Origin of the sequence: Legionella sp. (genome assembly GCF_965140895.1) — a bacterium.
Classification (GTDB): Bacteria; Pseudomonadota; Gammaproteobacteria; order Legionellales; family Legionellaceae; genus Legionella.
The window spans coordinates 1-57,671 of sequence record NZ_CBCSKT010000010.1; the positions used below are offsets into that span (position 1 = coordinate 1).

Below are 57,671 nucleotides of genomic sequence, written 5' to 3' on the forward strand. Positions count from 1 at the left end.
ATACACAATCAAACTCCTGAGATCCAGGGGATACGCTGTTATTGGGGGCACAAATAACAGGAACGGAGCAAATCCCCGGGCTTTATGTACGATTATTTAAATTGGATTGTTGGAAATTTGGACAAACAACTAATTGAGAAAATTTAGATGGGATGGTGCGGAATGTGAGATATACCAAAATACTCTCTTCAAAGATATTATCGTTTAAGTATAGTTAACGTTTATGGACATCTAATTGGAAATATATAGGAATTAAGTGAGATTGCAGAATATTTTATAAAAATTGAAAAAGGCTTGTAAATGAGGTTACAAACTGGTTACATTTTTTGAATGTTACTTTTTTAATTTGGAGCGCCACCACGTAACTCATTGATTTACATGGTGGCCAGAGACGGAATCGAACCGCCGACACGAGGATTTTCAATCCTCTGCTCTACCGACTGAGCTATCTGGCCCCAATGGGATGCATTAAACCGCTTTATGGCCTTAGAGTCAAGCATTGATTTCATTTTTTTTGGAAAAATCTGAGGCCACTCAACAGGTTGGGTCATTATGTTTCAAAATGGACTAATTTGGAGTATATCCGGCAGGTTTTTCTGAGCCTTCACCAAAGAAAAACTTTTGCATTTCTTCTTTTAAAAATTCTCTTGATTTGAGTTCAAGCAAATTTAATCGATATTCATTGATTAACATGGTTTGATGAGACAGCCACATGTTCCAGGCTTCTTTTGATACTTCATTTAAAATGCGCTCACCCAGGACTCCAGGGAAGGGGGCTTTTAACATACCTTCTGCATCGCGCTTTAATTTACAACAATGTACAATTCTAGTCATAATTTACCTCTTATAACAGTAATGTTTCTCTGTAGAATGTCGGAGAGTATGATAATAGGTCACTGGGGGAGGGACCTATTAGGAAGGGTGTAGTTTACTGTGGATTAACTAATTTTGTAACCTTTTTAGTCGGAGCGGGTTTTTACTTGTCCCAATAAAATATGCTGGGATAAAATCTGCTCTTGTTCATCAGTTAGACCATTAAATGTTACTGCCGTACGATAATGGTGTTCACTTTGATATTGGCTGTAAACCACAGTAGCCTCTAAAATAATCGGGATCATTTTGGGCTTGGTATAGATAACCATCTTTAAATTGGTTTTTTCTTTAATAAGTTCTGTTGTTTTAAATGCCATGCCGCCAAGACTAATGTTTACCTTACGCATTTGAATGGTATTGGTCATCAGCATTTGCCGAGACAAATAGTCTATTTTGGTATTTAATAGATTAAGATAATGAGCTAAAGCTGGGTCTTTTAATGCAATAGCCTGAGTTAATTCGGCTAATTCGTAGTCAATATTTTGGAAATAATGCGATGCTTCTAAATAGCGTTGTCCATTTTTACCCAATAACTCATCGACAACGGCTCTATCTGAGCACATTTCACCCGGTTCCATAATTCGGTAGTTAAAGTATATATAATCCTCGATACGGAAGTGTTGTCGTCGTTCATGTATTGGCATAATAACTCCATTTATTCAATATACTTTATACTGTTTGTCTCAGATATGGGTTGGTTTTAAAAAGACCACCTTATCTATAATATAGACAATTTTTAAAGCATTGCTAAATATAAATTGGAAAACAGGTATAATATAACTTGTTGGACTGAACTGTAAGACTTACTTGCGTTTTCTTTGTTTAACTAATTGAGTTTATTAAAATATGCGCTCGTCCTTGAGCACTTATCTTGACCACTTAGCAAACTGCTATTAGGGAGTTTTGAGCGGAGGGATTAGTGGATTCCATTTCCTGCCCAGCAACAGCCGCCATTAATGAATTGAGTGCTTCCCCTTTAAAAACAATACTTGTGCCGCGTAGAGTGGCTCTACTGAAGAATCTATTTTCATTTCTTGCTTGATAAGAGCTTGGTTCTTGTTTTTTAACTGCGGCAAAAAATCGCAGAGTAGCCTTTGCTTTTTCTTTCTGCTCAATTTGTTTCTCCTCAGCATCTGCTTCTGGAGTTGCATCCGAACTTGGATTTGGAATATAAACTACACTGCCTGAGTTTTCTTCTTCTTCTCCATCCTTTTCATCGGTTTCAGCAATACTTTTAATGATAAAGCTAGCTGGTTGTGATTGCTTATCTCCATCCGTTTTCTTTGTTTTATGAATAACAATACTACTTGAAAGGGATTCATCTCCTAATGATTCCTCGCTCAGATCTGAATCGGATTCGTCTGAGGAGAGGCTTGCCAATGGCTGTTGCGGCTGCTCATTCGGATTTGATTCTATCTCATTGCTACCGTCAGAAAGGGTTGTCGCAAATGTTGTTTTTATTTCCGTCATATTCGCTTGTAAGAAATCAATTACGTGTTGAGATTGTTTAGGTCCCAAATGTTGCAGATGTGTTTTAGATAAGGATATAAATGGAGTAAAATGGGATTGGAATTCCGATCCTGAAAAATCCAAAGCAATTTTTATTTGCGTTACATCAGTTACCTGAGGTACACGGAAGTAGCCGAAAGATAGGTAATGAATCAATTTTTGAGTGAAGCTAGCATGCGGCCAGTCTTGCTCTAATAGTGCTGTTTCAATGGATTTTGAAATAGTTGCAAAATAAGTCTTCGAACATTGTTCGTAGCATTTAATTGCTAGCTTTTCAGCAAGTCGACTCAGGCGACATTCTTGAGGATCTCGAGTGCTTAATTGAATAAAGAGAGGATTGGCTTGTTTCAATAATTCCTCATTGCTCAGGTTACTATTTAATAATGCCTGGATTTCATTATATTCGTTTTCAAGCCCCACTGATGCTGAAGGGAGCATATTTTCTACGTCTTCATAAAAATTAATCGGTTGCTTACTGATGGTAGTTAATAATTTTTGCATTTGGCTAATGGACAATCTTCTACCTTCTTCTTGGCGAGTCATTTCACGAATGAGCAAAATATAGTTCTTTAGTTGATTGTTTCCGTCTTTAAAATAGGACTCTATATCGCAATCAGGACTCCAATAGTCATCGGGTAGCTGATCCAGTTTTGTTAATAATAAGAATTCCTTAAGAGCCATACCGATTTGGTATGCCATAAATTGTTCCATATCAAAGCGGGTTTTATAGGCTTTGGCTACATATCCATCCTGGTCTTCATTGAGACAGTCAGTATATTCTTGTGGTGCATATTGAGGTGAAGAGCGTAAATTTGATGCGAGTTGAGACTTTCCGCTAACAAAGGTTTTTCTATCCGCGACAAGTAATCGATTATTATGAGCCAGGAAATTGCTTAATTTTATATCCGGATGGTATACATCAGCTTCTTTTAATTTGATGCAAAAGTTATTTATTCTTTCGAAGTAATGTTTTGCATGGCTCAAAATAAGCGTGGTATTTTTGTCCCGTAACTTTTTCGCCACGCTACTCAGATCGCCTTCATTGGCAAATTGGCTTACGACCAAAGGCTTATAGCAGACATCACCGTCTACATCTTTGAATCGAATCATCGAAAATGAAACATCATCAGCAAAATAATCAGTTACTTCATAAGACTGTAATTTTTGTTCAATGCCTAATTGTGGGCGATCTTCGATACGCATAACAAATCGTTTCGACGCTTCCTTTTTAGATTCTTCTCTTTCAAACTCTTCTTCAAACACTTTGATATCTAGGGTGAAATTAAAATTGTTCGCTTGGTGAGTACCTAAAACAGCAGTATGATAATTTTCACTCTCTTCTTCGTTATGGCCTTTAATTGCGGCTACTTTAGCTTTGGCTTGACCTAAATCACGAAGGTGTCTTTCTTTAGTGCTTTTATATTTGGTGTCATGCTCTATTAAATAATCAATACGGCAGCACAGACCAATGTATAAAGTCCTCTCGTTGGCATTCAGATCGGTTTTTTCAAGGAGCGCATCTCGTCGTTGCATTAGCTTGTGGAGATTGTTATAGGTCTCATCTTTTTCTAAGGCAGGGTAATCCCTCATTCTGCTTTTTATGGCTTTTGCAAATTGGGCGCTTTTTAAGAAAAAGGAGCCGTCCGGGTCAATACCGTAAGTAGTTAAAAGTGATTCCCAAGAGCCGGTACGGTCAGGATGGTCATTGCGCCAATTAAATAAATTCTCGTTTAAAGGAACTTTGTTCAATTGATATTGGATTCGTTGTAACTGAACTATACGCTGGATGTGATCATCTTGAGGAAGTGCATTAAATTGCTCAATAAATGTCTTTAGCGGGCCTCGCCCATATTGAGGATAAGGGGCAAGTTTTGCAAATACCTGACTAATTCGATAGTTCAGTTCATGAAACTGTTTTCGGCAACGTTCAAAAGGTAGGTTTTGTTTTAATAATTGATTGAGTGCTTCTGTTAATTTCTGTGCACTCTCTTCTTTGCGCAGTGCAGGCAGTTGCTCGGTACTGTTTGCTACTACATTAGCAAATTGAGTTGTTTGTAACAGGGAGTCTGCTAGAGGATTAATATCAAAAGATTTTAATAGTGCTTGCCAACTTCCTTCTTCTTCTGAACTGGCATCTAGCCAACGAGTTAATTCTGTATCACTTCGAGTATTTTTCAGGAAAAAATTAATTTTTTGCAAGTAAAAACATCGCTCTAAATAATTTTCTTTTGGTGTCTTATTAAACTTCTCTATAAGTTTTTGAATTTCAGGATTATTTGCTGAGTCAAATGGATTGTTTAACTGAGTCATTGGTGCTCCGGACAAAAAGCGATAATGGTATAAAAAGGTTCTAGTTGAACCTTAAAAATAAAATTGAATAAATTTAACACAGTGCGGTGTGTTATTCAAGAGCATAGTGGTTATTTTTGGATTTTAAATTACAGGGCAAGCCTGATTAAATCTGGCTTCAGCAAGAGATAATTACTACCACCAATACCTGGTTTTGTGCTTTAATAACACCTATTCTTTATTCGTATTTGGAAAGGTTTATCATGACTTTTGTCGTAACTGAAAGTTGCATCCGTTGTAAGTACACAGATTGTGTTGAGGTCTGTCCTGTTGATTGTTTTTATGAGGGGCCTAATTTTTTAGTGATCCATCCCGATGAATGTATTGATTGCGCATTATGCGAGCCAGAATGCCCGGTGAATGCTATTGTTTCTGAGGATGATTTAACTGATGAGCAACAGCAGTTTAAAGAATTAAATGCGAGACTTGCGCAAAAATGGCCGAATATTACTGCTAAAAAAGACGCTCCCGAAGATGCTAAAGATTGGGAAGGGGTAACTGATAAACTGCAATATTTACAAGAAGAGTAGTCGAAATCACTTCCCTTAGCGAATCATGCCGACACAGCCTGAGTGAAAAAGGTCGGCTTTCAACAGCCATCCCTGGATTTATGGCGAGAGCGCCTCAGTCTGATTTGGCTGAGGCTATTGCTCAGGCGATTGAGGACAAATCAATTTTAGTTGCTGAAGCAGGAACTGGAACTGGGAAAACTTTCGCCTATTTATTGCCCTGCCTGCTTAGTGGCAAGAAAGCACTTATTTCTACGGCCACTAAAACTTTACAAGATCAGCTTTATCAAAAAGATTTGCCTACTTTGGTTCGTGCTTTAGGTCTTTCTACACGCATCCAAAATTTAAAGGGCAGGGCAAATTATATTTGCCAGCATCGGGTTGAATTGCATGCCGAAGAAGGGCAGTTTCAAAGCCCGCAATGCGCACATGAGGTGGTTCATGTGCGTAGTAAATTATCGCAGATGAAATTAGGTGATCGCTCCGAGTTACCTGAGTTAAGCGAAGATTCTCCGGTATGGCCTTATGTCACCTCAACTGTTGATAACTGTTTAGGGGCGGAATGCCCAAATTATGAAGACTGCTTTTTGATAAAAGCACGTAAGCGAGCCTTAACTGCTGATGTGGTGGTTATTAATCATCATTTGTTCTTTGCTGATTCTCGTTTGAAAGATGAGGGTTTTGGGGAATTATTACCTGGTGTTGATGTGGTTATTTTCGATGAGGCTCATCAATTGGCAGAAATTGCCACTCATTTTAATGGCGACCGCATCGGCACACGTCAATTTCGCGATTTAGTTGATGATGTGATTCGGGAGTGGCCGGCGATTGATTTGGCGAACCAACCGTTAAAAGCATTAAGTTTCAAAGCAGATAAGCTGATGGATGAATTAGTGACGCATGTCTCTGCTTTTGATGAGCGCAGCAGTTGGGAAGAGCTTAAACGTAACAAAACCTTTATGGGGATTTGGGATAATTGGCTGAGCTTACAAAGCGAATTACTAGAATGCTTTGATGCAGAGGCGATTGCGGAAAAGCCTGGTTTAGTTCGTTGCAAGGAGCGTTTAGACGAGTTTGGCGGCGTATTGCAACTGTTTACTCAGACACAAAACGATAAAATTCGTTGGTTAGAGCGTTTTAAACATACCTTAGTATTTCATGCAACTCCTTATACCGTCGCGGAACCTTTTAGTCAGTTACTCAAAAGACAATCCTGTACTTATGTTTTTACGTCCGCAACTTTAACCATGGCAGATTCCTTTGACTGTTTTTGTAGCCCTCTTGGATTAGATGAAGCAAAAACCTTACTGTTACCTAGTCCTTTTGATTATCAGGAACAAGCCTTACTTTATTTGCCGCGCGGATTACCTGACCCTAAAAATCAAAATTATTATGATTTGTTGCTTAAACGAGTGGTACCCATTATTGAAGAGTTAGGGGGGCGTTGCTTCTTCTTATTTACCAGCCATAAAGCGCTAAAACAGGTTGCTCAAATGATGGACGGTGTCATAAACTACCCGATATTAATTCAAGGGACGGAGGCAAAGTCTATTTTGCTCGAACGTTTTCGGCAATTAGGTAATGCAATTTTATTAGGTACGGCAACCTTTTGGGAAGGCGTTGATGTTAAGGGAGAGGCGCTTTCTTGTGTTATCATTGATAAATTACCTTTTTCCAGTCCAGTTGACCCAGTTATCAGGGGACGAATGGCTTATTTAAAAGAAAAAGGGCTGTCTGGATTTGATGAATTATCTTTACCCAACGCGGTAATCGCATTGAAACAAGGGGTAGGGCGTTTAATTAGGGATAATACAGACAAAGGCATCTTAGTTATTGCTGATCCGCGCCTTACTGGTAGAGAGTATGGGCGACGTATTCTAGCCAGTTTGCCGAAACTTCCCAAAACACGTGATGAAGAAAAGGTTTTAAAATTTATTAGAGAGTTGGCATTAGATTATGAAACTGTTAGCGATTGATACATCAACAGAACAAGCAAGTGTCGCGGTATCGTTTGGTGATGAGCTACTGCATCAAGAGCAGGGGACTCAACGAACCCATGCGCAATTTTTGCTGCCTATGATTGATGAGTTATTGGCAAAGGCAAATATATCAATGACGCAGTTGGATGGCATTATTTTTGGTTGCGGACCAGGTAGTTTTACGGGCTTACGTATTGCTTGCAGCATTGCTAAAGGCTTGGCTTATGCTCATGATTTGGGCTTAATTCCGGTGAGCAACCTGGCGACTATTGCTTGGGGCGCACGCCAAGCAGATTCCGCTGTATTGGCCGTATTAGATGCGCGCATGCATGAGATGTATTGGGCTTATTACCCGCAAGCACAGTATGTTGCAGAAGAGTGCGTGAATGCAGTTGCTGACATTACAGTGCCTTCTGCGCAACCGATTGTACTTGCTGGGGTAGGTATTGATGAGTACTGGGCTGATTTTCCTGATGCTTTAAAGGCACAAGTGAGCAACAGGTTAACCGTATATCCAAATGCTGCAGCGATGATTGAATTGGCACGGGCGAATAATCTAGCTGCCATTGCTGTTGCTGATGCACAGCCAGTATACGTTCGCAATCAAGTAACATACGATAAGAACTCTTAATTGAGTGAAGGAGATCTTGGTGGATAAAAAATTATTGGAAATTCTGGTTTGCCCTTTATGTAAGGGCAAACTTATTCATAAAAAAAATGAATTAATTTGTAAATTTGATCGTTTAGCCTTTCCCATTCATGGCGATATTCCGGTTATGTTAGAGCATGAGGCACGAGTTATTCCCTTGGAAGAAAAAGATACGCTATAAATCCATTCACCCGAACGATTGCGAATAGTATTCGTTCGGCAGAGCCTGGTTGCAAGCAGGTTACTGCTTAGCAAAAGGGGGCAAAACATTTTGCCATCCCTACACTATTTATTTCATGAATAAGCTACAAGTACTCTCTACTTGCTCATGCCATTGGGAGGCATTGTCTAGCCATGACTTATTGGGGGCTAGCTGTTCTCCTGCTGTAATCGCAGCGTGGGGTAATGGCGTGATGATTGCAGTGAAAAAGCTATTGTGACTTTTATTGCTCAATAGGCTCGTCTCATAAGGGAGGCTTGTTAACTTTTCGCCTAGTAGCGTTATCTTTTTCCCTGTTTCTACTCCTTGCTCATAGGCTTGAATAGCATAAGAGTAGGCATTATAGGCTCCTCCAGCCATGAGTCCCAGAACAATTAAGGAAGGTGCCAAGGAAAATATAAAGCTCAATAAAAGAACAGCTCCGGTAAATAAAGCAGCGTTACACGTACTATCTACGGTAGAAAGTAGTTGTTGATTGCATGTGGAAATTTGCTCAATAAATTTGATAATCTCCGGTTTTTTTTTAATAAAATCAATATAGTTGGAAATTTCTTGGTTGTGACTTTGTGTGTTATTTATCGCTTGAAGATGAGTAAGCATCTTATCAATAATATAAATTAAATCAGCAATGTTTCCTTTGCGAATGTACGTCATTGCAATGTTATAAAAAAGGTTTGATACTTTGGGCTCTGTATTAATGAACTCACGTGCATAAGCTGCGACTTCATCTGGGAAATCTTTAGGTAATTCCCCAAGTATTAAACTGTTTTTTTTCCAAAATGCCATTCCGTGATTATATTTGGGTAGCCCGCTAGTAAAGGTGGTATTTCGTACAGCAACTGATTTTAATAAACTAACGTACATGTAAAATTTACCAAAATCATCTGTATCTTGATTTTCAATTTGTTTACACAATAAATCTAGCTTTTGTGATGGCATGATATTCTCTCATGAGGTTGTGGCACGAATACCCGTATTAGGTTGTGCTAATACGGGCTAGGTAATACTATAAACTGGGCTCTTGACATCGTTTGCGCCAGTAAAGGAAGACTGCAGGTAAAATCATTACAAAAATACCTATAGAGAAAACCAAGCGAAAATGAGAAGCACTACCAAAATTCATGAACTCGACAGGAGGTATAAAACCTACAATTAGGGTCATAGTACAGCCGCATAAACCCAAGATGCAGGTAAGATAATAGCCAGGCTTACCACCAGGTATTGCAAAGGGTCTTTGTACATGAGCAAATTTTGCTTTAAGCTTCCACGCAGCAATAAACATCAGTACATACATCATAATGTACAATTCAGTACTTAAAGCCGTGAACAACCAATAAATCGCATTCACACTGGGGAATAAAAGAAAGCCACTGCATAATACCGTTACTAATACTGCCTGTGCGATTAAAATGCGTGAGGCAACGCCATGCTTGTTTAATTTGCATAGGGATTTCGGTAAAAAATTATGATTTGCTGCCATGAGCAAGCCTTTGGCAGGGGAGATAATCCAATTGATCATGCTACCCAAGCTGCCTAAGAGTAAAAGAACAATCAAAATAGGCATGAGCCAAGTTAAATGATAGGCATGGAAAAAATTACTAAATGCCTGCATTACACCATCCACAAGACTAATTTTCTCTTTCGGTAATACGAAGGCAATCGCTAGAGAGCCTAAAATCATCGTTGATAAGATAAGTAAGCCTGAAAAGAAGAGGGCACGGGGGAAGTTCTTTTGCGGATCTTTCACGTTCCGCACATGCACCGCAGCCAGCTCCATACCTAAAAATGACGTCATAATTGCTGTAAGTGAAACCCAGGATTGACTGTCTTTCCATTGAGGTAATAAATGAGCAAGACTGAAATCAATGGCAATAGGATTCCCTTTAATAAGCCAGATAATTGCTAGCACAATAATAAAACCCATGGGAATAATCATACCTAAGATGGCACAAATTCCGGCAAAATGAGCAGAAGCACGCAATCCTGATAAACCGACAAAGGTTAAAGACCAGAAAATGGTGAGAATTACCGCGATCAAATAGTATTTATTTTGTGCTAGCTCCGGATTGACTAAATAAGCCAATGCACCGGCAATAAATGAAAGAATGGTGGGATACCAGACCAAGGTATTTATCCATTGCAGCCAAATTGTAAAGAAGGCCACATTCTCTCCATAGGCATGATTTACCCAGCTGTAAATACCGCCTTCTTCTTCAGACCAAGTTGAGGCTAACTCGGCTGCAACCATGGCGACCGGAATCAAAAAAACAATGGCCGAAAAGATAAAAAAGAAGATTAACGATGAGCCGAACAATGCCGTACCGGGTAAATTTCTAATGCTATCAATAGCACCGGTTATCAAGAGGACTAAAGCAAGTGCAGAAATTTTTTCCGAAGACCAGTTGTTCATTAATTCGTTCGAGTTATTAAAAGGGGAGCATTATATACTTAACATACTTTAAAATGCTATGTATGCCATGAATTTCCTCTCTAATTTTGAAGCAATTAATTACAATCCTGATTTACTTATTCGGACTCAAGCTTAATTTATTATTTTAGCTAGGTCGCACAGACCTGTGACGTGGGCCATTAAACCTTGGCCCACGTCACAAATTATTTATTTATTCTTATATCCATCACGACAAGACGGCGACTTAGGAACGGTTTCATTTTTTTCCCATTCTTCCGGAGTGTAGAGATGCATGCTTAAGGCGTGCAACCCTAAGTCAAACTCATTTGCGAGTAAATGATTAACTAAACGATGTCGGGCAACACGACTTAAACCAATAAATTTAGAAGAGATTGCTGTCACTTTAAAATGAGTTTCTGCACCTTCAGGAACATGATGATTTGATGACTCATCGTCAACACTTAAATAAACAGGGCTAATTTCCTGATTTAACATTTCTTCTATACGTATTTTTCGTGACATACTAAATCCTACAATTTGCCGGAACATATCGGTTATTATTTTTTTCAGTTACTGCACAAATCCAGGTAATGGATGTCGTAGGCGGTGTACCTGCACTGAGGAGCTCGCCTTTGGATTTGGGACTCATGGTGATTGCAACATTTTGGGCAAGTGGGGTGTAATTAATAGTAATTACCCCAGTGTTTTTGGCAATACTGACATTTTTTACAATAGCCGTAGCGGTGGGACTGGTCCATCCCATACTTAAATCAGTATTTCCGGTCATGGCATTTTCAGAAACCGTAGTTTGTGCCGTAGTCGCTAAACTCAAACCTTCTGTGACTCGGGCTCTAATCAGGTAATCTTGATAGGCTGGGATAGCAAGGGAAGCAAGAACCCCAATAATAGCTATAACAATCATCAATTCTATTAATGTTAAGCCTTTCTGTTTCATGTGTTGCTCCTAAATATAATCGTATTTGAGATAAGGCTACAGGGGATAGCCCCTGCAGTACAATGTAAGCTCTTTTAAAGTTTCTTAGCAACCAACTTATTTTTTAAACGAACATAATCAGGTAAACCATTAACGTATTCAGGATAGGCTTCACCTTGAATCAATGGGGCTAAATAACGTCGGCATGCCTCGGTAATTCCCATTCCATCTTCAGAAATATATTCTGCGGGCATGGCTTTTTCCTGATTCGCTACGTTTGCTAAAGGCACATGATTGATGGACCATTGATAAGGTTCATCTTGTTCACGCACGATAATAGGCATGATCGCATTATGGCCTTTAACCGCATATTCAACCGCTGCTTTTCCTAAAGCATAAGCTTGCTCTACATCAACTTTAGAAGCAATATGGCGCGCAGCACGCTGGAGGTAGTCCGCTACCGCCCAGTGGTATTTATAGCCTAGTTCAGTTTTAACTAATTGAGCAATAACTGGTGCAACACCGCCAAGTTGTGCATGGCCAAATGCATCGCGTAAACCGGCATCACTCAAGAATTTACCTTCACTATTGCGAATTCCCTCAGAAACGACCACAACGCAATAACCATGTTCTTTAACACAGTCATCAACCTTTTTAAGAAACTTAGTTGGTTCAAAAGTGACTTCAGGTAATAGAATAATATGTGGTGGTTCGCTGGAATTTTCACTGGCCAAGCCACCGGATGCTGCGATCCAGCCTGCATGACGTCCCATTACTTCAAGAATAAATACTTTAGTAGAAGAGGCGGCCATGGATGCCACATCAAATCCTGCTTCTTTAGTTGAAATCGCAACGTATTTAGCAACAGAACCAAAACCAGGACAGGCGTCAGTAAATGGTAAGTCATTATCGACCGTTTTGGGAATTCCAATACAGGTAATTGGATAACCCATTTTCTCGCCTAACTGTGATACTTTATGCGCTGTATCTTGGGAGTCTCCACCACCATTATAGAAAAAATAACCTATGTTATGGGCCTTAAAAACTTCGATTAGACGCGCGTATTCATCACCCTCATTCTTTAATTTATAACGGCAGGAACCAAAAGCGCCAGAAGGTGTTTGCATTAATTTGGCAATATCTGCATCTGTTTCTAATGACGTATCGATTAATTCTTCGTTTAATGCGCCAATAATCCCATTTTTAGCAGCGTATACTTTGCCGATCTGCTCAGGGTATAACTTAGCGGTTTGAATTACAGCACAAGCTGAGGCATTAATTACTGCGGTTACACCGCCTGATTGTGCATAGATAGCATTTTTTATTGTCATTTTTTCTCCTGCTTTATGAGTCTATTCGTCTGATGCTTGCCTGTGTTTAAAAGTGTGTAATCCTAAGGTTAATGTTTGCTGGGCTAACAAGCCCAGCCTCCGTATCATTTAATTTTTTAGAAGATAGTCGTGTTTATCAATTAAAAAAATCAGCCCATTTTGGCTCGGATACTAAAAATGTCAATAAACTCTAGGTATTTTCAGGTAGATTTTCATACTCGCTAATTACCGCATCAATACTTTGAATTAATTCGGCAAAGGGAATGGCGAGTTCTTCAACAGAAGCTGGACGAGCGGCCATTTTTTCTACCAGGATTACCTTCGCTTGTAAGGTTGGTACTCCGGAAAAGCAACATGCACCGTGAAGCTTATGTGCCGCAGCGCCAAGCTGTTTGATGTCGTTGTTATGCATTAGCTCAAGAAACTCTTCACGATTTTTATGTAATTCTTCAACGAATTGACGTAAAAATTCTTCAGCAAGCTCTTGATTTCCTGAAACTTTTTGTACACAGAGTTGCCAATCAATCGCGGCATGTTTGGCTCTATCAACGATACGTAGAATATGCATCAGTAATTGTTTTTCATCAATAGGCTTTTGCAGGCAAAGGTTGATACCAGATTTCTTTAACTCTGCATTATTGACATCACTGCTATTGGCGCTAATCAAAACGACAGGTGTATGTCGATTGAGTTGTGATTTTTGACGAATGATACGCGCGGCATCTAAACCATTTAGCTTAGGCATTTGCAAATCAAGCAGGATAATATCGTATTTTTTCTCATTGCAGGAAGCAACAGCCATTTCCCCATCGTCTACCGCATCAATGTTGGCATGGGTTCCTAACAATGAATCCAGGAGCATTTTATTTACCGGATTATCCTCAGCAATTAATAAATCTGGATGCAGAAAACGTAATTGTTCGCGCAAGCCATCTAATTCATGGTCCCCTTGTTTTTTTTGGGGGCTTTCATTAATGAGTAACTCAATGATATCTTGTAGTTTTTGGATACTAATGGGTTTAAATAAAAAGCCATGTGCGCCTAATGCCGCATAATCATGAATATGCCATTTAGAAATAAGTACGTAAGGGAAATGATTATGTGCTGCAATAATTTTTTCCATTTGCCGTTCACAGCCTTGGTTTACGTTCAGGAAGGCCATTTTACAGTCTATGTTATCATCTAAGGCTTGAGGCAACTGGCTAAATGAATTCACTGCAATACATTCTATTCCCCAATAACCTAGGCCATTACATAGAGCTTCCAAATGCAGTGGGTTATCATCGAAGCACAATACTTTAAAATGGGCAAAGCGATGTGTTTGATTCTTTTCTATTTCATAAGCAGCTAATTTTTCTACTTTAATATAGGCAGTAAAGGCAGAGCCTTTATTGAGTTCACTGGTCATGCTCAAACGACCACCCATTTCTTCACAAAGCTTTTTACAAATTACCAGGCCTAAACCAGAGCCACCATAACGGCGGGTGATGCTCGTATCTGCTTGATTAAATGCAGTGAATAGTTTGCCTTGATCCTCCGGTGAAATTCCCAATCCAGTATCACTGATCGTAATGCACAGGGTGTAATCTTTTTCTGTTTCTTGCTCGATGCGAGTTCGTATAAGCACATAGCCATGATCCGTAAACTTCACGGCATTGGTTATTAGATTACTGATGAATTGTTTAATACGGAATGGATCGCCTAAGGCTGTTTTGGGTACGTCAATGCCGGTAATCGGAATTAAATCAATTCCTTTCTTATGAGCAGTAGGGGCTGCTAAGGTAAGTACCTCATCAATACAATGTCGGATATTTAGGGGAATGCAATCGAGATGTAATTTTCCGGCATCAATTTTCGAGAAGTCGAGGATGTCATTAATAATCCCTAATAAATCTTGAGCAGACGATTTAATGGTTTTGACATAATCCAACTGCAGAGGATCAAGTTTACTTTCGAGTAACACGTTAGTGAAACCAATGACGCCATTCATTGGTGTACGAATCTCGTGGCTCATATTGGCAATAAATTCAGATTTTTGTCGGCTTTTCTCTTCGGTCTTTTTCTTTTCTAAGGACAGTTCAATATTCTTTTCTTCTAACAGCTCCAAGCTTTGCTGTAAGTCTTCAGTAGCGACTTCAATATGTTGATTAAGGTCTTTAATGGTATCGAGGTATTTTTTTTGTAAATGGGCGCAGCCTTTTTCAATAATACCTAATTCACCCTTGCTGGAGGTTTTTATCTCGGTTTCAAATTCGTTACGTAGAATTTGTTTCATGCTTCGACGCAAATGAGAGATGGGCAAATAAATACGTTTAGAAAGAAAATAATGGCTGGTTAATCCCATTAGCAAACCAAATAAGGTAATAAAAATAGTGACAATCAACATTTGATAACGTTTGATCAACATGGAGCGTGTATCAATATCAATGGAAAGCCAGCCAAGAATATCATCGGCTTGGAATGCTGAGGCATTTGCTTGCTTGTTACTAAAAGTAGTATTGGAGTACAGATTAAATTTAGGAATAGTGACTGGGGCAATGAAATTAATGGTGAAGGGGTTTATTTGTTTGCTTTCAATATAATCTCCAGTAAAGTCAGGAGGGGAAAAGGGTTTATGCAGTGAATGCTTGCCGCCACGATAGGCTAGTAATTGTCCTTCGCTATTATAAAAAGCGAGTGCTTTAACCTCAGGGTTAATCGTTGACGCATTAATTAAGCCTTGTAAAGTGCGGTCATCTCGACGAAGCATAGCATATTGAGCTGCGGGCACTAATTGGCGAATATAAGCTTCCCCCAGCCGTGACATGTGCTGTTTTAGATCATTACCAAAGAGGCCATTGTAAAAGACTGCGAAGAGCAATGCGACGAGAAAGGCTGGGATAAGGGTGGTAATTCTTAGTTGATATTTAATACCAATACTTTTCAAGGATGACTCCTGGGGGTAGATAATCTGACTTTTATGTTCTGTTTATCACAATTTATTTGCAGCATTCCAGTCTCTATGTAAGGCGCTTCACCCAGACTACAAAGTCAGTTATTATATACTCAAAATGCTATTTTTAAAGTGCTGCCATTAAGTTAAGGATTATATTTATATGTTGTAGGTTGGGCCAGGGCCAAACCTACAAACCATTGCAAATTTTCCTTAGCTTAATGGCAATGGATTATTTACCCCATAACAACAGAAGAGATTATGACTGTCAGAACTCGATTTGCACCAAGTCCAACCGGATTTTTACATGTGGGTGGTGTGCGCACCGCTTTATTTTCATGGCTTTATGCAAAGCGTCATAAAGGCGAATTTATTTTAAGAATTGAAGACACCGATAGAGAGCGCTCTACACAAGAGTCCGTGCAAGCTATTTTAGATGGCATGACTTGGTTAGGATTAGATTGGAATGAAGGGCCTTTTTATCAAACCGATCGTTATGAACGATATAATCAAGTAGCACAGCAATTTCTGGATGAAGGCAAGGCCTATCGTTGCGAATGCAGTAAAGAACGTCTGGAAGCATTGCGTGAGGCTCAATTGCTTGCCAAGGAGAAGCCACGATACGATGGTCATTGCCGTAATAAAAATTTACCGCAGACAGATAAGCTTTTTGTGATTCGCTTTAAAAATCCAGAAGAGGGTACGGTTTCCTTCACCGATGAGGTTTATGGCGAAATTCACGTAGACAATAAAGAGTTGGATGATTTAATTCTGGTACGTTCTGATGGGCATCCTACCTACAACTTTGCGGTAGTTATTGATGATTTGGATATGAACATTACCCATGTGATTCGCGGTGATGATCATGTGAATAACACACCAAGACAAATTAATTTATTTCGCGCGTTAAAAGCTCCTGTGCCGGTGTTCGCTCATTTACCTATGATTTTAGGTGATGATGGCAAACGTTTATCTAAACGTCATGGTGCAGTAAGCGTGTTGCAATTTAAAGAGCTGGGTGTTTTATCCCATGCTTTATTAAACTATTTAGTTCGCCTTGGCTGGTCTCATGGTGATCAGGAAATTTTTAGCCTGGATGAAATGATTTCCTGTTTTGATCTTAAAAACGTGAGCAGGGGTGTTTCTAGTTTTAATTATGATAAGTTGTATTGGTTAAACCAACATTATCAAAAAAATGATGATCCTCAAGAGGTGGCTAAAGCATTGAGTTGGCATTTTGAACAAGCCGGTGTGGATTTATCTAAAGGACCCGATTTAAAGGAATTGGTCGCGATTCAAGCCGAGCGCTGCAAAAACTTAGTTGAAATGGCTGAAATCAGTATGTATTTCTTTACTGATTCAATTGAATATGATGAAGATGCTGTGAAAAAGCATTTACGCCCAGTAGTTTTAGAACCATTAATAGCACTATATGAGCGTTTTAAAGCGGTTACTGATTGGCAAAAAGATGCGTTGCAGGAATGCATTAATGATACCTGTGCTCAGTTTGATATTAATATGGGGAAAATAGCTCAGCCTTTACGGGTTGCGGTCACAGGCTCAAGTATGTCACCTTCTATTGATATGACTCTGGTTTTATTAGGTAAGGAAAGAGTACTGAGTCGTTTGGAAGGGGCTTTAGAACAATTAAAGATTCGTGCGGCTTCATCCAATTAATTCACAAGCATTCACATGAATGTAACGGCCGTCATTGCGTTCGCAATGACGGCCGTTTTTTATCTAATTCAAAATTAACACATACATTAACTCAATGAACGAATGAATGTTGAAAATTAAATCATGTGCATTGGGAATGAGCTTAACCGCGTTTTTCCTTTCGTCTGGTACATATGCCGAATCAAACTCAGCGCCTAAAGTCATGGATTCATTACAAAAGGCAGTATTTTAGGATTTAGAACGATGTATTTTTGGTAACCGTGTAATAATGTAACCACTGTAATTGCATTAAACAGTAAGGGGGGCGAAGGAAACCCTGATTCTAAATCAGGTGATGAGATTCTCAGCGTTAATCTTAAATTATATGAATTGATTATAAAGTCCCATCCCGAATTAAAATGTATTCCTTAATGTGGTAACGCGTAGTCTGCATTACGCTGTGCAAAGGTTGGTCCTGACCTGACCTGATGCCTCAGACTTGGGATAGTTAATTATTCCTTAATCTAAACTATGGTAAGATTTTCAGACATATTTTTTTCCGTGAATCATTATGCCTAATGACCTCATTCCTATTAAGATAAATAAAAAGACAGACCGATTTTTTATTGCCATAGCTAAAAGTGATGTGCATTCATTTATTTTTTTTGGTGTTTATAATCAGTTTACGGTAGCAAATTTATTAAGCAGGGTAGGGAAGGGTTTTTTATTTAATGAAAAAAATGAATCTTGCTTAGAAGCGTCAACGCTAGCGTTCCGACTTTGCACCAACGGCGTTAGTTCACAATTAATGAATGAACAAATTTTTAGACGCAGTCAGGCAAAAAATACAATCAATTATCAGGCTTATGATATTGGCTATGAACAATATTTAGAATATCTAGAAATTTTAAGTAGATTAAGTACGGAGGGTAATGTTTTTGAATGTTTTCAACCCCACAAAGAGTCTGATGAGCAAATTATACTTAAGTTTGATATGGTTCCACCTCAGACTAGTTCGAATTTGAAAGTAGATAAAATAAAACAAGGCCTATTTTATTTGAACATCAGAAATACCTGTCGTCATAGTGCAATTGCGCTGGTGGAAGCGGTACAGAATGAGCCAGTTTCTGCTTCAGTCTCCACATATTTCTTTCGCGATTTGCCCTATAAAACCGTATTTGAATATGGCCAGCCAATAAATTCAGTACCTTTTTATGTACTTCCAGTACCGCCCTCAACCTATGTTGGATTGGGTAAAAAGAAAGAACGAATTCTTAAGAAACTCTATGAGCGTATGGAGCATCTGCCTCTAATTGACTCTAATGCTCAAATGACCATGGATAAATTTAGCCGGCTTAAAGAGTTATATAATGACATTGCTGGACCGCCAAAGGGCTTAAGTCTTGAAAAGTTGCTCACCAATATACAGACATGGAAGAGTAAAAATCTTGAGATATTAGACTCATTAAGAGAAAAGTATATTTGGGATTTCTTTTTTAAGAGGACATCAGCTACTATGTTGTTGGTTAATGAAATTGAATCGGAGTTAAAAAATTCTATGGTTGCTCACGGAACTTGATGAGGAACATAACTTAAATCAAAGGAGTGAAGATGAAATTCTATTATTGTAAATCGGCTTGTTCTTTGGCAGTGCGAATTATTTTAAATGAATTAGATTATAGTTACCAGGATCTGGAAGTTGATTTAAGAACCAAAAAAACAAAAAATGATGAGGATTTTTGGGCGATTAATCCTAAAGGCTCAGTACCTGTGATTATGCTTGATAATGGTCAAGTAATCACTGAAAACCAAGTTATTTTGCAATACTTGGCTGATACGGCTAAAGATCAAAAAGTTTTAGCGCCTGTAGGGGATTTGCAGCGCTATCATACTTTAGAGTGGCTAAATTATGTGGCAACAGAACTGCACAAATCGATTGGTATGTTTTTTAATCCAGCTTTGACTGAAGAAATGAAAAAAAGCATTTGCATGCCAATGATTCAGGCCAAGTTAAAATTTGTGAACGAGCATTTAGGCAAAAATACCTATTTAATGGGAGAGCAGTTTACCCTTCCAGACGCTTATTTATTTGTTATTTTAAGATGGGCTTATTATTTTAAAATGGATCTATCTGCGGTCCCGCACATCGAAAAATTTATGCAGCATTTAAAAACTCGCCCATCAATAGTAAAAGCACTACAACAAGAACAATTGTAATAGTTCTCTGCCTACTTCCCGCGGCTTGTCCGTGGGACCAAGGTAAGGCGTGTGCCTTGCGATTTTAACCCTGTTTTCCATTGTCAATAATTATCTCAATATAAGAGAAAACTGCTGCTTAAGTCTTTACCGAAGTAATTTTTTTGTGCAATAATGATTTTTTTTGAACACCTCGGGGATTCAATATATGCTGAATGAAAATGCATTTACAGCTGAGCTGGATTTGAAGTTTTTTAAACATGCTGGTTTTGAATCATTAACAGGGCTTTCTTTATTAGAACAGGCTCCTATTATCGCACGTAATGTATTGCGTGTATTGATGATGGGATGGACCGATTCCTGGAGAGAACTATTAACTCCAGTAGTTTTTCATGCCGTTTTTATTGAACGTAACTCTTCGTTTTTAAAAGAAATGCGCCGTGCTTTCCAAGCGGGTTTTTTAGAGTTATTTAATCAATTAGACGGCCAACAATTTGATGAAAACCAATCAGAGCAAATACAGCTTTATTTAAGCAATTGTTTGGCATTGTTACCTTATAGTGATTTAACTCCTTATGAGTCGATAAGTATTCCTCAATACGTTGCTGGTAAATGGAGCCTTGTGGAGTATGTTATAAAATCAATTGAATTAACCACTGGAAAAGAGTATGACCCTGACCGGGTTTTTGCCTATGGTCTTGAGCCGTTAATCAATCGGCATGCAGTGCCTCATTTGATCTTTATGGGTACTACCTATCCTGCGGGACAAGGGTTTTTAACCCAGATTAATGCCGATGCTCGAGGCTTTGAATCAGTTGGTACTTCTTTATATCAAACAGGTAGGGAACGTATTCATGAGTGGTTGGCGTTGCAGCATAATCCTATTCATGTTTGTGGAACAAGTCTTGGAGGGTCGTTAAGTTTATTGTTAGCTATTGATAGCGGCGATTATAAGTTAGCGCGCGTTGATGCCTTAAATCCTGCTGGATTGCACGAGGCAGAGCTTACAAATAACATGGATCATTGGGACACTTTGTTTCCTAAGCCTCAAGTTGTAGTACAGAAACAGGGAAATGATCCGGTTTCTTATTTTGGTTTTTGGAAAGATGATTGGCAAATAGTAGAGGTGATGCCTCCAAAAAACAAACAAGGCCCAAACGCAGTTACTGATCATGCATTAAATTATGCAGGTATCAAGGGAACTCGATTTACCTACATTAGTGCAAATGAAGATAATGCCAAACGAAGCTCACGAAATTTTTGGATTTTTTCCGTTGCTCGTAGTGTCTTTTATTATAGCATCATGGTTCCTTATACCTACGTAATTCGCCCGGCAGGATATTTTTTAGCGAGAAATTGGCCTTTTTTATTTCTGGCACCAATTGTTTCCTTAGCTTCATATGCTACGTTTCTTGGTGGTGTATTGGCTGTGGGATTGGGGATTGCTGCAACTGGGCTCGCTTTGCTGGGAGCTGCTATTTTTGAGCGCATTTTTAAAAGTACTCCACAACCACATTACGCAAAAATGCATGATCCTTCTCTTCCTAGAAATGAAGAGTTGGACATTTATAATCAAGACAATGCCCTTGATATAAAGCTTACTTATCGTGATGTAAATACTTATTATAAAATGATGCGTATGGCTAAGGGTAAAGAGTTTTTACCTGAGCATGATCGCCCTTCAAAATACGTTAGCACGATGACCAAACGAGAATTACTTGAGGCTAGTGAGAATCCTCTAAATGCTGATGTTAATGTGACTTTGTGTTTACCAAAAGCCAAAATAATACAAATGAATCATGCGCTTAGTCTATTTGGTAAAGTCAGTGGTGAGGACGCTCGTCTTGCTGAGGCATTGAATGCCAGCCATAAAGAGTATGTGAGTGGAAAAAAGAGAGTTATAGTCTATGACAAATTAAATTAGGTGGCGTATTCTGTTGATTGTTCTTAGCGGGAACAAAAATCAACAAAGGAGATACGCCATGAAGGATTGTAGTCTAAAGCTTGCATCGGCACCAGCGAAAGAAAACGGTGTAGCAGACCCATTAACAGAGGTGTTGAGGCAAGGAGCCAACGAGTTAATCAGGAAGGCAGTAGAAGCGGAGTTATCGGAGATGCTTTCAGTGTATTCTGATGTGCGTTTACTCGATGGGCGCCCTGCGGTGGTTAGGAATGGTTATCTGCCTTCTCGTCAGATACAAACAGGGATAGGAGAGGTAGAAGTTCAAGTACCTAAGGTAAGAGATCGTAGTGGCTCAGGGATTCATTTTAGCAGCCTCCCTATTTGAGACGAACCAAAAGCATAGAGGAACTTATTCCTTTGATTATAGAAAAATCGTTTATTTCGTTTCAAACAATAAGAAAAATGCAAAGGATTCCCAAAAATTCGGCGTTAAATTTAGATGGTTTAAAGATAGAGTTACCAGCTTCTGCGGTAAAGTTATTATTTTCAATATTGAGTGAAATGGCAGAAGGAAACTCATTAACTCTAATACCATCTCATGCTCATTTAACTACACAGGAAGCTGCTGATATGTTAAATGTTTCTAGGCCCTATTTTGTAAAATTATTAGAAGAAGGGAAAATTCCTTTTGAGAAGGTGGGTACTCGTCGTCGAGTTTTGGCGAGTGATGTTCAGTTATTTATGAGCAAATCATTAGATGAGCGTGAGAAAGCTCTTCAGGATTTATTGGATCAAGCACAATCATTAAATATGGGATATTAGTGAATGGGACATTTTACAGTTTTATATGATGCTAATGTCCTATATCCTGCCCCACTTCGTGACGTTTTAATGCAATTAAGCAACAACAGGACTATATCGAGCGAAATGGACTAATCGAATTCATGAGGAATGGATTAGAAATGTTTTGAAAAATAGACCAGATCTCTCAAGAGATTCCTTGGAAAAAACAAAAAACTTAATGAATACTGTAGTTTTAGATTGCCTTGTAGAAAATTATGAAGATATTGAGGTGGGATTAAAACTTCCTGATTTAGATGATAGACATATTTTAGCTGCTGCTATTGTTTCCGGCTGTGATGCAATTGTTACCTTTAATATTAAGGATTTTCCCGAAAAAGAGCTAAATAAATATTCTATTGAGTCTCAGCATCTAGACGATTTCTTAATGCACCTAACCGATTTAGATAGCAAAATATTTTGTTCCGCAATAAAAAAAATCCGGATGCGTCTTAAAAATCCCTCAAAAAATATAACTGAGTATTTAGAAATTTTATCTAATCAAGGATTGTCAAAAACAGTCGATATTTAAAAGTCAGCCCTGCGATGGTATAAATGGGTTTTTATAAGTAGGTTATAGCTATGATTAGCTTTATGGATATGAATCCGCTTCATTGATTCAGTTTGAGACAATGAATGATGATTTGCTTAATTCAATATTAAATTGTTTAGAGGGTGTTTGGGATGAATTAAGCAGGCGTCGCAGTTTAAATAAAATACTTGATTATTGTTGGGTCGATTTCTTTAAGTTACCACTTTATGAGTTCAAACGAGTCTGGATGACCGAATTACCGTGGTTAAGCCGCAGTAATTCCAATTGTATTATTTATCAGGTATCGTGTTACATCAGAGCTTAATGCTGGGCCATGGGCTGCACCTATGTATTTTTCAATGAAATACAATTCTGCTGCACTGCTTCCCCCACAAAATCAATAAAATGCCGTACAGCGGGCACCAAACCACGTTTAGACGGATAAATGAGGTAGAAACTCGCAGTAGACAAAGACCATTTCGGAAGAATACGTATTAAGCTTCCATCCTGAATTTCCTGATTACAGTATTCTCTTGGCAGTAAGGTTATACCCAAACTGGCCAAAACGGCATGTTTTAAGATCGTCCATTCATTACTTTCAAGGCGGGGAGTCAATGGAATACTGACTTTTTGCCCATTGGTATGTGTCAGTTGCAATTGATTGACGCCATCCATTTTCGTTTTACCTAGCCAGGAAAATTGCGTCAATTCAGTGGGAAACTTTAATGGAGCATATCCTTGCAAATAATTGGGGGTTGCGACTAGGCAGTGAGTGCTTTCTCCTAATTTTCGAACAATTAAATTGGAATCTTCCAACTCATTGACCTGAAATCTCAAGGCCATATCAAAGCCTTCTTCAATTAAATCTACTTTACGATCACTGGCGTAGAGGTTGACACGTACTTCTGGATAACGTCGCATAAACTCAATAATAATCGTATTGAAGTGTGACTGAGCAACCAAAGTAGGGCAGGTTACATGAATACGCCCTTTAGGTTTGGATTGAGCTTGGATTGCTACTTCTTGAGCAAAACTGGCTTGATTCACCATGGCCTTACTGTACTCATAAACCAATTGACCTATATCCGTTAAGCTGAGTTTACGCGTCGAGCGATTAAGTAAGCGTACACCTAAATAATTTTCTAATTCCGAAATACGTCGACTTAATTTGGATTTCGTCATTTCTAAGCCAATACTTGCTTGAGTAAAACTGCCTTCATCAACTACACAGCAGAAGAAATATAAGTCATTTAAATCAGGCAAAAGAGTTAATGAGCGCATCGCGGAGCCTTTAAAGCGTTAATTATTGTTAATTATAGGACAATGTTTCATGAAATAGCTATCTTATCATTTATTGTTTTAATTATATGCTTAATGCAGAGCCAAATAATTAATTCGGAGATAAAAATGAACTTACTCGCTCTTGATAGTAGTATTTTGGAGAATAATTCTATTTCTCGTCAACTCATGAGACAGTTTCTTGATTATTGGCAACAAGAAAACCCACAGGCAGAAATAGTCTATCGTGATTTAAATACCCAGCCTATTAATCATTTATCCAGTGGATTATTAGGTGCCAAACAAAAAGATCCTGCGGATTTGTCCCTATCCTTAAAAGAGGATTTGGAGCTTTCAGAACAGCTGGTTAATGAGTTTATTAACGCAGATGAGCTTGTTATTGCAGCACCTATGTATAATTTTACTCTACCTTCCCAATTAAAGGCATGGATTGACCGTGTTTTAGTCGCTGGACGCACGTTTAAGTATACAGAACAAGGTGTTGTAGGCCTGGCAGGAGAGAAAAAGGTTACTATTATTTCTACTCGTGGTAATCATTATTCAAGTGACGAGGTAATGAAAGCCAGGGACTTTCAGGAAGATTATTTAAGGGTTATTTTTGACTTTATTGGGATTAAGGACCTTACGATTATTCGGGCTGAAGGTTTGCATATTAATGAGTCGATTAGAGTTAAATCGATAAATGTGGCGGAGCAAGAGATTAAAGATCGTTTTCACGTGGTGCATGAGCAGGTAAACTAATAGTAGCAATGCTGGGCTGTTAAGCCCAGCATTGCTACTATCACGATGCCTTATGCGGCTTCCACTCATAAACCTTTTGCTCATCAATCACATCGGTAGTTTCCAGGAAGCCAGTGCGATTTTTCAAAGGTTCTATCGCTGTTGCTGCAATATTAATGCAGTTAGGTTTAGCATATTTCTGCATATGGCCAGCAATATCAATAACTCGGTCACTTACATGCTCAAGAGGTGTATCCTCATCGACATACACAAAACCAGCATTAATGCCGCAACGAATCGAAAAGTCGCGCTTTATTTTCTTTTCATTTTGATTAAAGCTTTTTAAGCGTTCAAGCAGACATACGGCGGCACCGACAGCACCATCAACGGTACGAAAACAACTCATAATACCATCGGGAGTTTTGGCAAATTTAACTACACCATGTTCATTAAGGCATGAGTCCACAAAAGTGTTATAACGATCAAAATCATAGGCGGCAAGATGTTTGTCTTCATTTCGTTTCATACCTGTGGAGTCAACCACATCAATGGCTAGAAAAGCTAATTGTTGACCCATATTGTCGAGTTTGTGTTTGAGCTCTGCAAATTCCTTAAGAAGCTGCTTTCTATCACTAGGCTTCGTAGTGCTTAACGCTTCAAATTTACTGTCGATTTCAGACATTTTTTCTTTGGATACAACCTGGTTCATGTGATTGCGCCATTCATAATAGGCGTTCTTCTCTTTCTGTTGACGCATGATGCTCAAGCATTTTTTTCTGAATGAAGCACAGAAATTGGCGAACAGCAGTAAGAGTGCGGCTAATATTAAAAGACTAAAATTAATACCATGAAATTTATAAGGAATGATTCGTTGTATTTGGGCCTGAAGTGGCTGACTTATTTGGTGTACCCAACTGGTTATTTTCATTAATGTAGTGTATTGACCAGGATTATCGATAAAGTGGGAGCCAAAACTGACGACTAACAACAGGACGAAAAATAGAAGGACCAATCTTACTACGTTCACTATATATGCCAATGAAGCTAACAACATCTTTATCATTTTTTGACCTATAGTAGATACTTGTTTACTTGGGGATTCATCTCCGCATTGGTTTAATCATAGGCAATAATTGAGATATATGCGAACAAATTTTTTTTGATAGCAAATTAAGGAAGTTTGCAATGACATGTAGGTTGGGGGCATGCCTAACATGGAGTTCTGTTGTGGCCCTTGTAGGTTGGGCCACATAGAATACTAAAAACGATAGGCTAAGCGAGCAGAAATGGAATAAAGGAATGGATAATAGGCATCAGCTGGGCTTAGTTGAGACTCTCCAAAACCCGCAGTGTAGTTTGCTACTACCTCACCCATTATACGGTCTGTAAAATTATAATTGACCCCGACACCAAAAGTAGGAGAGGCCCGCCAGTCATCAATAATCAAATCTTCACGATAGAGGGCAGCGACTCCAGCACTAGAAAATACTCTAAACTCAGTGCGAGGTATTTGCAGCATAATTTTACCCAGGACACTGATGCTGTCTGTTTTAGTAGTTAAACGCAATTTTCCATCATGCTCATAACTGAATAAGCTATAAGAGGTGAAATATACGGTTGAATTAGGATAACGCATGTAATTTGCTTCAACGGCAAAATAAGGGGTAAATTCATACCCAAGCAATGCTCCCCAAGTTGTCCCTCCTTCTTGAACATCTACAGGTGTGGACATTAGCAGAGCAGTTTTCTGTTTTTTGTTTGTAGGGATTAATGCATGCCAGGTGGTTGATCCATAACCAGCGATAGCGCCTACGTAAAAAGGATGTTTTACTTGGTTATTTATGTTGGCGTGGCAACCAGTAGGTGAAAAAAACAAAAGCGAAAACAGCGGTAATATTGATTTTTTATTGATCACAATGCAATACTCTTTTACTAAATCAGATCTATATCAAGTGAAAAGTTGGGCCATTGGCCCAACTCATTTCAGCGTAATCAGGAACAAGCTTTGCCAGTCGAACTACAAATTCTTCCGCGAGAATCAGCCCCGCCCAAACGGTAGCAATTCCAGTTATCCATACAATCTTGTACCGAAGTGTATTTTTGATATTCACAAGCTTTTTGCAATGAACCAAACACACTGATTAATCGTGCATAGAGCATTCTCATGTCTTGGCACATTCCTGCGGGTAAACCCGAAGCTTGGCAATAACAGATTGCAGCAGTTTTAAATGAAGGGCAAAAACCGGGATTGTCTGTAGGAACTGCATTGTTGCATGCAAAGGCAGATATACTAACGAAACACATCAGCACAGCAAAAATTTTTCGTACCATTTTTGAGACCTTAGTTTTAGGGTAAAAAAGAATTGCAATAATGTACCAGAAAAATGGAAAAGCTGCAAAAGAGATAGGCTTAAAAAGTGAGGTTTAGGGTATATAATTCAGCTATGATCTTGATTATGCTGTACTTTAATAGTGCATTTTATTTTATCAGCTTTTTTTGAAAAGAAGTAATAAATTTTTTTGAAGTGCATGAAGAAGTGTGATCAAATAATGTTGATGACATTATAAAGTTCACATTCATGCACTTGAGCACATTATTACATAAAACCCTCGAAGAACAACGACCTCAGGTCCATAAAAGGAGATTGGCCAGCCTAAGTGTTGCTTGTGAAGCCACCATAGGAAGCAACACTTACTGCTCGCCATGGAAGGCGGAACGCCGAGGCTTATTTGTTATTGTTATAGTCTCGGTAATAAACGATTAAGCCACGGTGGCAAATACCAATTCCATGATTTAAACATAGCCATTGTTGCTGGGACTAAGAAGCTTCTTATTAAAAAGGCATCCATAAAAATGGCAACGGCAATACCTAAACCAAAGGCTTTTACCATCAATACGTCAGCGACCAGAAATGAGCCGCAAATAACGATGACAATAAGGGCTGCACTGGTGATGATGCGGCTACTTTTTTCAATTCCAAAAATAATACTTTTGTTATTATCTCCGGTTAATTGATGAGCCTCTTTAATTCGCGATAACAGGAAGACTTCATAGTCCATTGAAAATCCGAATAGAGCGCAAAAAATAATGACTAATAAACTAACGTCCAACATGCCTTGAGGTTCAAAATTCAGAAGATTAGCGAGGTATCCGTCTTGGAATACAAACACTAAGGCACCATAAGAAGCAGAGAGACTTAGTAAGTTCATTAAAATAGCTTTTAATGGTAAGAAAACCGATCTGAGCAGAACTAAGAGTATCAGATAGGAAAATATCATTATCCATAAAATTGCATGGGGTAGGACACGATAAATAGTATGTAATACATCGATATTGCTTACAGCTGTTCCGGTTAACTTCATCGTTAAACCTGAAATTGGCTCCAAATCACGTAACTCAGCAATCAGTTTTTTGGTTTCAGGAGAGTTGAGCGGATATTTGCTCACGATATTGAGCACAGTTAAATGCTTTAATGTGGTATTCGCCAACAACTGTTTCACATGAGAATCTGAGAGGCTACGTTTATCATGATATAGGGTGTAGTATTGGTTTTTACTCAGATCAGAATCACTGCTGATGATCCCCGTAACCTTTTTAATGCGGGAATTGTCTTTCAATTTATCCACCAGATTATAAATCTTAGACAAGTTATTTTTTGATAAAATCGAAGTATCGGAAGTTATCACTAATTGGATAGGGTTTAATTCTTCAATATTAAATTTCTCGGCATAGGTATCATAAAAACTACGTTTTGCAGAGTTTTCGGGGAAAATTCGATAGTCGGAAATACCGAATTTTACGGATAAGAATGGGTATCCTAACACGAGTAATAGCGTTAGTATCGTAAAGAAAAAGATATAAGGGCGTTTTACAACACGCTCGGCTATCCATCGCCAATAACTGAATTCTTCGCTTTTTCTGCGGAAAAAGCGAATCGGTAGCAGATTAATTTTTGTTTTCAACACCGCAAGAATTGCAGGTAATAGTAAGGTTGATATAAGAACGGCATAAAATACCGCCATAAGTCCGCCAACAGCAACAGAAATCAAGATATTAATCGGGAATAGGAATAGGGCGCTTAAGCTCACAAATACTGCTAACCCACTGAAAACAATAGCTTTCCCTGCACTGGCTTGGGTTACGGCCAAAGCTTCACTGCTGCTTAATCCACTCTTTAATTCATCACGAAAACGGCTGATAAAAAATAGGGAATAATCCAGGCACAAGCAAAGACCTAATAACAGGGCGATGTTTATGGTAAATACGGAGAGCGTGCAGTAATGGCCAAGAAAATAAAGGCTGGTTAAAATAATTAGGGCACATCCTCCACCTAAAATAATAGGCAGAAATGCGGCAACAACCGAACCAAAGACAAAAAGCAAGGTGATAATGGCAACAGGGGTTGCAATAAAATCTGCTTTATAAAGGTCGATTTGCGTTTGATGCGTCACTTGTTCGACAAATTCAGGTTCCCCACCAATCTGCATAGTCATGTTGGTTGGTTTTTTGATAGCAGCCTTAAATTCGTTTAATTGCTCATCATTAATTGTTTTTTTACTTTTAAGGATTACTACTGCATAAGCCGTATGCTTGTCTTTAGAAACTTGTTGTTTTTTATACGGCAGTAGAATTTCATGCTTAATAGGGTAATCATCTAGTCCAGACAATGATTTTTTAATCTTGGAGATGAACTCATCATCAGTCGCCTTCAGTCTGGAACTGTGGTACATGATAATAAATTTATTATTATTGTCGTAACCAAACTCTTTGTTCAGGAAGGCTTGTGTACGGGTACTGTCAGAAAACAAGTCGACAAAACCAGTTGTTTTAAAGGGATCCATAATCTTAGGTAGAAAGGGAATGCAACCTAAAATAAACACTATCCAGAGGATAATAACGGGCCAACGAAATCGATTAATAAACTTTCCTACTTGGTAAAAAACCATATATTCTTCTCATTATTTAGCAGAAATTAAAGTAACTTGTACAGTAAAACCACAGTGCAATGTGCTTAACTTATTGCGAGGTTACGAAAAAAACCTCACAAAAAAACGATGACTCTTTAATCATATTAGTATAAATTAAGCATTATTGTTTTGTTTTAGCCATTGAAAAGGTATTTGTGCATCACTACGAGGATTTGATAACCATTTTTCACGCTTGTTTCGGCGCCGATTATAACACCAGATTGGTGAAAGGTGGAAATGAGCCCATTTATTTACCAGCCGACGAACAACGCGATTACCACGCTATTTTCTTTGCCCACGGTTTTTTTAGCAGCGCATTACATGAATGCTCGCATTGGCTAATTGCCGGGGAAGAGCGAAGGAAATTGGTTGATTTTGGCTATTGGTATGCTCCCGATGGACGTACGGCCGAACAACAGGCTTTATTCCAGCAAGTTGAAGTAAAGCCACAAGCAATCGAATGGATACTTTCTAAGGCTGCAGGACATAAGTTTCGAGTAAGTATTGATAACTTAGATGGTGAACAAGCAGATACTGACGCATTTAAACAAGCGGTGTATGAACAAGTAAAACATTATTGCATGCATGGCCTCTCTGAACGTGCCAAGCTATTTCGCGAAGGAATCAGCACTTTTTATGGTCAAAACGCTGTTTTATGCGCGAATGATTTTTCACTGGAAGAGTTATAATCAAATTTTTACTTGCTGAAGCGTAATCCAAGGTGGCCTGCTTCGGACTTCTTGGGGGGCTTTATCATTATATTCTTAGTAATGATCGTTCATAGGAATCAGCGCTAATCTGTTAATCCACTCTCGAATTACTGCGACTTGACCACAGGATCTATGGATCTAGCAATTTACGATTAATGCATCAATGATGCAACACAACCCCAATAGTCCAATCTATATTCTGTGCAGAAGGCACATAATTCACTGTTTGTGATGGTGAAAACCCATAACCATGCACCATTAAGGCATAATAAAAAGCAGGTAATAGACAGTAGGAGTCAAGATATTCATTATCAGGATAGGTAGAACTCAACGTATCCCAAGCTTGATGACACGCTAAATCATTTGCTTGCTGGAGGAAGTCTTGAGTAGTTAATTGTCCATCAGGAAACTGGAATGGGTTACTTTCAGCAAGATTCGCAATTCCTCCAATAGCATACCAAGAGAGGGTAGGCTGGCTATTCAAAAGCGGTTGGATGATTTGATTGGCCTTATGTACCCCATTGATTAGCGATTCAATTTCTTGTGCGCATTCATGAGCGTTTCCAGCTCCTAACCCACCACTAGGAAGAGGGTAGCTATCAGAAAAACAGGAAGAGGAATCCAGTAATTGGTGGGTCATTTCATTTTGACCTAAACCAAGAAAACTATGCACGAATAAGGTAATATGCTGCCCATAAAGATTTAACTCAATAAAGTTTCCTTTTTGTTGGGTGGATTCACTAGGGACAGGAAAGGCAATTTGAGTAGATGCACCGCCGATATCCAATACCCCGACAGATTCAGTGGGGGCTGATTGTAAGGTTTTGAGGTGATAATTCACTGACAACCAGTCATAGAGCGCTTCATCATCTCCGGTAATTGTTTTGGCATCCATTAATTGCCAATTGGCATTTTGGTTAAACCAGTTCCTTATGTTTTGATAATAGACTTTTTGTTTTGCTTGAGGGACTAGGCGCATTCCGGCAGTAGCATAAAAATAGACGGGCATTTGCTGCGTAGGAGCTCCGGCAAAGAGAATGGTCATGTATGAATCAATAGTGTTTCTATTGGTTTCAATTGTTGCAAGTCCTGGGGAGATTTTTTTTGCCCAGATTTCAGTGATGTTGGTTGGAGTATTGGTTTTATCTTTGTCATAGGTGAAAACATGCAGTCTAGAGCCTGTGCTTCCTGCATCAATTACTGCGATACATTGATGGTCTTTACAGGGATTTTTTTCGGCATAAACATTCGTTGATATGATGAAGAAGCAAGAGATAAAGATGAAAAATCGCAGCATAGTCTCAACCTTTAAGATTCAGTGCGCAAATAATACACTATGTATTTTTTGTTTTCAATATGATATCCTAACAAAAAATGCTAAATTACTAAAAAAAATTAAATAATCGAGCTTGGTTGTTTGTAATCAAGATCACTGCCATTACGTTAGGGATTATATTGATACATTGTAGGTTGGGCTCATAGCCAACAAATGCATCGAGCCACACCAGAATTCAATGTTGAGCCAGGTGCTTAGCCTACAAATCATTGCAAAATTTCCTTAACTTAATGGTGGTGGCCACGGGCACAAACAACCGGACTGCACTGTTTATACTGGATTACATCATGATGACAAAAGAACACCTTGGCGCAACCTACGCAGTTTTATCCGGATTTCTATATGGATTTATTGGCTATTTCGGTTTAAGTGCCATGAATGGATCAATGTCATCAAGTACCATGTTATTTTGGCGATTTTTTATCTCCAGCATTGCCATTGTAATTGTACTTTTGCCACAACTTAAAAAGAGTACGGATACTGCTAAAAACATGTTAAACGCATTTTTAACGGGTGTTGTTTATTATGGTTTTTCAACCTTACTTTACTTTTTAGCCTGTCAATACGTGAGTTCAGGGGTAGCGATGGTCATCTTTTTTACCTATCCGGTATTAATCATGCTCATTAACTTTTTAGTATATAAGCAAGCCATTCCCAAGATTTACTATCTAGCAATTTTAATTATTTTGATTGGTATGAGCCTGTTAGTTGACCTGAGTGCCTTATCTTTTAATTTATCCGGTATCTCGCTTGGAGTGATTTCCGCGTTTTTTTACGCTTGTTACATTATTGCCAGTAAACGAAATACACTGTCACCGAATATGTCTACTTTGATGGTCTGCCTGGGATGTATGGTTACAGCCTTCTTTGTTTCTCTTTTTAATCATACACTTGCTATGCCATCATCAACTATTGTATGGCTGCATTTATTAGGCATTGCCATTATCGCAACCGTGATTCCAATTTTATTAATGCTGTACAGTTTACGTTATATTAGTTCCGAAAAAGCGTCTATTTTATCTGTTTTAGAACCCGTATTTGTTGTGATTTTTGGGGTTATACTGCTTGGCGAAGAGTTACACCTTATGAGTGCTGTAGGAATTATTCTTGTTTTGGTAGGTGCCTTGATTACATTGTTTAGCCATAAAATCAGTCTTGAACTTGGACGGTTTAATTGGGGTCGAAGTGATACTGTTGGATAGTAGCTATGTAGCTCGTATTACGCGCGCTAATACGAGCTACATGATGGGGTTGTTGTTCTTATTTTAATACCAGTTACCGGTATAACTATTAGTACCAGAACAATCACTAGGTGCGCATGTTCCATTACATGGATTACCGCAACAGTTACTCAAAGCAACAGAAGCAACCACCATAGTTAAAACCAATATCATTTTTTTCATGACCTATCCTTGTTATGACTTCTTATACCTTAACTATACTCCAGGATTGTTTATTTAACCAATTAAAATTCAATACTCTACTATTTGTAACCACTGTAATTTCCACAAATCAAAAAGAAACAATTGATTGGGTTTGTGGCCTAAATAAGGGCTGGTATTTATCATACGATGATTGGCTAGTTCCCGGAGTAATTCTGGCGTTACTCCGGCGATATCCCATTCACAGCCATTAATATAAAACTGATTTATCAGTCCTGAATTTTCCTCTACATACGCAAAACGACAAGAGGCATCGCGTATAAGAGTTAATCCTGCTTGTAATTCCTGAATAAAGCTTGGCAAATCACTCAGTTCATCATCTTCCAAGGGCATGGGCAATTGCTGTTCAGCGTTTTGATCCAATCGAGTAGCAAAACAACCAAACCAAGATTTCATTATTTTTTCATCGTTGATTAATTTCTGTAAGAGTTTTTGCGCACTCTGCCAGGCTGGCTGGGTAATTTCTGACGTGTTTTTTAAATGCGACCAATCTGGATCTTGGTATAAATCGGTAAATGCGCCTTTTTCAGATAAAAAATCACCGATGCTGTCCCATAATTCTTGCCCTTGGTAGCTGCGATATCCAAAAGAATAGGTCATGCATGCTTCAGAGCGGGAGATACCATAATGCCCAACATGGGGAGGCAGATAAAGCATATCCCCTTCTTCAAGGATAATCTGCTCTTCTACAGCAAAACGCTCCATGATGCGTAGTTCAAGATCTTTAAGGTAATTGTCTTGATTGCATTCTTTAGTCGATAACGACCATTCCCGACGTCCTTGAGCCTGATATAAAAAGACATCATAGTTATCATAATGTGGCCCCACGCTGCCATTTAGGGCTGCAAAGCTAATCATGATGTCATCGATGCGCCACTGAGGAAGAAAGTCAAAATGCTCCAGCAGGGCATACACGTCCGGAATTAATCGGTCCACCCCTTGAACTAATAAGGTCCAGTGAGTTTTGGGCATAGAGCTAAAATCTTGCTCTGTAAAGGGGCCGCGCTTTAGATGCCAGGCTGGATTCTGTTCTGGTGTTTCCCAGACGATACGGCTTTCAACATCTTCTTCTAAGGAAAGTCCTGCTAATTCATCAGGAGATAAGGGATTAACAAAATTAGGTAAGGCATTACGAATAACTAAAGGTTTTTTTTGCCAATATTCGCTTAGAAAGGTTTTTAAAGAAATATCCTGAAAATTGATCATGTGTACTCCACGTAGCCGTCATGCAGTTGCTCTGCATGACGCTTAGGTTGTTCTAATTGGAATGCAGAATCCGTTCTAATTCTCCGCGTGCCTGCCGAGCAAAGTTAATCAAATCCCTTTCTTGCTCAAAAAACTCAAATGATTGAATTAAGGTTGCATTATCATGCTTTTTGAATGCTTTAGCTTTTCGCTCAATATCCTCATGTTTATACCCTAAAAACTTCATGACTTCTTTAGTCATGGTGAGCGAAGATTCAAAAACTTCTCTAATGAAATAATCAACGTTTAACTTATGTAATTCATAGGCATGTTGCCGATTACGTGCTCTGGCATAGATTTTAAGATGCGGGAAGTGATATTTAGCTAATTGAACGATTCTAAGATTTGCATCGACATTCCCCACCGTGACAATCAAGAGCTTAGCATTCTCGGCTCCAGCACTTTTAAGTAAATCAAGCCGGGTGGCATCTCCAAAGTAACCTATGTAGCCAAATTTTCTTAACAGTTCTACTTGTTCTGCATTATTTTCTAATACCGTGACTTTTACTTTCTCTCCATTGAGGAGACGGCCGATAATCTGGCCAAAACGTCCATAACCAGCCAGGATAATGTCATTGCTTTCTTTAATCGAGTCGTATTCTTTTTCCGGTAGCATACTCATGTAACGCGGCAAAATAACGCGGTTATACAGCAGCATTAAAAAAGGCGTGGTCAGCATAGATAGGGCAACGACTAAGGTGAAAAAATCAATAGTATTGTTATTAATAACACGGGTAGAGCCTGAGTATTGGAAGAGTACAAAAGCAAACTCGCTGCCTTGGGACAGAGCAAAAGCTAAGCCAAAGGATTGAAAATTAGTTAAATCAAAGTAACGCCCTAAAAGAATGAGCGTGGTGGCTTTGACCAGAACCAAGGCTAATACAGCGCCAAGGATAAGCCAGGCATGTTCTGAAAAGAGCGAAAAATCCATGCCCATGCCTACGGAGACAAAGAACAGTCCAAGTAATAATCCTTTAAATGGTTGGATATCTGCTTCAATGGCATGCTTATATTGAGAGTTGGCTAAAACCACTCCGGAAATAAACGCGCCTAAAGCAGGAGAGACGCCTATTGACTCCATAAGTAGGGTGATGCCCACAACCAAGGCCAGGGAAAAAGCGGTAAATACTTCACGCAGGTTTGTTTTCGCAATAATAAAAAATAAATACCGAGATAAATAATGCCCCACCAAAATAATAGAACCAATAACTCCGGCAACAAGAAGCGCTTGCAGCCACTTAGGAAGCTGGGTCATAAAGGTGGTTTCATGCTCGTTAAGTTGAATATGTCCGGTCAATTGCAGCAAGGGGATAATAATTAAGATAGGAATTACCGCAATGTCCTGGAATAAAAGAATGGCAAAAGATGCTTCACCCTCTGCCGTTTTGAGCAGGTTTTTTTCTTGTAACATTTGCAAGACTAAGGCAGTAGAAGACAGCGAAAGGGCCATGCTGACTGCAAGGGTTGGCCGCCAATCGTAACCAAGCATGAGGCCAATCGCGAATAAAGCACCGGTGGTAATAATCACTTGAAGACTGCCTAAGCCTACAATGAGTTTTCTTAATTTCCATAACATTGAGGGTTCTAGTTCAAGGCCAATTAAGAACAACATCATAATGACGCCAAACTCAGCAAAATGCATGATTTGTTGCGAATTACCAATAAGTTTGAGTCCGAAAGGACCGATAAGCATGCCGACAATAAGATAACCTAATACAGAGCCTAATTTAAATCGGCTGGCAATAGGCACCATGATGCTGGCGGCAGCAAGAAAGATAAAGACATTTAGTAAAATAGTTCCATTCATAGTGTTAAACCTGGGATTTATTTAGCGTGACAATTTTTATATTTTTTACCGCTACCACAAGGGCAGGGGCCGTTTCTGCTTATTTGTTGTTTCTTGATCTTGGCGGGCTTTTCTTTATTAACCCCATTTACATAAAACCAGGAACCATCTTCTCTGTGGAATTCACTTAATTCATGAATTACTTTTGCTTGTCCATGGTCCATGAGGCGCGCACAAAACTCAACAAAGCCAGTATCTGAATCAGGTGGTTCTGCACTTAGAACTTCCAAGCCCAGCCAAGTGACGCTGTTTGCCCATTGCTCGGCTTCGATTGAGTTGAAACCTACCAACATTTGACCTTTCATAGTGTTTTTAATGTAGTCAATATTAGCCAGGCTATAAGCGGTATATCGTGAGCGCATTAATTGCTCAGGTGTTTGTGGTAGCTGTTTTTTCTCTAGGTACAAACCACAACACTGCTCATACGTTTTTTGGGTTCCACAAGGGCAATGTGTCATAAGGCGCTCCCCAGGCAAATAAATGAACTCAAAGATTATATGCGATATGGGCGTAAATTTTTAGACTTATTCTTTTATTAGTTTATTTTTATCAGAAAAAACTGGCAGAAAAAAAATAATCAGTGCACAATTTCGCAAAAATCCAGGTTGGGGTAGTGCTATTTAAGGCAATCGCGTAGCCCAACCTGAATCTAAGCATACAATCAGAGGTCATCGAAAAATGAATTATTATTTACTGACACAGGACATAGAACAAATCAATCAACAAGAAAGTGTTGAGCAGTTGGAAGATGGAAAAGTATTATTTTTCCCTAAACATGTCTTTTCTGACATTCATCCAAATCTTATGTCAGAAAGCATACTTGATGGAACCCGAAAAAATATCAGTTACGACTCCCAGAAAAAAAGCTTAAATGCCTATAAAAAAGAGATAAACGGTCTTGATGAACAACTTACGCAGATGATGCAAGGATATGCTGATTTTTCCTATCAATTAATCCAAGCAGCTTTACCCTCATACATCCCTCATTTACGCTGGGGACGTACCAGTTTTAGGCCGGCACAAGTCAATGGGCGCGTTAGTTCAAAACGCAAAGACGACACTCGTTTACATGTGGATTCATTTTCAGCTAGCCCAGTACATGGGTTACGAATTTTACGTGTTTTTTGTAATGTGAACCCTCATGATGAACCACGTGTTTGGAATCTGGGTGAGCCATTTCCCGAGGTACTCGCACGTTTTGCTCCGCAAATCTCCACATACAGCAAGTTAAAAGCGCATATACTTAAATGGACGAAAACAACAAAAACATTACGTTCTGCCTATGATCATTATATGTTGCATTTACACGATACTATGAAGCTTGATGATGCGTATCAAGCACAAGTGAATAAAACACGCGTTGATTTTCCTGCGCAGAGTACTTGGATTGTCTTTACTGACCATGTATCACATGCCGCATTGAGTGGGCAACATTTGCTAGAACAAACCTTTTATCTCCCAGTAGATAAAATGGCAAATCCTGAATGCTCTCCATTAGTACAGTGGCAAAAAATCAGGCCGGAAGTGGCTGTTTTTTAGGACAAATTCTCTTTACGAGGGGACGAATTGCACGTTATGATGGACTAGCATTAATTTTAACGAAGGATCGTCGTACTTATGCAAGGAGTTAAATCACCTGAAAAAAATAAGAAAAAACGGGTGATTCCCCCTAGTTGGAAGAAACACTTCCCCTCAGAAAGCTCATTAGGATTGCTAATCCTAGCCTTTGTGTTGCTGATTGTTCTGTTATGGTATTTTTTCGTTAATAGACACCATGCTAACCCAGTCAAACCGGTCCCTATTGTTTCTGGGGTTGCAACAACTCGCGATGTTCCAATTTACATTTCTGCCTTAGGTACTGTAACTCCTGTCTATACTGTTACAGTTCAATCACAAATTAATGGCCTCTTAATGAAGGTTTTATTTAAAGAAGGGGACTTGGTTAAAAAAGGACAATTAATTGCGCAAATTGATCAACGTCCTTATGAAGCCTTATTAACGCAATATCAAGGTGATTTAAAACGAGATACCGCTTTATTAGAAAATGCGCGCATCGATCTGAAACGCTACCAAACTCTGTGGAAAGAAGATTCTATTTCGCAACAAACTTTAGCAACCCAAAAAGCATTGGTGAAGCAATATGAAGGGAATGTTGAAACAGATTTAGGCTTAATTCAAAGCACCAAGATCAATCTCATTTATTGTAACATCACTGCACCAATTGATGGACGAGTAGGTCTAAGGCTTATTGACCCAGGTAATTTTGTGCAAACCTCTACTACGAGCGGCATTGTCGTCATTACCACACATGATCCCATCACCGTTATTTTCCCGATTGCTGAAGATTTTGTGCCGCAAGTAGCACCCCAAGCATTTAAGGGGGTGAGTTTGGAGGTGAAAGCATACAATCGTCAGCAGAATCAATTATTGGCAACAGGCAAATTAATCGCTTTGAATAACCTGATTGATCCGGCTACTGGAACGGTCAAACTAAGAGCCGTATTTGATAATAAAGAAAGTAAGTTATTCCCCAATCAATTTGTGAATGTGCAAATATTGGTAAATACCTTAACTAAGGCGACTCTGGTTCCCACCTCAGCCATACAACATACCACCACCCAAGATTTTGTTTATCTAGTGAATGCAAATCATACCGTAACTACAACTCCAGTAGTGATGGGACCTGCTAGTGGCGATGACACGGTTATTTCTCATGGTTTAGCGTCAGGGCAACATGTCGTTATTGAAGGAGCTGATAAGTTAATGAATGGTTCCAAAATCATCGTTCAGGAACATTATTCATCCAAAAAACATAAACCACATAGTGTCTCATGAGTATTTCTGGCCCATTTATAGCAAGAGCAATTGCTACCTCATTATTGATGTTTGCGATTTTCCTAAGTGGGGTCTTGGCTTATCAATTATTGCCAGTTTCTGCATTACCGGAAGTAGACTATCCGACAATCCAGGTTTCAACTTTTTATCCGGGCGCTAGTCCTGAAGTAATGAGCGCTACAGTGACCGCTCCACTTGAACGTCAGTTTGGGCAAATGCCTGGCTTGACTCAAATGACGTCAAACAGTTCTACTGGCTCATCGATTATTACTTTGCAATTTAATCTTGATATAGGATTGGATGTTGCTGAGCAAGAAGTACAGCAGTCCATTAATGCCGCCAGCAGCTACCTACCTAAAGACTTACCTAATCCCCCGGTTTACAGTAAAGTTAACCCTGCTGATACGCCTATTATTACCTTGGCGCTTACTTCAAAAACACTACCCTTAACCCAGGTGGAGGATTATGCCGAAACTCGCTTAGTGCCGAAAATGTCCCAGTTATCTGGGGTCGGTTTAGTAAGTATCGGGGGCGGCAATCGTCCGGCGGTGCGCATCCAGGCAAATCCTAATGCCTTATCGGCTTATGGCTTGACTATGGAGGATGTGCGTAACCTGGTTACTGCTTCAAATGTGAATGCAGCCAAAGGAAATTTTGATGGACCACGTTTGGCCTATACGATTAACTCCAATGATCAGCTTTTATCGGCTGCTGTTTATAAGCCCTTGATTCTTTCCTATCAAAATCAATCTCCGGTACGTTTATCTGATGTTGCTAATATTATTGATGGTGCAGAAAATACCATGCAGGCAGCTTGGGTGGATAAGGAACCTGCCATCATTCTTAATATTCAACGACAGCCCGGAGCTAACGTCATTGAAGTTGCTGAACGAGTTAAAAATTTATTAGTGCAAATGAAGGCTGCTATTCCAGCAGGAATTAATGTGGAAATTATTACCGATCGTACTTTGAGTATTCGGGCCTCGGTAGAAAACGTGCAACTGGAATTATTATTGTCTGTGGCTTTGGTGGTCATAGTGATTTTTCTTTTCTTGCGTAAATTGCCCGCTACGATTATTCCAAGTATTTCGGTTCCTTTAGCACTGGTCGGTACGTTGGGCTTGATGTATTTGCTTGGATTTAGTTTAAATAATCTGACGTTGATGGGGCTTACTATTGCCGCAGGTTTTGTTGTTGATGATGCCATTGTGATGATTGAAAATATCATGCGTTACATTGAATTGGGAGAAAATCCCGTTGAGGCATCGCATAAAGGAGCGGCACAAATAGGTTTTACCATTGTTTCCTTATCCATCTCCCTAATCGCAGTATTGATTCCCTTGTTATTTATGGGCGATGTAGTAGGGCGCCTATTTCGTGAATTTGCTTTAACTTTAACGATAACCATCGCCATTTCAGCTTTTGTTTCGTTAACGCTAACGCCTATGCTTTGTTCGCGTATACTAAAGGCTCAAAGCGAATCGCAGGTAAAGCCATTTGAGTTGTATTTAGAGCACCAGCTAAATCGCTTGATCGATGTTTATAAACGCTCCCTGAGCTGGGTTCTTTCTTCACAATCATTTATTTTATTCATCTTTTTTACCACCGTCATTATTACCGCTATTTTATTGTATGTGATTCCAAAAGGCTTTTTTCCAATCCAGGATACTGGCATTATTCAAGGGATTTCCGTGGCTGCTGATTCAATTTCTTTTCCTGCGATGGCGGAGCGGCAGCAGGCTTTGGCAGATGTAGTTCTTAAGGATCCGGCGGTTGAAAGCCTTACCTCGTTTATTGGTATTGATGGCACTAACGTGACCTTAAATAGTGGACGTATTCTTATTAATTTAAAACCTTTAAACGAACGTCCTAGTGTTAATCAGATTATTACTCGTTTGCAAAACAAAATACATAATGTGGCAGGGGCAACCTTGTACATGCAACCAGTTCAGGATTTAACGATTGATACGCTCGCAAGCCGCACTCGATTTCAATACAGTGTGAGTGGACCGGATAGTACTGAGGTGGTCACATGGGCAACAATACTCGAAAATAAAATGAGAGAAATTCCCAGCTTAAAGGATGTAAATAGTGATCAACAAAATAAGGGATTGGTTACCTCCATCAATATAGACCGTGATACCGCATCCCGATTGGGGATTACCATGCAAATGATCGATGACACCTTATATGATTCATTTGGGCAGCGGCAAATATCAATTATGTTTACTCAGCGTAATCAGTATCGGGTTATTTTAGAAGTTTTGCCTTTCTTAAGCAAAGCCGCTGTTGCTTTTGAAAATATATACATTAATTCATCGGTGAGTAAGGCATCTGCTACAGGCACGGCAACCACAGCAGCATCTACACCAATTACCACCCCCAATACCATCACCGTAAGTAATCCTATTGGTCTTGGGGCGAGAACAATTACGACAACTAGTGGTTCTGTTCCGCTGAACGCAATAGCCAGTATCACGCAAACCTTAGGTCCTTTAGTTATTGCGCATAAAGATCAATTTCCTGCGGCAACTCTGTCATTTAATCTCGCAGAACGTGCATCTTTAGGAGATGCGGTACGTGCGGTTAATGACATGCAAGAAAAGCTTAATGTCCCTTTGAATGTTGATGTAGGATTTCAAGGCACGGCCAAAAGTTTCCAAAACTCTTTAGCTAATGAGGGATGGCTGGTGGTTGCGGCTATTATCGTGGTTTACATTATCCTGGGTGTACTTTATGAAAGTTACATCCATCCCTTAACAATTTTGTCTACCTTACCATCCGCATCGATGGGAGCATTATTGGCGCTTTATTTAACGGATAATGAATTAAGTATTATTGCTTTGATTGCGATTATTTTGCTGATTGGCCTTGTGCTGAAAAACGCCATCATGATGATCGACTTTGCTTTGGAACAAGAACGTCTTTATAAGAAGACACCGTTCGAGGCAATTTATGAGGCTGCTTTATTACGTTTTCGCCCCATTTTGATGACAACCATGGCTTCTATGCTAGGAGCAATCCCCTTGGCGCTTAGTCATGGTATCGGTGGGGAGCTGCGACGTCCTTTGGGTATTGCGATTATTGGCGGCTTGATTGTCAGTCAGTTGGTGACGTTGTACACCACCCCCGTGATTTACCTTACTTTTGATCGTATTTCACGGAGAGTTATGGGGTATCGGTTGAATACTATACATCTATTAGGTCATTCTAAACACAGCGAAGGATCTCCTGAATGATGCGTCGATGTCATAGATTAGTACCGTGTTACATTGAGGAGCTCCTTCATTGTAAGCGTCTCTGGATACCCTTAAAAAGAGGGGATATATAATGAATATATCTTCCTTATTTATTAGTAAGCCGATCGCAACGATCTTATTGGCATTAGGCTTAAGTTTTGCCGGTATCTTGGCGTTTAATTTATTGCCTGTAGCTCCTTTGCCGCAAATTGATTTCCCTACTATTAGTGTGCAGGCTTCACTCCCTGGGGGCAGCCCAGAAGTAATGGCTACTTCGGTAGCATCTCCTTTGGAACGACAAATTGGACGTATTGCAGGGATTACTCAGCTTACCTCCACTAGCACCCTAGGGCTATCGAGCATTATCGTACAATTTGATTTATCACGTGATATTGATGGTGCAGCACGTGATGTGCAAGCGGCGATTAATGCTTCTCTAAGTCAATTGCCTACTAATCTCACCAATAATCCCACCTACCGCAAAGTTAATCCAGCGGATGCGCCGATAATGATTCTTGCCTTGACTTCGGATAAGTATCGAACTGGGCAATTATATGATATGGCTTCGACTATTTTGCAGCAGCGAATTCTACGTACAGAAGGGATTGGCCAAGTCAACGTAGGAGGAGGCTCTTTGCCGGCAGTGCGTGTGGAAGTTGATCCCTTGAGCTTGAATAAATATGGAATTGGCTTTAGTCAATTGGCCACGACTCTCGCGGAGGCGAATGTAAGCCAGGCAAGAGGGAGTGTTGTGAATGAGGACGGTACGGTGTCCATCGTTAAAAGTAATGATCAAATGTTTAAAGCGGCTGAGTATGCCCCTTTAATTATCTCCTATCAAAATAATAATCCGGTGCGTCTTTCTGATGTAGCCTATGTGAGCGATTCGGTTGCTGATGTGCATAATGCCGGAATAGCAAATGGTAAACCCGCAGTGCTTTTGGTTTTATTTAAACAACCCGGGGCCAATGTAATTAAAACTGTAGATTATGTAAAAAAAATATTGCCACAACTGAAAGCTTCTATACCTCAGGATATTGATTTAAATATTTTGATGGATAGAACAACCACCATTCGAACCTCCTTACATGATGTTGAATTAACTTTATTTATCGCTATGTTATTGGTCATTTTTGTGACCTATTTGTTCCTGGGTAGTTTTCGCGCCATGCTCATCCCCGGAGTCGCTGTTCCCTTATCCTTGCTGGGAACTTTTGCGGTCATGAAGTTATGCAATTACAGCCTGGATAATTTATCGCTCATGGCACTAACCATTTCAACGGGCTTTGTGGTTGATGATGCGGTCGTGGTTTTGGAGAATATTACCCGTCATATTGCAATGGGTAAAAAGCCACTGCAAGCCGCTTTTGATGGTTCGAAGGAAATTGGTTTCACCGTAATCTCCATGAGTATTTCGCTTATTGCCGTATTTATTCCCATCCTATTTATGACCGGTATTGTGGGACGTCTTTTTAGAGAGTTTGTGATGACTCTATCAGTTGCCATTCTTATTTCTCTAGTGGTCTCTCTTACTCTCACGCCGATGATGTGTTCACGTTTATTACGCTCTGAGGAGGAGGTAGAACCTAATCGCTTTATGCGTTTTCTTGATGCGGTTAAATTCCGTTACGGTCGTGGTTTACGTTGGGTACTTATTCATCCCACCATGATGTTGCTGTTAACTTTTGCCGCTATTTTATTAACTGTTTATTTGTATGTTATTGTGCCGAAGGGTTTCTTTCCCCAACAAAGAACGGATCGCATAGCCGGTTCCTTGCAGGCGGATCAAAATATTTCCTTCCAGGCGATGAAGAAAAAAATGATTCAATGCGTTTCCCTCATTAAGGAAGATCCTGCTGTGGCGAATGTTGCGGCGTTTATTGGTACGGGGCCAGGTAATAATACAGGTAACACCGGTACCGTATTTATTTTGTTAAAAGTTCCCAAGCATCAAAATATTCCCACAGAAGAAGTGTTGGCTCGTCTACGGAAAAAATTAGCGGTGATTACTGGAGCACGATTGTACATGCAATCCTCCCAGGATTTAACCATTGGTGGTCGTGCGAGTGCTGCTCAATTTCAATATACAGTGTCCTCAGATAGTTTGGCTGATCTTGCTGTTTGGACGCCGCGGATTATGGAGCAATTGTCTAAAATTCCTGGTATTTCAGACTTAAATAATGATCAGTTGAATCATGGTTTGCAAACTTTTATTAACGTGGAGCATGATATGGCATCACGCTTTGGCCTCACCCCAGAAGTCATTGATCAGGAACTTTATCATGCCTTTGGACAAAGCCAAATTTCAGTGATGTATACACCAATGAACCAATATTTTGTGGTGATGAATGTGGCACAAAAATATTGGCAATATCCGGCAATATTAGATCAGCTCTATGTTAAATCTCCTGCCGGAAATGAAGTTCCCTTATCGGCATTTGCCAGTTTTAAACAGGGTTCAACCTTATTGTCGGTGAATCATCAAAGTCAGACACCAGCAGCTACGTTTTCCTTTAATTTAGCTTCGGGTACCTCACTTGGTGATGCCGTAAATACGATTACTTCAATGATTAACGAGATGGAATTACCACCTACGATGATTGGCTCCTTTCAAGGAACTGCACAGGCATTTCAACAGTCTTTTGCGAATGAAAAGTATTTAATTTTAGCGGCTTTATTGGCAGTATATATTGTCTTAGGTATGCTGTATGAGAGTTTAATTCATCCTATTACCATCTTGTCTACCTTACCTTCGGCAGGGGTTGGGGCTTTACTGGCTCTAATGCTGTGTAGTACGGATCTCAGTATTATTGCATTGATTGGCATCATTCTTTTGATTGGTATTGTGAAGAAAAATGCCATTATGATGATCGACTTTGCCTTAGAGGCAGAACGAAATGAGAGTAAAACTCCACGCGAGGCTATTTATGAGGCTGCCTTATTACGTTTTCGTCCAATTATGATGACAACTATGGCCGCATTACTTGGTGCCTTACCTCTGGTTATCGGCTTTGGGGTGGGGTCGGAATTACGACGCCCATTAGGTATTGCGATTGTTGGTGGTTTAATTCTGAGTCAATTGTTGACCCTTTATACGACACCAGTGATTTATTTAGCATTGGATACTGCAAGCATCCGCATTCGTCGCTGGATTGCACAATTTAAATCTACTCGGGGTGCTTATGGCCAATCAGCCTAATCGATTAGTCAAAGGGTCGGTTGTGACTCTGATTGTAACTTTGCTTACATCCTGTATGGTGGGTCCTAATTATGTGCGTCCAAAAGTCGTTGGTCCCTCTCAGTTTAAAGAGGCTAAGGGCAAAATGGTTGCAGGCCCTGTGCGTAAAAACTGGAAGCCCATAGAGCCGCAGGATGAGATGGATCGTGGCGAGTGGTGGAAATTATTTAACGACCCTGTACTTAATGATTTGGAAGAGCAGCTTAATCACTATAACCAAAATATTGTGAATGCTGAGGCGAATTATCGTCAATCATTAGAAATTGTGAATGAAGCGCGCGCCAGTCTTTTCCCTACGATAACGGGTGCTTTTAATATTTTTAGACAACGCCAGGGTGGGGGATCCACTGCATTCATTAGCTCCTCAGGAGGTACAACTTCCGTAGGTACCGCAGCAACGGGAAGTGGGAACACGGCAAGTACCATAACCAACTACACGGGAATTCTCAATGCAACTTGGGAACCTGATATTTGGGGTTTAGTTCGTCGCACGATAGAGGCAGATCGTTCTTTGGCTGAGTCTAATGCCGCATTAATTGGCGTAACGCGATTGTCTGCCCAAGGTTCTTTAGCGCAATATTATTTTGAATTGCGTACTTTAGATAAGAACCAAGCTTTCTTAGATAATACGGTTAAATCTTATAAAGGAATTTTGCGCTTTACTAAGAATCAATACCGTTCGGGGGTGGTTTCGCAAGCAGATGTGGTACAGGCAGAAAGCCAATTGGAAACTGCACAGGCTGCTGCATTGAATAATGGTATTTTACGTGGTCAGTATGAACATGCTATTGCGGTATTAATTGGCCGTCCCCCTGCATTTTTATCTTTGCAACATATGCCTTTAACGGCCAAAGCACCAACAATTCCTTTAACGGTTCCCTCTGTATGGCTGGAGCGCCGGCCAGATATTGCGCAAGCAGAGCGCTTAATTCAGCAAACAAGCGCACTAATTGGGGTCGCGGTAGCTGCTTATTTCCCGACCTTGACTTTGACTGGCACAGGTAGTGCCTCAGCAAACAGTTTCCACCGCTTAATTCATAAGCCCAATCTTGGTTGGTCGCTGGGATTACAAGTAGCAGAAACCATTTTTGATGGCGGTTTACGATCAGCTACCGTGCGTGCTGCGAAACAGGCTTATCTGGCGCAGGTAGCATCTTACCGGCAAGTAGTATTAACGGCATTCCAGGATGTGGAAGACAACCTGATTGCCTTGCGTATTTTACGCGAACAAAGTGTATTCCAATATAAAGCGGCTGCTCATGCACGTTTAGCACTTAAATTAGTGGTGAATCAGTATAAAGCAGGGACCGTGCCTTATTCAAATGTGTTAACCGCGCAAATTACTGCGTTTTCTGCCGAGCAATCCGCCAATAATGTGGACGGCCTGCAGATGAGTGCTGCTGTGGGTTTGATTAAATCTTTAGGCGGTGGTTGGGTAGTTAGGCCGATTAACATAAAAGTGCAGGATATTTGCGTGGAGAAGAAGAATTGTGTGCGGGAGAAGGCTTGAAATAAACCTTCACCTTTAGGTTGGCCCCATGGCTCCAACCTAAAGGTCTGTCAATATTTACATGAATTAGAGGACCGAATTACCGAGGCTTGACCGAGTACTATCGCGCGAGTCTATTATACAACCCTTAATGCAACTGGACTGGTTCTTGTAACTCCTCAATAACCGCAGCCAACTTCTCACTCACTGGAACTCCAGTCTTCTTTAAGGTCTCAACCAAATGCTCTTTAGCCTTCATCGGATCAGTCAAATTAAAACAAATAACCTCAGCAATCTCCGCAAGAAAACAATCAGAGCTTAAGGTTTTTGCTTTTTGAATTAAGTCCTTAGCCTGTTGAAGGTTTTCTTTCAACGCAGCAACCAATGCCAGTCCACCCCAGCCATCAGCTAATTCAGCAACCTGATGTGTTGCAATTTGATAAGTATTGAACGCCTCATCCAAATTATCTTGCAGCAATGCACACCAGCCTAAGGCAATACGGCAATCATAAAATTCAGGATAAATTTCTATAGCTTTTTGCAAACTATAATCTGCACGCTCAAAATCACCTTGATTCAAATGGGCACTGCCTAAGGCAAACCAAAGACGGCAATCACCAGGATTTATTTGCAACAGTTTTTCAATATCCTCTACAGTTGTTTCTTGGGTAGTAAGACCTAACATGGAATGCACAAGTTTTGCATCATAATTATCTGGATTCAGCTCAAGTGTTTGGTTCGCTGCCTGAATAGCCTGCTCATTTTCATCGCGGTCAAAGTGTAATAGTGCAAGAAGACCTAAAGTGTCCGCATCATTGGCATCATGAGTTAATACGTCTTTTGCTAAGCCTAAAGCCTGGTCTAAATCACCTTGTCCATGGTGTATACGTGCCATTAATCGTTTTGCTTCAGGGTGATGTTCTCCCTCAATAACGGGGGATAGAACCTGAGTTGCATTTTCCAACTCGGAATTAATAAAATGGGTAAAGCCAAGGTTATAACGAAGGGCTGGGGTATCTTCATACGTTAAGGCTTCAATAAAACTCTCCTGAGCCTGAGAAAATTGACCTCGATTTAAATGGAGTAATCCTTGATGACCAAGGCAGGCAATACGATCAATATCATTTGCTTGATTAAGATAGTCTTGAGCCGCATCTAAATCATCGAGTTCTATGTAAAGATCGCTGATTTTTACCAATAGAGTAAGGTTATTTTTATCTTGTTCTAAATAAGAAAGGTGGCGATTTAATTGCTCTTGGACTTGTTGATTACTCATATGTAGGGTTCCTTGTCATGAGAGGTTGTAAAAAACTGAGGAACTATAAGCCTAACTTATAAAAAAGGCAAACTCTACGTAACATACGTAATGCTGAGGTCTTTACGATGAAAGACGCTGTTCGGGATGACGTACACTCCCCAGCCTCAAAATATGCTATATCTTTAATTAAAGAAATAGTTAATACATTCGTTAGGTTATTTGCAAATTATTATAATCTGTGCGGATTTGACAGCTAATTATTTCCCACATTATGATGATGTATAAATACTACTCAGGGAGGGTGTTTTTATGCTTGGGATGGTTGCATGGGAAGATGTTTGGAATGTAATTAATTTTGCCAAAGATAAACATGATGATTGGTTTTTACAAGGCCCTGCCCGAAGATTCATTGAAACGTATCATGCTCGACCTGGTTTTTTTTCATCGTATAAAAGTGGCTATGAGTTTTCTGGTGGTCTGCTCGCTAATATTGTTTATCCCACGGCATTGAGTGTTTTTTCTGGATTTTCAGTAGCCTGCGTTATTTTTGGTGCAGTTCTAGGAGTAGGTGCTTCGCTTGCAGCAACGGGGGCTGCGCTATGTGGTAGTTATGAATTTTGTGATGAATCGATTGATAATGCTGCGACCGCATTCCACATCGCAGGTTTAGGATTAACTGCTTTTGCTCTCAGCAGTCTTTTACTTGCCTTCAGTTTATTTCATGCGCCACTTTCTTTGCTTACTCGCTCAGGCAGCACCTTGTTTGCAATGGTAACGGCCTGTAATGCCAAAGCTGAAAGCAAGCCAGAGGCAGATGATGCTCAAGAACTACAGGCGGTGATGAGTTAATAGTTGGAGGGACGATATTTTTCTATAGTGAGTTCATCGCACCGGCCGTTTATCCTCTTGCAGGAGGCACAGTTGCGGTGTTTTCAGTATTTTCTGCAGCTACTGCTGCGCAGTATACTACAGGCTATACCGATGATTATGAGTATCCAGAGGAGGAGTCTCGCTGTTTTTCCTGCTAAGCAAAATCATTACCCAAACGTAGCCCGTGTTAGCGCAGCATAATACGGGGGCCGCACTATATTTGAAAACTCCCCACCAGAGCCTGGACAACCAAATCCCAGCCATCAATTAAAATAAACAACAATATCTTAATTGGTAATGAAATACTCATGGGAGGCATCATCATCATCCCAACAGTCATGAGAATTCCTGAAACGATGAGATCAACCAATAAGAAAGGCAAAAAAATCATAAACCCAATTTGAAAGGCTGTTTGTAATTCACTTAAGATAAAAGCAGGGATCAATTGATAGAATTTAATTTCTTCTGCAGAAGAGGGCAAAGGTTCCTTCGCTAATTGCAAAATGACCTTCAGATCCTTTTCGCGAGTTTGTCCCAGCATGAATTTTTTTAAGGGCTTGACGGCGTTATCGAGTGCGGTTTCTGTGGTAATTTGATGCGCCTCATAAGGTTGGTACGCTTCAGTATAAATGGCTTTAGCTACCGGCATCATGGTAAACAAGGTCAGAAAAAGCGACAAACTGATAATCACCGTATTTGGTGGCGTCTGTTGTAATCCTAAAGCATTACGTAGCATGGAAAGCACGACCACAATGCGGGTAAATGATGACAACATAATTAAAATGCTGGGTGCCAAACTTAAAACCGTAAGCAGGGCGAATGCTTGTAGTGCTGGAGATATATTATCTTGATCTAAATGGATTGGGCCTATATTAGTCCCAGAAGCAGCAAGTACCGTTAACGGACAAAACAAAATAAAACAAAAAATAATACGCAGAAACATCATGATGAAGGTTTGACCTCCTGAACTGGATGAATGGCTAAGGAATTTTGATTGTCGGCAATTAAAAATCGTTGGCCTTGATAATCTAGAATGTAGACGTGCATTTTATGATGCACGGGGATTTTCTCAATAACCTGACCTTGGGTGTTTTTTTTTACTAATCCTTTTGAGCGCTTTGCAAAGAATGAGAGCACAATGAGAAGGATTAGTAAAATAACTAAATAAGGAATCCAATGGATGTTATTGATTGGATCCTGTTTAAATGTCAGGGTGTTTTGGGCATGAAGTGCTGGGGATATTAGTAAGCCCAAGAGTAGCCCGCTCTGTTTTACTCTGTTATTCATGCATTAATTTCCGTAATCTGTACTGCAAAATGGTCGTCATGGCTCATTAATTCACCACGAGCAATTACACGGTCGTTTAATAGAATTTCTACCGGCTCATTCGTTTTTTGATCAAGCCGTAATTCATGACCGGATTTCAATTCCTTTAATTCAGCAATACTTAGATTTAAGGTGCCAATACGCACTGTGCATTGGACTTGAATGTCACCAACCAAACCCAGATAGTTTTGGTTAAGAATTTGACCTTGAGCTTGGAGGGGATGTTCTTTTAAGCTAACTTTTTTTACGGTAATGCTCATGATTTCCTCTTTAATACAATTGATTTATGGGATGCGGATTGGCCTAATTCAGCCTCAGCGAATAGTTCTTTTCCTCGAACTACTCTTAATGGCTCGGTTATGAGGTGTTTGGTGCTAAGTACGTCTCCGATTTGCAACCCGGCAAGACTTTTTATTGATAAATTACTGGAACTAAGTTCTAGAGATAAATGAATGTCTTGTGTTGCCAATGCCTCCTCAAGAGAACTCAATGGGGTAGTTTTTCTTTGCGATACAGGCAGTTGTTGATAAACCCAAGCAGGATTTACAATTAGGGTAAAATTATTTTGTTCGCAAGAGAAGGTAAGATGCACACTTGTTGAACCCGCATAAAACCAATCTGGATTTTCTCCCTGATAGGGCAGCAGCATGCTTTCTTCCTGCTGGAAAAACTTATTGAGTAGTTTTAGGAGAAGTTCTTTGCTAGCCGCATGAAAAGCAGATTGTTCACTAGCAAATACTGCGTGGGCGATCACCCTTAAATAATCCCCCTCAATGCAGCCAAGCACATCCTTATACCCTTGAAGCATGAAGGCCTGCTCTGCACTGTAGTTTTTAGGTGTCATGGCCAGATGCAAGTCAAGAGGGGTGCGGCAGTACTCCTCATTCCAATCATCCAGTTCTTGTTTAAATTGTTGGTTTAATTGCTGCAGTTCTACCGCATTAATTAATCGATAGGGCTTCATAACTTAGTTTCCAACTCTTCTAATAATTGTTTGTCTATATCCATAATCTGGGAGCAGGCTTGGAACATTCTTTGTAAAACGACAATATTGGCAAATTCCACGGTGGGATCGACGTTAGAACCTTCTAACCAACCGGATTTAATAGCCTCTAACTTTTTGGTATTTGCATGTCCATAATGAATGCCGTGAGTAGTTTTTGCCCGAAAAAAATTGTCTTGCGTTTGGATTAAATTGTTTTCCATATCATCAAAAGAGGCCATGCCTATGTAGATGCCTTTAATGATTTGTCCATTATTATAGTAGTAGGAAATTAGACCTTCTTCATCAATCCTAAGCTCATTTTGCTCGCCTTGGGGATAACCGTCGTTTTTGTGGATTTCGATGGTGGTGGTTGTTGATTGATTGGAAGAGGGCTTTCCTAGCTCTACGTATTCATTTTGCCCATTATTACTGTCTCCGAAGTAAATAGAGATTGGTTGTCCGTTTAGAGATAATTGAATTGTGTTGTCGCCATCTAACACCCCTCTAATAGGAAGATCCGCATTTATCTCAAATTTTATTGTTTGAGTGTATGGAGGGACAATCTCATTCCCCTTATCGTCTGTGATACTCGTTAACACCCATTCTGTTGGCACAGTGGCTTGCTGTGGCATTTCAGTACCTGTGAATTTCAGAGTGATGGTGTGAGGATTTCCTTGCGCATCATAAATATCTTTTAGCTCAAAGGTGATATCTTCATAGGTAGACATAGTTGTTTGTTGGTTTTTTTCTTTTTCTTGAGGTACAAATTTACCATGAATAAAAACATTCCTGGTGGCTTTCCCCGCAGATATTTTAGGCCCTGTATTATAGATAGGAGCCAAATTGCCCGCATGGTCGTAACCTTGCACCTGACCGCCTGTTTTGAGATCAGTTAAAACACCATTTTGGAATTCGAAATGTCCATCACGGGTGTAAACTAATTCATTATTCTTTAGCTTAACCACAAAAAAACCGTTACCCACGATGGCTAAATCAGAACCAGAGCCGGTTTCCTGAGGATTACCTCCCTTAAAATTAATTGAGGTACCATGAACACGCACGCCATGCCCGTTTCCTTCTTCCCCATGTCCATTACCTAAAGAGGAATAGAATACATCGCTACGTTTAAAACCATGGCTTTGCATATTTGCTATATTATTCGAGGTATTTTGCAATCCGTAACTTGCCGCAAGCATTCCTGAAAGACTGCTGTAATAAGTACTTGTCATTTTTGTTCCTTTTAAAACTCGGTGTTTTATTTCGTCATTTGGCCGAACTCTCCCGATCAAACTCTTCAATGAGGTTATGGAGGCCATACTTGTACAGCGGCACTTAAACTTCAACTTCAAGAACTTGGTCCAATTTTGCTTTGATATGCTCATTCCCTACAAAAACCATAATTTCTATAGCCCCATTCTGCTGTAAAAGCACTGATTTAACTTCACCTGATAGAGCTTGCCCATCTATTTTTACTTTTCTACCCAAAAGATTAATGCCTCGATTTTCCTCGGCCAATTTTAATAACTGTTGTACTCCACTATTAGTTCCAACCGCTTGCTGCAAGGAAGAAAATTGTGCCATCTGGGCCATAAATTCACGGTTATCTATAGGTTTTAAAGGGTCTTGATAGGTCAGTTCTTGCATGAATAATTTCATGTACTCATCTTGGCCCATGCTAACGGCCTCAACTGGTTCGGTCATTGTTTACTCCATTAATAATTAAGCGGCTTAAAACCAAGCCTTTTTTCTTTAAATAGTTTTGAATGAGCTGCACCAGTTCATTCTGTTCTTGTTTATCTAATGTATGCAGATTCAAGGTTAGTTCTGCTTGTTCTCCCTGAATAAACATATGATTGTTTTTAAACTGTGTGGTGGTTGTCATGCTCTTTGATACACCAGCAGCCTTTTTGACTGCCGATGTATCCTGAGTGAATTGGTTCGAATGTATTGGCATAGGCAACGATGATTGTTCCAAGGCTTGTTCCAGCTTAGTCATAAACGGCATAAATTTATTTTCGGGCGAATGCGATGATGCGGTGTTATCCATTGTTGTAATCAGAGTACTTTGTAATTCAAAATGTTGGGTTTCCTGAACGTTGACATGCGTATGGAATATCTGCTCATTTTCCTTAGTAAGTGCCTGTTCTGTTTTCGGTGCTTGCAGTGGCTTAGCATCAAAGTGTAACTCAGAGTGTTGTAGCTGAGTTTGGTGCTGCCAGTAATACTCATCCCCAGTACTTTGCTTGGCTGGGTTATTTAACCAATGTTCAAAGTCAGCAGGTGATTGCTGGTTGGTTTGTTGTTTAGACTGTCCATAGCATTGTGGTAGCGATTCGTTAATTTTCATTATATTCCTAATTAAGTTTCCTTAATTCCGTTGAATAACCCATTCATCCAAGGCATTATTTTCCGCTTTCTTCTGTTGCTCCTGGAGTTCGGCTTGTTCACGTTCCAAATATTTTTCTAACATTTTTAGTTCGGTTTTAATGCGCTGCATTTTTTCCTGCACACTTTGTTTGCTGTCTTGATGCTGTTTAAGCGTCATATTCAACTCTTCCTTTTTTTCATGTTGTTGCGTTATAAAATTGAGCCGGCTAATTTCAAAATCAGGATTAATGGTTAACGAATTAATTCCTGCTTGCTGTATTTGTTCATCCAGCGCCTCCATCTCTTGGCGCACTTTTTGTAATTGGCCTTGTGCCTCATGTAATTGCAAATTAAGTTCATTTAGTTGCCAGTTTAATTTGGTCATCAACGCTGAAAGTGATTTATTCATAATAAAATCTCTTTAAAGTGCTGCATGAGTTCATTAAAGGATAAAGACTGTTTCTCATCCTGAATGAGTAGCTCATTGAGCGCAGGCATGCGCTGAACTGCGGCATCTAACAGGGCATTATTTCCAGGCTTATAGGCTCCCAACTCAATCAAATCTTTATTTTGTTCATAAATACTTAGCATGGCGAAAATCTGATTCATGAGTTGCTGTTCTTCCACACTAACCAAATGCTTAGCTAACCGAGAGACACTTTGCAGAATTGAAATCGCAGGGTAGTGACCACGCTGTGCCAACTCGCGAGTGAGAACAATATGTCCATCAAGAAGTGCACGCATGTGATCGGCTAAAGGTTCAGTAAAATCATCCCCTTCAACTAAAACTGTATATACTGCACTAATACTGCCTTGCTCCTTAAAATTTCCCGTACGTTCAACAATGCCAGGAAGTAGAGCAAAAACACTGGGGGTATAGCCGCGAGCCGTAGGGGGTTCTCCCAAACTTAGGCCGATTTCTCGTTGGGCCATGGCAAAACGGGTAATCGAATCCATAAATAACATGACATGTTTACCTTGTTGGCAAAAGTATTCAGCAATTGCCGTGGCGGTATACACTGCCTGACGACGCATTAAAGCTGATTCATCGCTGCAAGAAACCACCAGCACTGATTTTTTTAAGGTGTTTTCATCCAAATGATTGCAGATAAAGTCATTGACCTCTCGGCCACGCTCGCCAATCAGCGCAATTACATTAATATCCGTTTTCAGGTTTTGCACCATGTTGCCCAGCAGGGTACTTTTTCCCACACCACTACCCGCAAAAATGCCTATTCGTTGTCCTTTGCCTAAGGGTAGTAAACCATCTATAGCCTGAATTCCTGTGCTTAAACGCTCGCTAATTGGCAAACGATTAAAGGGATTAATCTTTTTATTTTGGGTAAAAACCCGCTGTTTGTTGTGTAAACGCAAACGCTCATCGATTGGTTTGGCAAAGGCATCAACCGCATGCCCTAATAAGGAATCACCCACGGAGATACTTAGGGGGGTTCCCGTTGCCCGCACTTTATAACCCATGCAAACAGGAGCAGAATCATAGGGCATAAGATAGACTTTTCCTTGTTCAAAACCGATGACCTCAGCTTGCATCATTGGTTGATGATGCTGATCCAGGATGTCGCAAACCTCGCCAATGAATGTTTGTGGCGGTCCATTAGCAACTAGCTTTAAGCCAATGAATTGCTCAATTTCTCCTAAACGCTCAACGGCTAAGAGTTCATTAATCCATGGATGCATGAGTGCCTCGCTGCTTTAGTTGCAGTAAAACTTCCTTGAGCTTATCAATTTGTTTTTCGATGCTGGCATCAAAAACACCATGGCTGGTTTTAAGGATATAACCTCCTAAGGCAAGTGACTCATCTGTTTTTATTTTTAAGCCATTTAAATGCACTGCATTTAATTGCATAGCGCCATTTTGTAAGGCAGTAATGTCTTGTGGATGCAAGCAAAGCTCAACGGATTGTTTGTCATTTAATTGTGTAAGAATATGGTTGATTTGTTGACTTAGAGCCTGTTGATTATTACTGTGTTCAATAAAAAACTGTTTGCTAATTAGCAATACAATATCGGCAATTTCATTAGCCAAATCCAGGCGATTTTGCGCTACTGCTTGGGGTAGCGATGCCAGAATTTGTTCTAATTGCTGTTGGTTTTGGCTATTTTCCTGTTCCAACCGACTACGTTCCTCAGTCGTTCCTGCTAGATAGCCTTGCTCATAAGCTTCTTGGCGAATTTGCTCCCATTGTGATTCATCTACAGTAGGTGTCTCAGGAATAAGTTCCTCAATTTCCTCAGGAGCTTCTTGGTATAAATAAATTTCTTCTGTGCTAACTAAGACATTTTTATAGAGTGTTGCCATGAGGCACCTCCAGTTGTTCACTAAAGCTTAATTGTTTTTGCCATTGTTGGAAGAGGTATAATTTCGAAGCTGATTTCAGTTGCTGTACTTGGTTCGCTAATTGTTCTTGGATTTTCTGTTTTTGCATGCATGTTTCTAAAAACATCTCCTTCCAAGCGAATTGTCCTTGTTCCAGAATTATAGCGACATAAAGCGGGTCTTCCTGGCTTAGCTGTTGGCAAAATTCCGGTAAACTAAATTCCTTTGGTGCAAGCTTGGGGCTGGGAATATAACGAAATTTAGTTGCCTCTTTAAGCAGCGCATGGCCTTGCACGCTTGCAAATTGCTCGCGCTGTATCGGTGTTAGCTGTTTAAGTACCCAGCGCTGATCAGCAGGGTTTAATTTCGCTAAATTAAGCACGATTCTTTTTAATTCATTATTCATGATGATTTAGCCATTGGGTTAGCTCAATTAACAGTTGCTGGCGTTTTCTTTGCCGATTGTGTTTTAAGAGCAATACAGTGGAACTACCTAATACAGTCAGTACGATGAAACCAACAAGAGCTTGCCATTTGCGTTCCTCATTCCATTGCTCTGTGACAAGGTAGCTAAAAGGCTGTGTAGTAATTTCTTGAGGGCTTGGTGTGGCCGCGATTTTTGCCGCTTTAGGCATGCTAATTAATGCTTCAACACTGATTACATCGCCACGCTTTTCATCAAAGCCTACCGTACTTTTTATGAGGCGTTGAACTTGCGCAATGGTTTTAGCATCAGTCTGTTGCGGTAAAACCACACTGACTGAAAGCCGTTCAATGGTGCCATTTGCCCGTTTAAATAATTCTTTTTCACGGCCAAATTCATAGGTTTTTTCCAAGGTTAAATCCTGCTTACCTTTCTGATTTCCTTTTTTATCTACTGCAGAATGTTTGGTTTGTTTTTCGTGGGTAATTTGCCCTTTGCTTTGTGGTTTAACTAATTCACGTTGCAGTTCATCGTAATTGATGGCTACATTGATTTTCACCATGACTTGATCTTTGGCAAAGATTTTCTGCAGCAATTGCATGACCTTGTCATTCAGATAATGCTCTATGGTTTTTTGTGCGGTGAAATGATTGGAGGAGGGATCTTCTTCTGTTGCTGATAAGGTATTCCCATTTTGATCCACGACTACCACATTCGCTAAACTTAAATGCGCAACACTTGCCGCAATTAACTGTTGGATGCTATGCACTTGTTTTGGTGTTAAAGCCTGTTTTAAATGCAAGGTCACCGAAGCTTTCGGCTGATTGCTCTCGCGGTCAAATAAATGGCTTTCCGGAATCAGCAAATGCACTCGTGCCTGGCGTATTTCATCAATGCTGGAAATAGTACGTTCC

General features: G+C 39.7%; 51 protein-coding genes, 1 tRNA gene and 1 pseudogene (1 of these 53 running past the window's edge). 20 read left to right on the forward strand and 33 right to left on the reverse strand.

Going from position 1 to position 57,671, the window contains the following annotated elements; genetic code table 11:
- Positions 1-379 precede the first annotated feature (379 nt).
- The 4 genes from ACQY7T_RS01110 to ACQY7T_RS01125 form a co-directional block, all read right to left on the reverse strand.
- A tRNA-Phe gene (locus ACQY7T_RS01110) sits at positions 380-455 on the reverse strand.
- A 112-nt stretch (positions 456-567) separates the two neighbouring features.
- On the reverse strand, positions 568-834 hold the full coding sequence (locus ACQY7T_RS01115; protein WP_428410893.1) for an oxidative damage protection protein: 267 nt from the start codon (positions 832-834) through the stop codon (positions 568-570).
- Between the two features lie 125 nt (positions 835-959).
- Positions 960-1,517, reverse strand: coding sequence for a PilZ domain-containing protein (locus ACQY7T_RS01120; protein WP_058535562.1), 558 nt, complete (start codon positions 1,515-1,517; stop codon positions 960-962).
- Positions 1,518-1,752: 235 nt separating this feature from the next.
- Positions 1,753-4,692, reverse strand: coding sequence for a hypothetical protein (locus ACQY7T_RS01125; protein ID WP_428410894.1), 2,940 nt, complete (start codon positions 4,690-4,692; stop codon positions 1,753-1,755).
- Positions 4,693-4,934: 242 nt separating this feature from the next.
- Here ACQY7T_RS01125 and fdxA point away from each other — a divergent pair, with 242 nt between their 5' ends.
- From fdxA to ACQY7T_RS01145, 4 genes are all read left to right on the forward strand, one after another.
- Positions 4,935-5,261 (forward strand): ferredoxin FdxA, encoded by a 327-nt coding sequence (fdxA, locus tag ACQY7T_RS01130; protein WP_428410895.1) that lies wholly within the window; start codon positions 4,935-4,937, stop codon positions 5,259-5,261.
- An 80-nt stretch (positions 5,262-5,341) separates the two neighbouring features.
- On the forward strand, positions 5,342-7,216 hold the full coding sequence (locus ACQY7T_RS01135; protein WP_428410896.1) for an ATP-dependent DNA helicase: 1,875 nt from the start codon (positions 5,342-5,344) through the stop codon (positions 7,214-7,216).
- Positions 7,197-7,850 carry a tRNA (adenosine(37)-N6)-threonylcarbamoyltransferase complex dimerization subunit type 1 TsaB gene (tsaB, locus tag ACQY7T_RS01140; RefSeq protein ID WP_428410897.1) on the forward strand — a complete coding sequence of 218 codons (654 nt, stop codon included), beginning with the start codon at positions 7,197-7,199 and terminating at the stop codon, positions 7,848-7,850. The genes ACQY7T_RS01135 and tsaB overlap by 20 nt, the downstream gene beginning before the upstream one ends.
- A 19-nt stretch (positions 7,851-7,869) precedes the next feature.
- Entirely contained in the window at positions 7,870-8,049 is a 180-nt protein-coding gene (locus ACQY7T_RS01145; protein WP_428410898.1) for a Trm112 family protein, read from the forward strand.
- A gap of 108 nt (positions 8,050-8,157) precedes the next feature.
- Here ACQY7T_RS01145 and ACQY7T_RS01150 read toward each other — a convergent pair whose 3' ends face one another.
- The 6 genes from ACQY7T_RS01150 to letS form a co-directional block, all read right to left on the reverse strand.
- Complete coding sequence (locus tag ACQY7T_RS01150; RefSeq protein WP_428410899.1) at positions 8,158-9,027, reverse strand: hypothetical protein; 870 nt, start codon at positions 9,025-9,027, stop codon at positions 8,158-8,160.
- Between the two features lie 67 nt (positions 9,028-9,094).
- Complete coding sequence (locus tag ACQY7T_RS01155; RefSeq protein WP_428410900.1) at positions 9,095-10,498, reverse strand: APC family permease; 1,404 nt, start codon at positions 10,496-10,498, stop codon at positions 9,095-9,097.
- 207 nt (positions 10,499-10,705) lie between these two features.
- Positions 10,706-11,020, reverse strand: a complete 315-nt coding sequence (locus tag ACQY7T_RS01160; RefSeq protein ID WP_428410901.1) for a BolA family protein — start codon at positions 11,018-11,020, stop codon at positions 10,706-10,708.
- Between the two features lies 1 nt (position 11,021).
- Complete coding sequence (locus ACQY7T_RS01165; protein WP_428410902.1) at positions 11,022-11,453, reverse strand: pilin; 432 nt, start codon at positions 11,451-11,453, stop codon at positions 11,022-11,024.
- 74 nt (positions 11,454-11,527) lie between these two features.
- Positions 11,528-12,763 (reverse strand): 6-phosphofructokinase, encoded by a 1,236-nt coding sequence (locus ACQY7T_RS01170; RefSeq protein ID WP_428410903.1) that lies wholly within the window; start codon positions 12,761-12,763, stop codon positions 11,528-11,530.
- A gap of 190 nt (positions 12,764-12,953) precedes the next feature.
- Positions 12,954-15,689, reverse strand: a complete 2,736-nt coding sequence (gene letS / locus ACQY7T_RS01175) for a two-component system sensor histidine kinase LetS (RefSeq protein ID WP_428410904.1) — start codon at positions 15,687-15,689, stop codon at positions 12,954-12,956.
- Positions 15,690-15,956: 267 nt separating this feature from the next.
- Here letS and gltX point away from each other — a divergent pair, with 267 nt between their 5' ends.
- From gltX to ACQY7T_RS01210, 7 genes and pseudogenes are all read left to right on the forward strand, one after another.
- Positions 15,957-17,372 (forward strand): glutamate--tRNA ligase, encoded by a 1,416-nt coding sequence (gene gltX, locus ACQY7T_RS01180; protein WP_428410905.1) that lies wholly within the window; start codon positions 15,957-15,959, stop codon positions 17,370-17,372.
- A 550-nt stretch (positions 17,373-17,922) separates the two neighbouring features.
- A complete protein-coding gene (locus tag ACQY7T_RS01185; RefSeq protein WP_428410906.1) occupies positions 17,923-18,930 on the forward strand; it encodes a hypothetical protein in 1,008 nt (335 codons plus the stop codon).
- Positions 18,931-18,962: 32 nt separating this feature from the next.
- Positions 18,963-19,568, forward strand: a complete 606-nt coding sequence (gene gstA, locus ACQY7T_RS01190) for a glutathione transferase GstA (RefSeq protein WP_428410907.1) — start codon at positions 18,963-18,965, stop codon at positions 19,566-19,568.
- 187 nt (positions 19,569-19,755) lie between these two features.
- A complete protein-coding gene (locus tag ACQY7T_RS01195; protein ID WP_428410908.1) occupies positions 19,756-21,471 on the forward strand; it encodes a hypothetical protein in 1,716 nt (571 codons plus the stop codon).
- A 58-nt stretch (positions 21,472-21,529) separates the two neighbouring features.
- A pseudogene (locus tag ACQY7T_RS01200) lies at positions 21,530-21,882 on the forward strand (transposase); the annotation flags it as partial.
- On the forward strand, positions 21,868-22,272 hold the full coding sequence (locus ACQY7T_RS01205; RefSeq protein ID WP_428410975.1) for a helix-turn-helix domain-containing protein: 405 nt from the start codon (positions 21,868-21,870) through the stop codon (positions 22,270-22,272). The pseudogene ACQY7T_RS01200 and the gene ACQY7T_RS01205, both read left to right, overlap by 15 nt.
- A gap of 178 nt (positions 22,273-22,450) precedes the next feature.
- On the forward strand, positions 22,451-22,822 hold the full coding sequence (locus tag ACQY7T_RS01210) for a hypothetical protein (protein ID WP_428410909.1): 372 nt from the start codon (positions 22,451-22,453) through the stop codon (positions 22,820-22,822).
- A gap of 345 nt (positions 22,823-23,167) precedes the next feature.
- Here ACQY7T_RS01210 and ACQY7T_RS01215 read toward each other — a convergent pair whose 3' ends face one another.
- Positions 23,168-24,103, reverse strand: coding sequence for a LysR substrate-binding domain-containing protein (locus ACQY7T_RS01215; RefSeq protein ID WP_428410910.1), 936 nt, complete (start codon positions 24,101-24,103; stop codon positions 23,168-23,170).
- Positions 24,104-24,229: 126 nt separating this feature from the next.
- Here ACQY7T_RS01215 and ACQY7T_RS01220 point away from each other — a divergent pair, with 126 nt between their 5' ends.
- A complete protein-coding gene (locus tag ACQY7T_RS01220) occupies positions 24,230-24,862 on the forward strand; it encodes an FMN-dependent NADH-azoreductase (protein ID WP_428410911.1) in 633 nt (210 codons plus the stop codon).
- 40 nt (positions 24,863-24,902) lie between these two features.
- Here ACQY7T_RS01220 and ACQY7T_RS01225 read toward each other — a convergent pair whose 3' ends face one another.
- The 4 genes from ACQY7T_RS01225 to ACQY7T_RS01240 all read right to left on the reverse strand — a co-directional run bounded on the left by ACQY7T_RS01225 (position 24,903) and on the right by ACQY7T_RS01240 (position 29,788).
- Positions 24,903-25,904 carry an adenylate/guanylate cyclase domain-containing protein gene (locus tag ACQY7T_RS01225; RefSeq protein ID WP_428410912.1) on the reverse strand — a complete coding sequence of 334 codons (1,002 nt, stop codon included), beginning with the start codon at positions 25,902-25,904 and terminating at the stop codon, positions 24,903-24,905.
- A gap of 195 nt (positions 25,905-26,099) precedes the next feature.
- The gene (locus tag ACQY7T_RS01230) at positions 26,100-26,756 is read right to left on the reverse strand and encodes an outer membrane beta-barrel protein (protein ID WP_428410913.1); all 657 of its coding nucleotides are present in this window, start codon (positions 26,754-26,756) and stop codon (positions 26,100-26,102) included.
- 77 nt (positions 26,757-26,833) lie between these two features.
- Positions 26,834-27,172, reverse strand: coding sequence for a hypothetical protein (locus ACQY7T_RS01235; RefSeq protein ID WP_428410914.1), 339 nt, complete (start codon positions 27,170-27,172; stop codon positions 26,834-26,836).
- Positions 27,173-27,580: 408 nt separating this feature from the next.
- Positions 27,581-29,788, reverse strand: a complete 2,208-nt coding sequence (locus ACQY7T_RS01240; RefSeq protein ID WP_428410915.1) for an MMPL family transporter — start codon at positions 29,786-29,788, stop codon at positions 27,581-27,583.
- Between the two features lie 176 nt (positions 29,789-29,964).
- Between ACQY7T_RS01240 and ACQY7T_RS01245 the strand changes: the two genes are divergently transcribed.
- Positions 29,965-30,498 carry an elongation factor P hydroxylase gene (locus ACQY7T_RS01245; RefSeq protein ID WP_428410916.1) on the forward strand — a complete coding sequence of 178 codons (534 nt, stop codon included), beginning with the start codon at positions 29,965-29,967 and terminating at the stop codon, positions 30,496-30,498.
- Between the two features lie 181 nt (positions 30,499-30,679).
- Here ACQY7T_RS01245 and ACQY7T_RS01250 read toward each other — a convergent pair whose 3' ends face one another.
- Complete coding sequence (locus ACQY7T_RS01250) at positions 30,680-31,816, reverse strand: multidrug DMT transporter permease (protein WP_428410917.1); 1,137 nt, start codon at positions 31,814-31,816, stop codon at positions 30,680-30,682.
- Between the two features lie 326 nt (positions 31,817-32,142).
- On the opposite strand from ACQY7T_RS01250, the gene ACQY7T_RS01255 reads away from it, so the two are divergent.
- On the forward strand, positions 32,143-33,057 hold the full coding sequence (locus ACQY7T_RS01255; protein ID WP_428410918.1) for a DMT family transporter: 915 nt from the start codon (positions 32,143-32,145) through the stop codon (positions 33,055-33,057).
- A 63-nt stretch (positions 33,058-33,120) separates the two neighbouring features.
- Here ACQY7T_RS01255 and ACQY7T_RS01260 read toward each other — a convergent pair whose 3' ends face one another.
- From ACQY7T_RS01260 to ACQY7T_RS01275, 4 genes are all read right to left on the reverse strand, one after another.
- Positions 33,121-33,258 carry a hypothetical protein gene (locus ACQY7T_RS01260; protein ID WP_428410919.1) on the reverse strand — a complete coding sequence of 46 codons (138 nt, stop codon included), beginning with the start codon at positions 33,256-33,258 and terminating at the stop codon, positions 33,121-33,123.
- Positions 33,259-33,327: 69 nt separating this feature from the next.
- The gene (locus tag ACQY7T_RS01265; protein ID WP_428410920.1) at positions 33,328-34,503 is read right to left on the reverse strand and encodes a JmjC domain-containing protein; all 1,176 of its coding nucleotides are present in this window, start codon (positions 34,501-34,503) and stop codon (positions 33,328-33,330) included.
- Between the two features lie 52 nt (positions 34,504-34,555).
- Positions 34,556-36,349, reverse strand: coding sequence for a monovalent cation:proton antiporter-2 (CPA2) family protein (locus tag ACQY7T_RS01270; RefSeq protein WP_428410921.1), 1,794 nt, complete (start codon positions 36,347-36,349; stop codon positions 34,556-34,558).
- 17 nt (positions 36,350-36,366) lie between these two features.
- The gene (locus tag ACQY7T_RS01275) at positions 36,367-36,846 is read right to left on the reverse strand and encodes a YchJ family protein (protein ID WP_428410922.1); all 480 of its coding nucleotides are present in this window, start codon (positions 36,844-36,846) and stop codon (positions 36,367-36,369) included.
- Between the two features lie 220 nt (positions 36,847-37,066).
- On the opposite strand from ACQY7T_RS01275, the gene ACQY7T_RS01280 reads away from it, so the two are divergent.
- The 5 genes from ACQY7T_RS01280 to ACQY7T_RS01300 all read left to right on the forward strand — a co-directional run bounded on the left by ACQY7T_RS01280 (position 37,067) and on the right by ACQY7T_RS01300 (position 47,210).
- The gene (locus ACQY7T_RS01280; protein ID WP_428410923.1) at positions 37,067-37,927 is read left to right on the forward strand and encodes a Kdo hydroxylase family protein; all 861 of its coding nucleotides are present in this window, start codon (positions 37,067-37,069) and stop codon (positions 37,925-37,927) included.
- Between the two features lie 78 nt (positions 37,928-38,005).
- Positions 38,006-39,223, forward strand: coding sequence for an efflux RND transporter periplasmic adaptor subunit (locus tag ACQY7T_RS01285; RefSeq protein WP_428410924.1), 1,218 nt, complete (start codon positions 38,006-38,008; stop codon positions 39,221-39,223).
- Complete coding sequence (locus ACQY7T_RS01290; protein WP_428410925.1) at positions 39,220-42,462, forward strand: efflux RND transporter permease subunit; 3,243 nt, start codon at positions 39,220-39,222, stop codon at positions 42,460-42,462. Before ACQY7T_RS01285 ends, ACQY7T_RS01290 begins: the two co-directional genes overlap by 4 nt.
- 91 nt (positions 42,463-42,553) lie before the next feature.
- The gene (locus ACQY7T_RS01295; protein ID WP_428410926.1) at positions 42,554-45,661 is read left to right on the forward strand and encodes an efflux RND transporter permease subunit; all 3,108 of its coding nucleotides are present in this window, start codon (positions 42,554-42,556) and stop codon (positions 45,659-45,661) included.
- A 22-nt stretch (positions 45,662-45,683) separates the two neighbouring features.
- Positions 45,684-47,210, forward strand: a complete 1,527-nt coding sequence (locus ACQY7T_RS01300) for an efflux transporter outer membrane subunit (protein WP_428410927.1) — start codon at positions 45,684-45,686, stop codon at positions 47,208-47,210.
- Between the two features lie 127 nt (positions 47,211-47,337).
- Here ACQY7T_RS01300 and ACQY7T_RS01305 read toward each other — a convergent pair whose 3' ends face one another.
- On the reverse strand, positions 47,338-48,465 hold the full coding sequence (locus ACQY7T_RS01305) for a tetratricopeptide repeat protein (protein ID WP_428410928.1): 1,128 nt from the start codon (positions 48,463-48,465) through the stop codon (positions 47,338-47,340).
- A gap of 291 nt (positions 48,466-48,756) precedes the next feature.
- Here ACQY7T_RS01305 and ACQY7T_RS01310 point away from each other — a divergent pair, with 291 nt between their 5' ends.
- Positions 48,757-49,296, forward strand: coding sequence for a hypothetical protein (locus ACQY7T_RS01310; RefSeq protein WP_428410929.1), 540 nt, complete (start codon positions 48,757-48,759; stop codon positions 49,294-49,296).
- Between the two features lie 235 nt (positions 49,297-49,531).
- On the opposite strand, the gene fliP is transcribed toward ACQY7T_RS01310, so the two are convergent.
- From fliP to fliF, 12 genes are all read right to left on the reverse strand, one after another.
- Positions 49,532-50,263, reverse strand: coding sequence for a flagellar type III secretion system pore protein FliP (gene fliP / locus ACQY7T_RS01315; protein WP_428410930.1), 732 nt, complete (start codon positions 50,261-50,263; stop codon positions 49,532-49,534).
- A complete protein-coding gene (locus tag ACQY7T_RS01320) occupies positions 50,260-50,604 on the reverse strand; it encodes a hypothetical protein (RefSeq protein WP_428410931.1) in 345 nt (114 codons plus the stop codon). Before ACQY7T_RS01320 ends, fliP begins: the two co-directional genes overlap by 4 nt.
- Entirely contained in the window at positions 50,601-50,903 is a 303-nt protein-coding gene (locus ACQY7T_RS01325; RefSeq protein WP_428410932.1) for a FliM/FliN family flagellar motor switch protein, read from the reverse strand. The genes ACQY7T_RS01320 and ACQY7T_RS01325 overlap by 4 nt, the downstream gene beginning before the upstream one ends.
- On the reverse strand, positions 50,900-51,607 hold the full coding sequence (locus ACQY7T_RS01330; RefSeq protein ID WP_428410933.1) for a FliM/FliN family flagellar motor C-terminal domain-containing protein: 708 nt from the start codon (positions 51,605-51,607) through the stop codon (positions 50,900-50,902). The genes ACQY7T_RS01325 and ACQY7T_RS01330 overlap by 4 nt, the downstream gene beginning before the upstream one ends.
- Positions 51,604-52,857 (reverse strand): flagellar hook-basal body complex protein, encoded by a 1,254-nt coding sequence (locus ACQY7T_RS01335; RefSeq protein ID WP_428410934.1) that lies wholly within the window; start codon positions 52,855-52,857, stop codon positions 51,604-51,606. Before ACQY7T_RS01335 ends, ACQY7T_RS01330 begins: the two co-directional genes overlap by 4 nt.
- Before the next feature lie 103 nt (positions 52,858-52,960).
- Complete coding sequence (locus ACQY7T_RS01340) at positions 52,961-53,329, reverse strand: flagellar hook capping FlgD N-terminal domain-containing protein (RefSeq protein WP_428410935.1); 369 nt, start codon at positions 53,327-53,329, stop codon at positions 52,961-52,963.
- Positions 53,313-53,975 (reverse strand): hypothetical protein, encoded by a 663-nt coding sequence (locus tag ACQY7T_RS01345; protein WP_428410936.1) that lies wholly within the window; start codon positions 53,973-53,975, stop codon positions 53,313-53,315. Before ACQY7T_RS01345 ends, ACQY7T_RS01340 begins: the two co-directional genes overlap by 17 nt.
- 21 nt (positions 53,976-53,996) lie before the next feature.
- Positions 53,997-54,404 carry a flagellar FliJ family protein gene (locus ACQY7T_RS01350; protein ID WP_428410937.1) on the reverse strand — a complete coding sequence of 136 codons (408 nt, stop codon included), beginning with the start codon at positions 54,402-54,404 and terminating at the stop codon, positions 53,997-53,999.
- Positions 54,401-55,693: a FliI/YscN family ATPase gene (locus ACQY7T_RS01355; protein ID WP_428410938.1), complete on the reverse strand. Its 1,293-nt coding sequence runs from the start codon at positions 55,691-55,693 to the stop codon at positions 54,401-54,403. Before ACQY7T_RS01355 ends, ACQY7T_RS01350 begins: the two co-directional genes overlap by 4 nt.
- Positions 55,677-56,315, reverse strand: a complete 639-nt coding sequence (locus ACQY7T_RS01360; protein ID WP_428410939.1) for a FliH/SctL family protein — start codon at positions 56,313-56,315, stop codon at positions 55,677-55,679. Before ACQY7T_RS01360 ends, ACQY7T_RS01355 begins: the two co-directional genes overlap by 17 nt.
- On the reverse strand, positions 56,299-56,739 hold the full coding sequence (locus ACQY7T_RS01365) for a hypothetical protein (protein WP_428410940.1): 441 nt from the start codon (positions 56,737-56,739) through the stop codon (positions 56,299-56,301). The genes ACQY7T_RS01360 and ACQY7T_RS01365 overlap by 17 nt, the downstream gene beginning before the upstream one ends.
- Positions 56,732-57,671: the 3' portion of a flagellar basal-body MS-ring/collar protein FliF gene (fliF, locus tag ACQY7T_RS01370; RefSeq protein ID WP_428410941.1), read on the reverse strand. It continues 401 nt past the right edge of the window; only the last 940 of its 1,341 coding nucleotides appear in the window; the start codon falls outside the window, past its right edge; its stop codon occupies positions 56,732-56,734. The genes ACQY7T_RS01365 and fliF overlap by 8 nt, the downstream gene beginning before the upstream one ends.

Excerpts from the sequence above, each read along its gene's own strand:
- ACQY7T_RS01185 (WP_428410906.1), top strand. The coding sequence starts at position 17,923 with ATGCCTAATGACCTCATTCCTATTAAGATAAATAAAAAGACAGACCGA.
- ACQY7T_RS01360 (WP_428410939.1), bottom strand. The coding sequence starts at position 56,315 with ATGGCAACACTCTATAAAAATGTCTTAGTTAGCACAGAAGAAATTTAT.
- ACQY7T_RS01215 (WP_428410910.1), bottom strand. The coding sequence starts at position 24,103 with ATGCGCTCATTAACTCTTTTGCCTGATTTAAATGACTTATATTTCTTC.
- ACQY7T_RS01170 (WP_428410903.1), bottom strand. The coding sequence starts at position 12,763 with ATGACAATAAAAAATGCTATCTATGCACAATCAGGCGGTGTAACCGCA.
- ACQY7T_RS01325 (WP_428410932.1), bottom strand. The coding sequence starts at position 50,903 with ATGAGCATTACCGTAAAAAAAGTTAGCTTAAAAGAACATCCCCTCCAA.
- ACQY7T_RS01290 (WP_428410925.1), top strand. The coding sequence starts at position 39,220 with ATGAGTATTTCTGGCCCATTTATAGCAAGAGCAATTGCTACCTCATTA.
- ACQY7T_RS01305 (WP_428410928.1), bottom strand. The coding sequence starts at position 48,465 with ATGAGTAATCAACAAGTCCAAGAGCAATTAAATCGCCACCTTTCTTAT.
- ACQY7T_RS01195 (WP_428410908.1), top strand. The coding sequence starts at position 19,756 with ATGCTGAATGAAAATGCATTTACAGCTGAGCTGGATTTGAAGTTTTTT.
- ACQY7T_RS01235 (WP_428410914.1), bottom strand. The coding sequence starts at position 27,172 with ATGGTACGAAAAATTTTTGCTGTGCTGATGTGTTTCGTTAGTATATCT.
- ACQY7T_RS01280 (WP_428410923.1), top strand. The coding sequence starts at position 37,067 with ATGAATTATTATTTACTGACACAGGACATAGAACAAATCAATCAACAA.
- fdxA (WP_428410895.1), top strand. The coding sequence starts at position 4,935 with ATGACTTTTGTCGTAACTGAAAGTTGCATCCGTTGTAAGTACACAGAT.
- ACQY7T_RS01120 (WP_058535562.1), bottom strand. The coding sequence starts at position 1,517 with ATGCCAATACATGAACGACGACAACACTTCCGTATCGAGGATTATATA.
- ACQY7T_RS01275 (WP_428410922.1), bottom strand. The coding sequence starts at position 36,846 with ATGACACATTGCCCTTGTGGAACCCAAAAAACGTATGAGCAGTGTTGT.
- ACQY7T_RS01320 (WP_428410931.1), bottom strand. The coding sequence starts at position 50,604 with ATGAATAACAGAGTAAAACAGAGCGGGCTACTCTTGGGCTTACTAATA.
- ACQY7T_RS01335 (WP_428410934.1), bottom strand. The coding sequence starts at position 52,857 with ATGACAAGTACTTATTACAGCAGTCTTTCAGGAATGCTTGCGGCAAGT.
- ACQY7T_RS01285 (WP_428410924.1), top strand. The coding sequence starts at position 38,006 with ATGCAAGGAGTTAAATCACCTGAAAAAAATAAGAAAAAACGGGTGATT.
- ACQY7T_RS01165 (WP_428410902.1), bottom strand. The coding sequence starts at position 11,453 with ATGAAACAGAAAGGCTTAACATTAATAGAATTGATGATTGTTATAGCT.
- ACQY7T_RS01220 (WP_428410911.1), top strand. The coding sequence starts at position 24,230 with ATGAACTTACTCGCTCTTGATAGTAGTATTTTGGAGAATAATTCTATT.
- ACQY7T_RS01240 (WP_428410915.1), bottom strand. The coding sequence starts at position 29,788 with ATGGTTTTTTACCAAGTAGGAAAGTTTATTAATCGATTTCGTTGGCCC.
- ACQY7T_RS01260 (WP_428410919.1), bottom strand. The coding sequence starts at position 33,258 with ATGAAAAAAATGATATTGGTTTTAACTATGGTGGTTGCTTCTGTTGCT.
- ACQY7T_RS01125 (WP_428410894.1), bottom strand. The coding sequence starts at position 4,692 with ATGACTCAGTTAAACAATCCATTTGACTCAGCAAATAATCCTGAAATT.
- gstA (WP_428410907.1), top strand. The coding sequence starts at position 18,963 with ATGAAATTCTATTATTGTAAATCGGCTTGTTCTTTGGCAGTGCGAATT.
- ACQY7T_RS01270 (WP_428410921.1), bottom strand. The coding sequence starts at position 36,349 with ATGAATGGAACTATTTTACTAAATGTCTTTATCTTTCTTGCTGCCGCC.
- ACQY7T_RS01350 (WP_428410937.1), bottom strand. The coding sequence starts at position 54,404 with ATGAATAAATCACTTTCAGCGTTGATGACCAAATTAAACTGGCAACTA.
- ACQY7T_RS01310 (WP_428410929.1), top strand. The coding sequence starts at position 48,757 with ATGCTTGGGATGGTTGCATGGGAAGATGTTTGGAATGTAATTAATTTT.
- ACQY7T_RS01330 (WP_428410933.1), bottom strand. The coding sequence starts at position 51,607 with ATGAAGCCCTATCGATTAATTAATGCGGTAGAACTGCAGCAATTAAAC.
- ACQY7T_RS01150 (WP_428410899.1), bottom strand. The coding sequence starts at position 9,027 with ATGCCATCACAAAAGCTAGATTTATTGTGTAAACAAATTGAAAATCAA.
- gltX (WP_428410905.1), top strand. The coding sequence starts at position 15,957 with ATGACTGTCAGAACTCGATTTGCACCAAGTCCAACCGGATTTTTACAT.
- tsaB (WP_428410897.1), top strand. The coding sequence starts at position 7,197 with ATGAAACTGTTAGCGATTGATACATCAACAGAACAAGCAAGTGTCGCG.
- ACQY7T_RS01265 (WP_428410920.1), bottom strand. The coding sequence starts at position 34,503 with ATGATCAATTTTCAGGATATTTCTTTAAAAACCTTTCTAAGCGAATAT.
- ACQY7T_RS01250 (WP_428410917.1), bottom strand. The coding sequence starts at position 31,816 with ATGCTGCGATTTTTCATCTTTATCTCTTGCTTCTTCATCATATCAACG.
- ACQY7T_RS01115 (WP_428410893.1), bottom strand. The coding sequence starts at position 834 with ATGACTAGAATTGTACATTGTTGTAAATTAAAGCGCGATGCAGAAGGT.
- ACQY7T_RS01160 (WP_428410901.1), bottom strand. The coding sequence starts at position 11,020 with ATGTCACGAAAAATACGTATAGAAGAAATGTTAAATCAGGAAATTAGC.
- fliP (WP_428410930.1), bottom strand. The coding sequence starts at position 50,263 with ATGATGTTTCTGCGTATTATTTTTTGTTTTATTTTGTTTTGTCCGTTA.
- ACQY7T_RS01355 (WP_428410938.1), bottom strand. The coding sequence starts at position 55,693 with ATGCATCCATGGATTAATGAACTCTTAGCCGTTGAGCGTTTAGGAGAA.
- ACQY7T_RS01135 (WP_428410896.1), top strand. The coding sequence starts at position 5,342 with ATGGCGAGAGCGCCTCAGTCTGATTTGGCTGAGGCTATTGCTCAGGCG.
- ACQY7T_RS01255 (WP_428410918.1), top strand. The coding sequence starts at position 32,143 with ATGATGACAAAAGAACACCTTGGCGCAACCTACGCAGTTTTATCCGGA.
- ACQY7T_RS01225 (WP_428410912.1), bottom strand. The coding sequence starts at position 25,904 with ATGATAAAGATGTTGTTAGCTTCATTGGCATATATAGTGAACGTAGTA.
- ACQY7T_RS01345 (WP_428410936.1), bottom strand. The coding sequence starts at position 53,975 with ATGAAAATTAACGAATCGCTACCACAATGCTATGGACAGTCTAAACAA.
- ACQY7T_RS01365 (WP_428410940.1), bottom strand. The coding sequence starts at position 56,739 with ATGAATAATGAATTAAAAAGAATCGTGCTTAATTTAGCGAAATTAAAC.
- ACQY7T_RS01340 (WP_428410935.1), bottom strand. The coding sequence starts at position 53,329 with ATGACCGAACCAGTTGAGGCCGTTAGCATGGGCCAAGATGAGTACATG.
- ACQY7T_RS01155 (WP_428410900.1), bottom strand. The coding sequence starts at position 10,498 with ATGAACAACTGGTCTTCGGAAAAAATTTCTGCACTTGCTTTAGTCCTC.
- ACQY7T_RS01295 (WP_428410926.1), top strand. The coding sequence starts at position 42,554 with ATGAATATATCTTCCTTATTTATTAGTAAGCCGATCGCAACGATCTTA.